The sequence below is a fragment of the Pseudomonas sp. IPO3778 genome (assembly GCF_013386825.1).
GTDB lineage: Bacteria > Pseudomonadota > Gammaproteobacteria > Pseudomonadales > Pseudomonadaceae > Aquipseudomonas.
Map to the genome: position 1 here is coordinate 1 of NZ_JACARC010000032.1, position 56,925 is coordinate 56,925.

Genomic DNA, 56,925 nt, shown 5'->3' on the forward strand with positions numbered 1-56,925 from the left:
ACGGTTACCGGGATAGCGAGTTCTTCTTCATGAAGATCAAGAGCGTCTTTCCCGGGAATCCGTGATGAACCAAAAAAAAGGCGACCTCAGGGTCGCCTTTTTTATGTCAGTGGATTGAGTGAATCAGCGAATCGCCAAAGCACCCTGATACACCGTTGGACCTGTCGGCTGCTTGCTCACCGAGCCGCCCTTGGTTTCCGAACTGACCATCAGCGTCACCGGTTTGCTGATCGACGCCTGCTGGCGCGGGTTGATGCCAATGATGCCTTTGCCGTCTTCAGGCAGCAGGCCCAGCGATACCGGTGCGCCGTCAGCCGGGACGGCCCACAGTTCCAGGCTTTGGTCCGGCGCCGGCGCGGTGGCGGCGATCGGCTGCACTTCGAGGTAATCCTTGTGGGCCACGATTTGCGTGGCCGGCTGCTGGGTAGTGTTCACCAGCAGTGCGGCAGACTTGACGCTGTCTTGGGTGTAGAGCGCCCCGCCGACGCCCGCCACTACCACCACACAGGCGCCGATGAACAGGCGCGGGCGGCTCCAGAATGAAGGCTTGTGCTCAATCACTTGGGGGTTGATCGCAGTCATTAGGCTCTTCCTGACATATTTTGTAGTCTTTTATGGACCCAGGTTACGGCGATCAGTTCCTCAATCCATCGACTCGAGCCTGGGATCAAAGTGATGCCAATTGGCCTTGATACAACACCGGCCCGGTCGGTTGCCCGGTTGGCGAGCCACCTTGCGGCTCAAGACTCACCGCCAGCGTCAACGGCGCCGTCAGCAGTGCCTGCTGTTCCTTGCTCAGCTGAATCCGGCCTTTACCCGACACGGGCACCAACCCGAGAGAAATCGGCTTGCCCCCCGGTGGAATCGCCCACAGCTCCAGGTCCCGTGCCTGCTCCACTGCGGCCAGCGTCAGTGGTTCAACCTGCAGATGGTCGGCGTACGCCTGGATCTTCAACGCCGGTTGCTGGTCAGCCGCCACCAGCGTGGCGTTGTATTCCACTCCAAGGTCGCGCTGGTACAGCACACCCACCAACACGGCGATCACCACCCCGCACGCCGCCGCCAACAACCGCAGGTTCATCCAGAACGGTTTCTTCGCCGGCATGTGCAGTACTTGCGGTTCAATACGCGCTTTGATCCCTTCCCACACATGATCCGGCACGGGCCGCTCGGGTAAAGGTCCGGTCAGGCTGGCGAGTGCATCCTGCCAGTGCCCCAGCTCGACCCGCAGGGCGGCATCGTCCAGCAGCAGGGCTTCAAAGCGCCGGCGGGCGGTGGTGGGCATCAGCCCTATGGCGTAGTCGGCCGCGAGGGCGCGGCGCAGAGCGGTGGTCTGGTAGTTCATGATTCAAGGCACCTGCGCAGGCGCTCCATGCCTCGGCGAATCCAGGATTTGACCGAGCCCAGGGGCGCCGCCAAGTGGTTGGCCAGTTCCGAGCAGGACAGGCCCTGGAAGTAAGCCACGGTAATTGATTGGCGCTGCATGCCCTCAAGGCTGTCCAGGCAGCGGTTCAGGGCGTGGGCCTCACGCTCGCTGTCGAGCAACTCATGGGCGCTGGGGCTTTCGTCGGCCATGGCGTCCTCCTGGCCTTCGCTCAAGGGGTGTTCGCGGTGTTTGCGCAACTGGTCGATGGCCAGGTTGCGGGTGATGTTGATCATCCAGGTCAGCGGCGCCGACAGGTGGGCTTCATAGCGCGAGGCGTTGAACCAGATGCGCACGAAGCTCTCTTGCAGCACCTCTTCGGCCAGATCCTGGCGCCCCATGAACCGCAGGGCGACACCGTGCAAGCGCGGGGAAACGCTGCGATAGAGCGTTTCGAACGCCTGGCGGTTACCCAGGGAACATTGGGCCAGCAATTGCCGTAGCTGATCAGCGTCGTGAGTCGAAATGGGGCTTCTCCAGGCACTTGCAACAGGGCGATGGGACGGCGCACGGTAAAGCGAGCAGGCTGAGGTTAGTCCAGCTTGGGCATTCATTCCATCTACCTCCGTGCGGCTCGTAGTGGATATACGCAGGGCACGGCGATTCGGATGCAGTGGTTTTCTGAACTAATCTGCAGGGAGGGAACAATCCTTCGGCGCACCCAGTCAAACCCCTGCTTTTAGCGCTTACTTTCAGAGGTTGTCTTGATGAAGATTTCACGCGGTTTTGCCCTGTCCTGCTTGTTGACCGTAGCGGCCAGCCCGGTGTTTGCGGCCGGTTTCAGCCTCGGCGATGTAGCCAATGCCGTTTCGGGTGCGCAGGGTGGCGACAAGGCGGCAGCGGCTGCACCCACCTCACAGACCGCCGGTCTGCTGGGCGCCCTGACCTCGCAACTGAACGTGACCCCCGAGCAGGCGGTTGGCGGCACCGGCGCGATGCTGGGCCTGGCCAAGAATAAACTGGGTGGCGGCGACTATTCCCAACTGACCCAGAGCGTTCCGGGCCTGGACAAGCTCTCCGGCAGCAACTCCCTGGGCAGCCTCGGCGCCCTGAGCGGCATGCTCGGCCAGACCGGCGGCAGCAAGACCTCGGGCCTGGATGGCGTACTGGGTAACGTGAAGGACACCAGCGACCTGAATACCGCGTTCAGCGCCCTGGGCATGGATGACAGCATGGTCGGCAAGTTTGCCCCGGTGATTCTGCAATACCTGGGCGGCCAGGGCGCCAACAGTTCGGTGCTGGGCAAGCTGGGCAGCATCTGGGGCGCCGGCAGCTAAAGGCCTTCCCGTCGGCGTTGCAGTTCCTGCGGCTAAATCGCCGTATTTACCATTGTTAATGGGACATACGGCGCAATGAGTTGTGATAGGGCGCCAGGAACCGTAGGACATGAGCTCACCACCTAAGAGTTACCTTTTTGAGTCTCGCGATAAGCGGCCTTTTGAAGGTAAATCAACTGACTTAGTGGTGACCTCATGACTTTGGTAAACGCTCCGCAAACTGCACCGAACGCTTTTTATCCTCAACTCACCGGGCTGGTCGGCCGGCCTGCTGAAACTCCCCAAAATCTGACGCAAAGCTTGGGGCTGCCTTCAGATCTGGTACAGAGTTTGCGCAATAGCTTGCAGGCTGTGCTTGAGGGAAACAATCCTGAGCGGGCAGTGAATAACCTGATGGCTGACCTGGAAAAATTTAAGACTTTTTACCATTCTGAAAACGGGACCGGCACCCCAGGAGCCAAAGAATGGCCAGCCGACAAAGGGCTTCCAACCAACTTCAAGGATTTTGTGAAGACGGCTGACGGCACGGCAAAAGAGTTCACTGAGGCCCAAGAATGGCCCGCCGACAAAGGAACTCCAACCAACTTCAAGGATTTTATGAAGACGGCTGACGGCACGGCAAAAGAGTTCACTGAGGCCCAAGAATGGCCCGCCGACAAAGGAACTCCAACCAACTTCAAGGATTTTGCGAAGGCTTCTGACGGTACGGTAAAAGAGTTGCCAATCGACGACAGCGGTTCTGTGCAGAATTCGGCCCCGACGGTGAGCACTGCAGCCATTGAGGTGATTGCACAGCTCGGTAAGTTCTTGAGCGCTACGACTACCGGAACAGACCTTAAGGCCGCAGCGGATGAATTGAGCTTGGCTTTGCAAAAGTTGTCAGAAAAAGGCACGCCTGAGCAGGCCCGCAACGCCATGGCCGAAGCTCTGGGTTTGTCGGTTTGAGTCAAGGTGTTCAAGGCGCGCGTTTGAGTGATTCAGCATCCACGACCGGTGCTTTTATCTGAAATACTCTTGAATGCGTTGGTCTTTCTCCCTCCAGAGCTGGTTGACCCAGTTCTGGACGGTCTGGCGAAACGCCGGATCGTTCTCGTAATCCCCCTGCCACAACGCCGGATCCAGCTCACGGGTACGGATATCAACGATCACCTTCGGCACCGCGCCGCTGATCAAGTCCCAGAAACCCGGAATGTGCTCCTGTGGATAAACCACGGTGACGTCGAGCACCGCATCCAGCTGTTCGCCCATCGCCGCCAACACGAACGCCACGCCGCCCGCCTTGGGCTTGAGCAGGCGCTCGAAGGGTGAACCCTGCTGTTGACGCTTGGCCTCGGTGAACCGCGTGCCTTCCAGGTAATTGACCACCGTGACCGGCTGGCGCTTGAACAGCTCACAGGCCTCTTTGGTGATCTTCAGGTCCTGGCCCGCCAGCTCCGGGTGTTTGGCCAGGAACGCCTTGCTGTAGCGCTTCATGAACGGGTAATCCAGCGCCCACCAGGCCAGCCCCAGGAAAGGCACCCAGATCAGTTCCTTTTTCAGGAAGAACTTGAAGAACGGCGTACGCCGGTTGAGGGTCTGGATCAGCGCCGGAATGTCGACCCAGGATTGGTGGTTGCTGATCACCAGATAGGAGGTGTCGCCCCGCAGGTCGTCACCGCCGCGAATGTCCCATTGGGTGGGGATGCACAGGGCGAAGATCAGCTTGTCGACCTCGGCCCAGGTTTCAGCGATCCACATCACCGCCCAGGAGGCATAATCGCGAAAGCGACCGGGGGCCACCAGTTTGAGCAGGGCAAACACCATCAACGGCCCGAACAGCACCAGGGTGTTGAGCAATAGCAGCAATGTGACGAAACAGCCGGTGAGCAGGCGGCGCATAAGTAACTCTTGGAATCATTTTTGGCCCGCCATGATAAGCAGCTTGGGTCTAGAGGCCAAATCGCAAATACGCTTACGAATGTTTCACAGCGGGCTGGGTATGTTGTGTGATCTAACTAAGCGGCGGTTTTGCAGTCTAGAATTGGCCCACCTATTTCAAGGAAACCTCCTACGTGAAATCCATCCTTGCCCTGCTAGCACTCGTGGCCTTGCCTGTCATGGCCGCCGAGCCGACCCTGTACGGTCGCTACGAATACATTCAACTGCCGGAAATCGGCGAGACCTTCAAGGCCAAGATGGATACCGGTGCGCTGACGGCCTCGCTGTCGGCCCGGGACATCGAGAGCTTCACCCGTGATGGCGATGACTGGGTACGCTTCCGCCTCGGCGGCAAGGACGCCACCAACAAGGTCTACGAGCACAAGGTCTCGCGCATCAGCAAAATCAAAAGCCGCGCCGACGAAGATGACGACAAGGACGAAGCCACCGTGGCCAAGCGCCCGGTGATCGACCTGGAAATGTGCCTGGGCAACGTCAAGCGCACCGTCGAGGTCAACCTCACCGACCGCAGCAGCTTCAACTACCCGCTGCTGATCGGCGCCAAGGCCTTGCGTGAATTCGGCGCTGCGGTAAACCCGGCACGTCGCTACACTGCCGACAAACCGGACTGCTGATTGAGACCATGCCGCACATCCTGATTGTCGAAGACGAAGCGGCCATCGCCGACACGCTGATTTTCGCCTTGCAAGGCGAGGGCTTCACCACCACCTGGCTAAGCCTCGGCCAGGCGGCGCTGGCCCATCAGCGGCAAACCCCGGCCGACCTGATCATCCTCGACATCGGCCTGCCGGACATCACCGGCTTTGAAACCTGCAAGCAATTGCGCCGCTTCAGTGAAGTGCCGGTGATATTCCTCAGTGCCCGGGATGGCGAGATTGACCGGGTGGTGGGCCTGGAGATCGGCGCTGACGACTATGTGGTCAAGCCGTTCAGCCCACGGGAAGTGGCGGCGCGGGTACGGGCGATTCTCAAGCGCGTGGCCCCGGTGGCGACGCCGGCGGTGTTCCAGGTGGACCATGAGCGGGTGCAGATTGGTTACCGTGGCCAGGCGCTGAGCCTGACGCGGCATGAGTTCCGTTTGCTCAATTGCTTGCTGGAGCAACCTGAGCGCGTCTTCAGCCGCGAACAGTTGCTGGACGCCGTGGGCGTGGCGGCGGACGCAGGCTACGAGCGCAATATCGACAGCCACATCAAAAGCGTGCGCAGCAAATTACGCACGGTGGCCCCCGACGCCGAGCCGATCCAGACCCATCGCGGCCTCGGCTACAGCTACAGCCCGGGCAACAGCTGATGCGCCTGGGGATCCGGTTCTTTCTGGTCTATGCGCTGTTTATCGGCCTGACCGGTTACTTCGTGCTCAGCACGGTGATGAAGGAAATCCGCCCCGGCGTACGCCAGTCCACCGAAGAAACCCTGGTGGACACCGCCAACCTGCTGGCGGAAATCCTGCGGCAGGACGTGAAGAACGGCACCCTCGGCCAGAGCCATTGGCCCGAACTGCTCAAGGCCTACGGCGAACGCCAGCCGGGCGCGAATATCTGGGGCCTGCCGAAGAACCAGGTCAACCACCGCATCTACGTCACCGACGCCAAGGGCATCGTGTTGCTGGACTCCACCGGCGAGGCGGTGGGCGAGGACTATTCGAAATGGAACGATGTGTACCTGACCCTGCGCGGTGAATACGGTGCGCGCTCCACCCGCAGCGAACTGGACGACCCGGCCTCGTCGGTGATGCACGTGGGCGCGCCGATCCGCGATAACGGGCAGATCATCGGTGTGGTCACCGTGGCCAAGCCCAACAGCTCGCTGCAACCCTATGTGGACCGCACCGAAGACCGGCTGCTGTGGTACGGCGCCGGGCTGGTGGGCCTGGGCCTGCTGTTTGGCGCGCTGTTGTCGTGGTGGTTGAGTGTCGCGCTGCGCCGGCTCACGGCGTACGCCCAGGCGGTGAGCGAAGGGCGGCGTGCCGAGTTGCCGCACTATCGCGGCGGTGAGCTGGAGCAGCTGTCCACCGCCGTGGAACACATGCGCACCCAGCTCGAAGGCAAGGCGTACGTCGAACGTTATGTGCACACCCTGACCCACGAATTGAAAAGCCCGCTGGCGGCGATTCGCGGCGCGGCGGAGCTGTTGCAGGGCGACATGTCCCGCGACCAGCAGCAGCGTTTCGTGGGCAATATCGACAGCGAAAGCGCGCGCTTGCAGCAGTTGATCGAACGCCTGCTGAACCTGGCGCAGGTGGAGCAGCGCCAGGGCCTGGAAGACCAGGCCAGTCTGTCGTTGGCAGCGCTGGTGGACGAAGTGCTCCAGGCCCAATGCGCACGCATCGAAGGCGCCGGGTTGCAGGTCGAGCAGGCGATTGCGGCAGATGTGCAGGTGTATGGCGAGCCGTTCCTGCTGCGTCAGGCCCTGGGCAACCTGCTGGACAATGCCCTGGATTTCACCCCGCCCGGCGGCACATTGCGGTTCAGCGCCCGGGCCGTGAATAACGGCATCGAATTCATGCTGTTCAACCAGGCCGAACCCATCCCCGAATACGCCTTGCCGCGCCTCAGTGAACGCTTCTATTCCCTGCCGCGCCCCGCCAGCGGGCGCAAGAGCACGGGCCTGGGGCTGAATTTTGTCGAGGAAGTGATGAAGCTGCACGGCGGCTCATTGCAGATCGGCAACGTGCCCGGCGGCGTGCAGGTCAAACTGCATCTCCACACAGTCTCCACATTCCCTTCATAAATCCCCCTCACGCGCTGCCCAGACTCTCCCCCATCAAAACAGGGAGAGCTTCATGAACCGCAATCTGCTTTTCAAACTGGGCGCCATCGCGCTGCTGATCGTGTTGTTGTTGATTCCGTTGCTGATGATCCACGGGGTGATTACCGACCGTCAGCAACTGCGCGACGACGTGTTGCAGGATATCGCCCGCAGTTCCAGCTACAGCCAGCGCCTCAGTGGCCCGGTGCTGGTGGTGCCGTATCGCAAGACCGTCCGGGAGTGGAAGCTCAATGAAAAGCTCAACGAACGCTACGAAGAAACCCGTGAGGTGCGCGGTCGTCTGTATTTCCTGCCGGAACACTTTGCCCTCGACGGCCAAGTGCAAACCGAAGTGCGCGCCCGGGGCATTTACCAGGCGCGGCTGTTCCATGCCGACAGCCGTATCAGCGGGCGGTTTGTGTTGCCGGAGCAATGGGGCATCAAGGAAAACATTGCCGATTACCGCTTTGATACGGCGTATCTGGCGGTGGGTATCAGCGACATTCGTGGCATCGAAAACGCGCTGAAGCTGGAGCTGGGCAGCCAGCAACTGGCGTTTTCGCCGGGCACTCAAGTGGCGTGGCTGGGGGAGGGCGTACACGTGATGCTGCCCGAGCAGGACAGCAAAAAACCGGCGTCTTTTGACTTCGCCTTCGACCTGCGCCTGCAAGGCACCGAGCAACTGCAAGTGGTGCCGGTGGGCAAGACCAGTCAGGTCAAGCTGGCGTCGAATTGGCCGCACCCGAGCTTTATCGGCAACTTCCTGCCGGCCCAGCGCGAGGTCTCTGCCCAAGGCTTTACGGCCAATTGGCAGACCACGTTTTTCTCCACCAACCTGGAAGAAGCCCTGCGCGGCTGCGCGTCGGACGCGGTGTGTGACGACTTCAACGGCCGCAGTTTTGGCGTGAGCTTTATCGACCCGGTGGACCAGTACCTCAAGAGTGACCGGGCGATCAAATACGCGCTGCTGTTTATCGCCCTGACGTTCGCCGGTTTCTTCCTGTTCGAGGTGCTCAAGAGCCTGGCGGTGCACCCGATCCAGTACGCACTGGTGGGGGTTGCCCTGGCATTTTTCTACCTGCTGTTGCTGTCGTTGTCGGAGCACATCGGATTTGGCCCGGCCTACCTGATCTCGGCGGCTGCCTGTGTGCTGTTGATTGGTTTTTACGTCTGCCATGTGTTGCGCAGCGTCGCCCATGGCCTGGGGTTTTCAGCGGGGTTGGCGGCGTTGTACGGCTTGTTGTACGGGCTGTTGAGTGCGGAGGATTACGCGTTGTTGATGGGTTCGCTGCTGTTGTTCGGGTTGCTGGGCACGGTGATGGTGCTGACCCGCAAGCTGGACTGGTATGGAGTGGGCAAGCGATGAGCCGGTCGTTGGGGTTGCGGGAAGATCAGCAGGAGGGGGCCCGCTTGGTGGCGAGGATTATCGGCTTTCTCACCGATTCTGCCGTCCACTGTAGGAGCGAGCTTGCTCGCGAAGAACCTGAGAGCGCCGCGTTAAACCAGATGCGCTGCGTTATCGTTGGCGACTTTCGCGAGCAAGCTCGCTCCTACAGGGAGGGCGTGGCGTTTAAATAGGCGGCTGGGTCTGCAGCATCGACGGGCGCTGACTCACCTCGGCATACCACGCCGCCAGCTTCGGATGGCTGGACCGCCACTGCATGCCCGGGTGGCGGAAGTCCAGGTAAGCCAAGGCGCATGCCACGCTGATCGCGGCCACGTCAAACGGCCCGGCCAGTTCGGCGATGGCGTCCTGTTCCAGCATGTCGAGGGCGCGGCGGATCTTGTCGCGCTGCCCTTCCAGCCACAGGTCCCAGTGTTTTTCCTCGGGACGCATGGCGGTTTCATAGCGCACCAGCACGGCGGCATCCATGATTCCGTCGGCGGTCGAGGCCAGGGTCAGGCGCCGCCAGCGGGCCGGGCCGTCGCGGGGGATCAGCGGGGTGCCGGTATGTTGGTGGTCGAAGTAGTCGAGGATCACCCGGCTGTCATGCAATACGTTGCCGTCGGCCAGGCGCAGCGCGGGGATCTTGCCCAGCGGGTTATCCAGGATCACATCGGCGTCAGGTTTGACCGGCGTGGGCACGCAGGCCTGCAAGGTCACGCCGTCCAGTTGGCCGGTCTCGTGCAACAGCACCCGTACTTTGCGCACAAACGGCGAGGCAGGGTTGTGGAACAACGTCATGCTAGGGGTGGACATGGGCATTCCTCTGTAGGAGCGAGCTTGCTCGCGAAAGGCGTCAACGATAACGCAGCGCGTCTGGTTTAACGCGGCGCTCTCAGGTTTTTCGCGAGCAAGCTAGCTCCTACAAAAGGCCCATACCCCAATTACCGCCGGAATACCCAGCCCGACCCAGCTCAACGAATCCCACAACCCGTCCCCCAGCAGTGCTGCAAACAGCCCGGCCGCACTCAGCAGCCCGATGGCCAGCGGAATGCCAAACACCTTCCAGAAACTCGACTGCCGCGGCTTCATGACGTGGCCGCCTTGCGCCGCACCCACCACAGGTACACGCCACTGCCCAGGACGATGATGGTCAGCACGTCCAGCACCGCCCAGAGGATCTTCATCGGCATGCCGCCGTAGTCACCGAAGTGCAGCGGCTGGGACATGCCCATGGCGTCCATGTACCACGGCCGTTCGGCGATGGCGGTGACTTCCAGGTTGCTGGCGTCGATCAACACCGGCGTCAGCAGGTGCGAGGTCAGGTGGGTGCTGCCTTTCATGAACACCGCGTAGTGATGCTCGCTGGAAAAGCGTGTGCCGGGGAACGCGATAAAGTCCGGCTCCATGCCGGGAGCGGCCTTGGCGGCGATCGTCAGCAGGTCGGTGGCGGGGGCGCGCAGGGTCAGCGGCGGGGCATTTTTGTAGGGTTCGATCATCGCGCTGAGGCTGTCGGTGCGCCAGGCGGCAATGATCAGGTCGGCGCAGGCGCTGATCACCCCGGTCACGCCCACCACCAACGCCCAGGTCAGGGTGACCACGCCGATCAGGTTGTGCAGGTCGAGCCAGCGCAGGCGCGTGGATTTGTCCTGGCGCACCGTGGCGAACTTCAGCCGGCGCATGAACGGCAGGTACAACACCGTGCCGGAGATGATCGCCAACACAAACAGGATGCCCATGAACGCCAGCAGCAACTTGCCCGGCAGCCCGGCGAACATATCGACGTGCAGGCGCAGCAGCACCATCGTCAGCCCGCCGTTGGCCGCAGGGGTTTCCACGGCTTCGCCGGTGCGGGCGTCGAGCATGAAGGTGTGGGAAGAATTGGGCTCGGTACCGGCGGTGGCGGCCATGATCGCGATCACGCCGTTCTTGTCGTCTTCGTCCCAGGCCAGGTATTGCATGGCTTCGCCGGGGCGATGGGCCTGAGCCTTGGCCACCAGTTGTTCGAGGTTCAGTTGCGGGGTGTCGGCGGGCATTTGCGCCAGCTCGGGCTCGTTGCCCAGCAGGTGATCGATCTCGTGGTGGAAGATCAATGGCAGGCCGGTGAGGGCGAGCAGCAGCAGGAATACGGTGCAGACGAGGCTGGTCCAGGTGTGGATGAAGGACCAGCGGCGGATGGTTTTGCTTTTCATGTTCTAGCCTTCAGACACACCGAAGCCGCCCACGGGGGCGGCCTGGTTGTTAACTCAGTCGATTACCACTGGTAGGTGGCACTGGCGACCACGCTGCGTTGGTCGCCGTAGTAGCAGTAGGAAGCATCACAGGTGGAAATGTAATCCTTGTCGAACAGGTTGGTGGCGTTCAGTTTCACCGATGCGCCTTTGAGGCTGTTGTCCAGGCGACCGAGGTCGTAATGCACGGACGCATCGAACACGGTGTAGGCGTTGGCCTTGCCCAGCCAGGTGTTGCCCTGGTCGCCATAGGTGTTGCCGGTGTAGCGGGCGCCCGCGCCAATCCCGAAGCCGTCGAGCACGCCGGCGTGCCAGGTGTAGTCGGTCCACAGGGAGGCTTGCTGGTTAGGCATCAGTTGCAGGCGGTTGCCTTTGTATTGGCCTTTTTGAACTTCAGATTTGGCCAGGGTGTACGCCGCGATGACCTTAAGGTTGTCGGTCACGTCGGACACGGCTTCCAGTTCCAGGCCCTTGACCTTCACTTCGCCGGTCTGGTCGGTGATGGATTGGCCACCGGCCCCGAAGCTGGTGACCAGCACGTTCTTTTGGGTCAGGTCATACACCGCAGCACTCAGCAGGGTGTTTGAGCCGGGTGGCTGGTACTTGACGCCCAATTCCCACTGCTTGCCTTCGGTGGGTTTGTAGGACTCGGTGGGCGAGACGCTGGCGTTGCTCGCCGGCTGGAACGATTCGGCGTAGGAGAGGTACGGCACGAAGCCAGAATCGAACACATAGCTCAGTGCGGCGTTGCCACTGAAATTCTTGCTGCGGTCGGTATTGGTTGCATCGTTTTTGTTGAAGTACGTGGTGCCTTGGTGCACCCAGTCTTCGCGACCGCCGAGGGTCAGGCGCCACTTGTCGAGGGCCATCTGGTCCTGGGCGTAAAGGCCGGTCTGGATGGTTTTCTGGTTGTAGTCGTAGTAAGCCGTGGAGCGCGCAGGGCGCACAACTGGTTGGGTGTTGATCGGGTTGAAAATGTTGACCGTCCCGGCGCCGCCGAAGATCGACAGGTATGAGGTGTCGGTGCGTTGGTGGTCCAGGCCGAGCAGCAGGGTGTGGGTGATGTCGCCCGTGGCGAAGTCAGCCTGGAAATTGTTGTCGACGGCGAACTGGCCGATGTTTTCGTCCACGTTGGTCGACGAGCGGCTGGTGTTGCCTTCGGCATCAATGGTCGAGTACCCGTAGGAGCCGACGGTCAGTTGCTGGAAGGACAATTCCGACTTGGTGTAACGCAGGTTCTGCTTGAACTGCCAGGTGTCGTTGAAGCGATGTTCAAAGGCATAGCCCAGGGCGTAGTAGGTGCGGTCGTAGTACTCGTAGTCCGGGTCGCCCAGGTTCTTGTGGTGTGACACATCGCCCAGTGGCGAGTGAATCTTGGTGCCTACAATCGGCAGGAACTGACTGGTGGCGCCCGTATCGTCGCGAGTGAACTGCGACAGGAAAGTCAGCTTGGTGTCGGTGTCGATATTCCAGGTCAGGCTGGGTGCGATGTTGTAGCGCTTGTTGTCGATGTGATCGACCTGAGTGCCGGCATCGCGCACCACGCCGCTGAGGCCGTAGAGAAATTTACCTTCATCATCAATCTTGCCGGTGCTGGCGAAGTTGATCTGGCGATAGTTGTCACTGCCGTATTGCACCTGGATGGCATTGCTCGATTCAGCGCTGGGGCGGCGGCTGACCATGTCCAGCAGGCCGCCCGGCGGGGTCTGGCCGTAGACCGACGAGGCAGGGCCCCGCAGCAGCGCGAGGCGGTCGAGGTTCCAGGTCTCGGCTTTCGGGTTGGCGTACACGCCGCGAGGCAGCGGCAGGCCGTCGAGGAATTGGGTGGGTTCGAAGCCGCGCACACGCATCCAGTCGTAGCGGGTGTCACTGCCATAGCTGGCGGACACGATGCCGGGCATGTACTTGACGGCGTCGTCCAGGTTCTGGACGTTGCGGTCCTGCATTTGCTCGCGGGTGGCGACCGAAATCGAGCGCGGGGCTTCGACCAGTGCCGTATCGGTCTTGGTGCCGGCAGCGGTGCGACTCGCCAGGTAACCATTAACCGGCCCCCACGCACTTTCCGCATCGGCCTGGCCCGTAATGCTCGTCTCCGGCAACGCCACAACCCCATCGGGAATCGCTACCAGGCTGAAGGTACCCGCACTGCTTTGCTCCAGTTGCAGGCCAGTGCCACGCAGCGCCTCGCGCAACGCACCCGGCGCATCAAACTGCCCTTTCACCGGTGCAGACGTCTTGCCCGCCGCCAACCCAGGGTTGAGCGTCAGCGCCAAGCCGGCCTGGCTGGCGATCTGGTTCAGGGCGGTGGCCAGCGGTGCTGCCGGCAGGTTGTAGGCGCGCACACTGGAGGCCTGTTCGGCGGCGATCAGCTGGGTGCTGGCCAGCGGGGCGCTGAGGGCAATGGCCACGGCCAACAGGCTGGGGCGCAACAAGGTGTCTAGCGTGCGGGACATACGGCGGCTCCTGAATGAAAATATTTCTCAATTGCCTATGTGCCGAACGAGATGCAGAAAGTGATAGGGCTGAATGAAAATAATTTGTATTTGATGAGCGGGGGTGACTTTGCGGGCCTCATCGCAGGCAAGCCAGCTCCCACAGTGGGCCAGGTTTATCAGGTTGAACACCGTCCACTGTGGGAGCTGGCTTGCCTGCGATAGCAATCGTTAAGCCGTCCCAAGGCTCAAGGTTGTGCCGCAGCCTTCGGCACCACCTCAACCCACCACGGCGTGTGCTGCTCGATGTGCACCGGCAGGGTCGGCAGCAACGCGTTCAGCGCCAGCTGGGTGTCGTGCAGCGGGAAGCTGCCGGTGATTCGCAGGTCGGCCACCTGTTTATCCACACCCAGGTACCCGGTGCGGTAGCGGCTCAGCTCAGCAACCACATCGCCGAGCCGCGCGTTGTCCACCACCAGCATGCCGCGGGTCCAGGCGTCGGTGCCGGGGCTCACGGCCAGCATCGGGCCGAGGCCGTCGCGGCGCATCAGCACTTGCTGGCCTTCCTTGAAGATCTGTTCCTGGTGCAGCGCCTCCGGCTGCGCGCCGACGGCAGACTGCAACACGCTGAGGCGCGTGCCGTCGTCTTCGCGCTTGACGATAAACCGCGTGCCCAGGGCGCGCAGGCTGCCTTCGCGGGTTTCGACAAAAAACGGGCGGGCGTCGTTGTGGCCGGTTTCGACGAGGATCTCGCCTTCCTGCAACACGATCAGCCGGCGTTTCTCGTCGAAGCGCACATCGATGGCGCTGTGGGTGTTGAGGTTGATCACGGTGCCGTCGGCCAGCTTCAACGTGCGTTGTTCACCGGTGGCGGTGCGCTGGTCGGCCAGCCAGTAGTTCAGCGGTAGGTAGCGCTGGCCGGCGAACAAGGCCAGGCCGCACACCAGCACCACACTGGCCAGGCCGCTGCCGAGCTTGCGCACGCGGCGGCGAATGCCCTCGCGCGACTGCAACAGCGCCGCACGCGCCGGGCCCGAGGCCACGCTGAAACGCTGATCGAGCATGCCCAACTGGCGCCAGGCCCGGGCGTGTTCTTCGTCGCCGGCCAGCCACTTGGCAAACTCTTCTCGCTCCACGGCGCTGCCGTCGCCCGAATCCAGGGACAGCTGCCAGGCAATGGCCGCGTCGAGCACCCGTGCCGACACCGGCTTGGAACTGGCCGGGCTCACAGAGGCTCGCCATACAGGGCGATATAGCACTGGCGAATGCCCTGGGCCAGGTACTGCCGCACACGGGGCACGGAAACCCCCAGGCGCTGGGCGATTTCGGCGTGGCCCAGGCCATCGAGGCGGTTATAGAGGAAAGCCGCGCGGGCCTTGCTGGACAGTTTGCCCAGCAAGCGGTCGATGGCCTTGAGGTCTTCGAGGATCAGTTGCTGTTCTTCCGGCGACGGGTGTTCGCTTTCCGGGATCAGCATCAGTTCGGTGAGGTACGCCTGTTCCAGCGCGGCGCGGCGGAAATAGTCGAACAGCAACCCTTTGGCGATGGCCACCAGAAACGCCCGTGGCTCGCGGGGTGCACGCAGTTCTTCACGGCCCAGCAGGCGCATGAAGGTGTCCTGGCTCAGGTCTTCGGCGCGACTGGGGCAGGCCACGTTGCGTCGCAGCCACGCCAACAGCCAGCCGCGATGGTCGCGGTACAACGCGCCAACAAGCTCACTCTGGGGACTTTGGGCTGACGACAAGGCAACACCGATCGTGAAGTTTAAACTAACGAGAATTATTCGCGATTGTGGCAGAGGCGTCGTACGGGTGCAATTGGCGTTGGTCGGGTGGCGGCGTAATGACATCTTTTATGATGATGCAGCTTGTTGTGGCGAGGGAGCTTGCTCCCGCTCGGCTGCGCAGCGGCCGCAATCCAGGCAATGCATTCACTCAGTAGGAGAGCGGTGGGCTGGTTTTGGGGGCGCTTCGCACCCCAGCGGGAGCAAGCTCCCTCGCCACGATTAAAAGGAGGGGGCTTGTTTGCGACGTTTCCACTGGCCAAGGCGCTCCTGCAAGGCCTTGGGGCTGTCGATCTGCTGCTGCCGCGCGCGGCTGAACAGAATCAACATCAACTCCGCCGTCGCCAGCGCATCGGCACTGGCATGGTGACGCTCACCCACCTGCAGCTTGAAATGCCCGATCCAGTCATCCAGCCCGGCTTCGCGGATGTTCGCGTCGGGGCACAGCAGCGGGGCGATGTCGGCCACGTCCAGAAAGGTGTGGGTCAGGCGATAGCCCAGGCTGTCCTTGAGGGCCCGGCAGAGCATGTGTTGATCAAAGGGCGCATGGAACGCCAGCAACGGGCTGTCGCCGACAAACGCCATAAAGTCCATCAACGCTTCAGCCGGATCACTGCCCGCCGCAATGGCGCTGGGCCCCAGGCCGTGGATCAGCACGCTGGGGCTGAGCTTGGTCTCGGCCCGTTGCAGGGTGCGTTCGAACAGTTGGGAAAAGTCCACCGCGCTGTCTTCGATCACCACCGCGCCGATGGAAAGTACTTGGTCACGATTGAGGTTCAGGCCACTGGTTTCCAGGTCTACAACCACCCAGCGCTGGTCCCGCAGCGAACCTGCCCCCAGTTCCCGAGGTTTGGGCAGTTGCTCGACCCGACGCTGTTGCGCTGCGTCCAGGCCCGGTTTGGCTTTGCGCAGCCAGCCAAACATGCTCACAGCTGGTACCGCAAGGTCAGGCTGCTTTGCAGGCGTTGGGCCTGGCGCAGGGATTCACGCAGGATGCGCCGGTCGAGGTGGTTGAGGCTGTCGGGGTCGACGCGGTTGGAGTAGGGCAGGTTCTCGCGGGTTTGCAGCTGGTGCTGTTGCATGCGGGTTTGTTGAATGAAGTGATAGGCCTCTTCATAGGCGGCACCGTCGAGGCGCTCGATGACGTCCTTGGCCACCAGTTGGCGCAAGCGCTCCAGGGTGTTGTTGGCGCTGATGCCATTGGCCAGGGCCAGCAGCCGGGCACCGTCGACAAAGGGCGTGAGGCCTTGCACCTTGAGGTCGAGTGTCGCCTTGTCGGCGCCTTTGCGCGTCAGCACGAAGTCCCGGAAGCGCCCCACCGGCGGGCGCTGGCGCAACGCGTTTTCGGCCAGCATGCGCTGGAACAAACGGTTGTCCGCCACCTGATCGAGAATGCCCTGGCGCAGTTGCTCGCACCCTTGCTCATCGCCCCAAACCACCCGCAGATCAAAATAGATGCTCGAACCCAACAGGTTCTCTGGCGTCGCTTCACGAATAAACCCGGCAAAGCGCCGCGCCCATTCCGCCCGGGACAGGCACAGTTCCGGGTTGCCGGCCATGATGTTGCCCTTGCACAGGGTAAACCCGCACAGCGCCAGGCTCTGGTTGACCTGGTGCGCCAGCGGCAACAAGCGGCCACGAATCTCGGCGGCTTCAGCGGCGTCTTTGGCTTCAAACAGAATGCCGTTGTCCTGGTCGGTATACAGCGTCTGCTCGCGGCGGCCCTCGCTGCCGAAGCACAGCCAGCTGAACGGCACGCCGGGGTCGCCCTTGTCGGCCAGGGTCAGTTCGATGACGCGGCACACCGTGTGATCGTTGAGCAACGTGATGATGTGAGTGATCTGGGTGGACGACGCACCGTGGGCCAGCATGCGCTCCACCAACTGGCCGATTTCGCCACGGATTGCCACCAGGTTGTCCACCCGGGGCGCGTTGCGGATGGTGCGGGCCAGGTGCACCAGGTCCACCCGTTGCAGGGAAAACAGGTCGCGTTCGGACACCACGCCACACAGGCGCTGATCCTTGACCAGGCACACGTGGGCGATATGCCGTTCGGTCATCGCAATGGCGGCGTCGAAGGCGCTGTGGTCCGGCGTGAGGAAGAACGGCGCCTGGGTCATATGGCGCTCGATGCCCTGATTGAAGTCGCTGGTGCCGTCAGCCACCACCTGGCGCAGGTCCCGCAGGGTGAAAATCCCCAGGGGCGCCTTGTGCTCGTCGACGATCACGATGCTGCCCACTTGCTGCTCGTGCATCAGCGTGACGGCTTCGCGCAGCGGTGTCTGCGGGCTGCAGCTCACCGGGTGACGCATGGCCAGCTCGCCCAGGCGGGTGTTCAGCGAATATTGCGTGCCGAGGGTTTCCACGGCCTTTTGCTGGACTTGCTGGTTGACCTGATCCAGCAGGCTGCTGACGCCGCGCAAGGCAAAGTCACGAAACGCGCTGGAAAGGGCGAACAGCTTGATAAAGGCCGGCTTGTTCAACTGCAGGCAGAAGGTGTCTTCGGCGGCTTTGTGCTCGGTGCGGGTCGCCCGCTCGCCCAGCAGCGCCGCCAGCGGGAAGCACTCACCGGTGGTGATTTCAAAGGTGGTTTCTGTCGAGTCCGGCCGCTCACCGACCACACGGCCCTGCTTGACGATGTAAAAGTGTTCCACCGGCCCGCCCGAGGGCTTGAGAATGCTCTCGCCGGGGCCGTAGAAGCGCAATTGGCACTGCTCTACCAGAAAACCCAAGTGGGCGTTTTCCATCTGGTTGAACGGCGGGAAACGTTGCAGGAATTGCAGGGTGCCGTGGATGTTCTGCAACACAGCGGTTTTCCCCGCTTGTGTGAAAGCATCAGCTTTACTCATACCTATGACCGCAGTTTTTTTGTCGTTATCGTGCCTCATGGTCGACTTCTGCGCTGCGGGTGCCCATTGGACGTAAGTCTAGGTAGCGATCTGCCTTTCCATGACTAGGGAAAAACCTTACATGAATATCGTCCAAAACCCGTAGAACGCCCACTAGGAAAACTTTCCGACGAAGTGCACATTGTTCGCCCTTCCGGCGATGTCTGAGTTCTGTGCTGGGAGATTGATCAGAACTGCCGAGAAACGTATGTCCGACCACGATATTTTGAGTGACGCCGAGCGCGAGGCCCTGAGTGCTGTTATGCAGGAGCCCGATTTACCCCCACAACGGGTTTTGATCGTGGATGACGACAAGGACTCTCGCGAACTGCTGGCAGAAATTCTTGGCCTGGACGGAATCCGCTGCATGACCGCAGACAGTGGCGAGGCGGCGTGGGACTTGTTGAGTTCCAGCAGTTCCATAGGCTTGCTGATCACCGACCTGCGCATGACCCCGAGCAACGGGCTGCAACTGATTCGCCAGGTGCGCGGGTCCACCCGGGCGGCGCTGCCGATCATCATCATGTCGGGGGACGCCGAAGCGCCGGACGTGATTGATGCCATGCATTTGAGCGTGGTGGACTTCTTGCTCAAGCCCATTGATAGCGTGAAGCTGGCAAAGATGGTGAAGCGGGAGTTGGGGATGGTGCAGTAAAACCCGGCGACCAAAAAAAAGCCCTGATCGAAAGATCAGGGCTTTTTTATTTCCAGCGCTTGATTACAGACCGTTTTTGGCCTTGAACTCCCGGCGCCGGCGGTGCAACACCGGCTCGGTGTAGCCGTTCGGTTGCTTGGTCCCTTCAATCACCAACTCCACCGCTGCCTGGAACGCGATGTTGCTGTCAAAATCGGGAGCCAGCGGGCGGTACAGCGCGTCACCGGCGTTCTGACGGTCCACCACCGGCGCCATGCGCTTGAGGCTTTCCATCACCTGGGCTTCATTGACGATGCCGTGGCGCAACCAGTTGGCGATGTGCTGGCTGGAAATGCGCAGGGTGGCGCGGTCTTCCATCAGGCCGACGTCGTTGATGTCCGGCACTTTCGAGCAACCCACGCCCTGGTCGATCCAGCGCACCACGTAACCGAGGATACCCTGGGCGTTGTTGTCCAGTTCGTTGCGGATTTCTTCGTCAGACCAATCGGTATTCTGGGCCAGGGGAATGGTCAGGATATCGTCCACCGAAGCGCGCTCGCGCTTGGCCAGCTCGGCCTGGCGGGCGAATACGTCAACCTTGTGGTAATGCAGCGCGTGCAGCGCCGCCGCCGTCGGCGATGGGACCCATGCCGTGTTGGCACCCGCCAGCGGGTGAGCAATCTTCTGCTCCAGCATGGCGGCCATCAGGTCGGGCATGGCCCACATGCCTTTACCGATCTGTGCACGGCCTTGCAGGCCGGTGCTCAAGCCGATATCAACGTTCCAGTTCTCGTAGGCGCCGATCCACTTCTCAGCCTTCATGGCAGCCTTGCGCACCATCGCGCCAGCTTCCATGGAGGTGTGGATTTCGTCGCCGGTGCGGTCGAGGAAGCCGGTGTTGATAAACACCACGCGCTCGCTGGCCGCCTTGATGCAGGCCTTGAGGTTGACCGTGGTACGGCGCTCCTCGTCCATGATCCCGACTTTCAGGGTGTTGCGTGGCAGCTTCAGCACGTCTTCGATACGGCCGAACAGCTCGTTGGTGAACGCCGCTTCTTCCGGGCCGTGCATCTTCGGTTTAACGATGTAGACCGAACCGGTGCGGCTGTTCTTGCGGCTGTTGTTGCCGTTGAGGCTGTGGATCGCCGACAGGCTGGTGAGCAGGCCGTCGAGAATGCCTTCCGGCACTTCGTTGCCGTCTTTGTCGAGGATCGCGTCGATCGTCATCAAGTGGCCGACGTTACGCACGAACAACAGCGAACGCCCGTGCAGGGTCACGTCCTTACCGTCTGCGCCGGTGTAAACGCGGTCGGCGTTCATGGTGCGGGTAAAGGTCTTGCCACCCTTGGCGACTTCTTCCGACAGGTCGCCCTTCATCAGGCCGAGCCAGTTGCGGTAAATCACCACCTTGTCATCGGCATCGACGGCGGCGACGGAGTCTTCGCAGTCCATGATGGTGGTCAGGGCGGCTTCCATCAGCACGTCTTTCACGCCGGCGGCATCGGTCTGGCCGACCGGGGTGCTGGCGTCGATCTGGATTTCGAAGTGCAGGCCATTGTGCTTCAGCAGGACTGCGGTCGGCTTGGCGGCATCGCCCTGGTAGCCGATCAACTGGGCATCGCTGCGCAGGCCGCTGTTGCTCCCGCCCTTGAGGCTGACCACAAGCTTGCCGTCGACGATCTTGTAGCCGGTGGAGTCCACGTGGCTGCCGGCAGCCAGTGGCGCGGCTTCGTCGAGGAAGGCGCGGGCGAAGGCGATAACCTTGTCGCCACGCACCTTGTTATAGCCTTTGCCCTTTTCGGCGCCGTCGGCTTCGCTGATGGCGTCGGTGCCATACAGCGCGTCATACAGGGAGCCCCAGCGCGCATTCGAGGCGTTGAGGGCGAAACGGGCGTTCATCACCGGCACCACCAGCTGCGGGCCGGCCATGTGGGCAATTTCATCGTCGACGTTTTGGGTCGAGGCCTGGAAATCTGCGGCTTCTGGCAGCAGGTATCCGATATCTTGAAGGAAGGCCTTGTAGGCCACCGCGTCGTGGGCCTGGCCGGCGTGCGCCTGGTGCCAGGTGTCGATCCGCGCTTGAAAATCGTCGCGTTTGGCGAGTAGGGCTTTGTTCTTCGGCGCGAGGTCGTGGATGACCTTGTCGGCACCGGCCCAGAACTGGTCGGCAGTAACGCCGGTACCAGGAATGGCTTCGTTGTTCACGAAGTCGAACAGGACTTTGGCGACCTGCAGGCCACCGACTTGAACGTGTTCAGTCATTGCTTGCCTCACTCTGCGGAGCTTATGCGCTTTTCAGCTTTTCAATTTACCAATGAAGCCTCTGGCCATGTAAACCGCGAATACCCCGCACCAGTACATGCCGTTGAAGGCGGCTGGGCGGGCTGCGTCGCGGTGCGTGGTTGCCTTGGCAGACATCGACCTAACGTTATGTAGTGCGCGATTGGGCATACTACATGATGAGTTGCGGTTGTGAAAATTAGACTAAATACGTCGTTTAGCGACCCACTTTGGTCATACGGTCACAGCGGGGTACGGGATGTTCTCAAAAAACTATTGGATTGTTCCAGATAAATATAAAAATGGTACACGATTTGTTTTCGCGGGCGCCTGCGTCCACCTTGTAGGAGCGAGCTTGCTCGCGAAGGTCGTTAACGGTAACGCGGGAAAGCTGACACCCAACGGTGCTCTCACGTTCTTCGCGAGCAAGCTCGCTCCTACAAGAAGCCGAACAAGAGGACGACACCATGGACCATCTCGTACTGACTGTCATCGCCCCGGACAAACCCGGGGTGGTTGAGCGCATCGCCCAATGCATCGCCTCCCACGGTGGCAACTGGCTGGAAAGCCGCATGGCGCACATGGCCGGGCAGTTTGCCGGGATTTTGCGCGTGAGCGTGCCGGCGGAAAATCGCCTGGAGTTGATTGGGGCATTGGAAGACTTGTCCACCCACGGCATTCGCGTGCTGTTGGGGGAAAGCAATTCCCTGGCCCCCAGTGAGTCGCAACCGATCGCGATGGCGCTGGTGGGCAACGACCGGCCGGGGATCGTCCGCGACATCACCGCGCTGCTCAGCAAGCAAGGTGTCAACCTGGAGCGCTTGATCACCGACGTGCGCCCGGCGCCGATGAGCAGCGACCTGCTGTTCCACGCCGAAGCCTTGCTGGCGGTGCCGCTGACGCTGCCGTTGGAGACCTTGCAAGCCGCGCTGGAAACCCTGGCGGATGACCTGATGGTGGAACTGGAGCTACGCAGCGAGGAATAGTTGCCCACAAGGTTATGCATGGAAATCTTGCATGGGCCTGTGGATAACCTGTAGAGACCCGCGCCCAGCCCACGCGGGCCGTGGCTCTTCGCCGGTTGAGCAAAAAACGAGCAGTTTCAAGGGCTTGTGCACAAACGCCGGGGACCAGGCTGTGGATAACCTTGGGGTGAATGCCTGCAAGCCAAGCCGGCTGTGGCTTGCAGGGGTTTGTACGTTATTTGATCAGTTTTTCCGCACGGTCAGCCAGGCGTCAAGGCTGTAGACCACCAGCCCGGCCCAGATAAAGCAGAAGGCGATCAGTGTGGCGGGCGCCAAGTGTTCGTTGAACAACAGCACCGCTTCCAGCAGCACCAGGGTGGGCGCCACGTATTGCAGGAAGCCCAGGGCGGTGTAGGGCAAATGCCGCGCGGCGGCGTTGAAACACACCAACGGGATCAGCGTCACCGGGCCGGCGGCTACCAGCCACCACGCCTCAGACGTGCTCCAGAACGCCATCTGCGCGCTGTGTGCAGACGGGTTGAACAGCAGCCATGCGATGGCGATCGGTACCAGCATCCAGGTTTCCACCACCAGCCCGGGCAACGCCTTGACCGGCGCCTGTTTGCGGATCAACCCGTAGAACCCAAAGGTCGCCGCCAGTACCAGCGACACCCACGGCAGACTGCCCACTTGCCATACCTGTTGCGCCACGCCGACCGCCGCCAAGCCTACGGCCACCCATTGCAGACGGCGCAGGCGCTCGCCCAGGATCACCATGCCGAGCAGTACGTTCACCAGCGGGTTGATGTAGTAACCCAGGCTGGCCTCCAGCATGCGGCCGCTGTTCACCGACCACACATACGTCAGCCAGTTGGCCGCGATCAACGTGCCGCTCAGGGCCAGGATCGCCAGGCGCTTGGGGTTGTCCCGCAGTTCACGGAACCAGCCAGGGTGTTTCCACACCATCAGCAACACACTGCCGAACAGCGCCGACCACAGCACGCGGTTGACGATGATTTCTGCGGCGGGAACGCTGGCGATGGCTTTGAAGTAGATCGGGAACAGGCCCCAGATGACGTAGGCACTCAGGCCCAATATGTACCCGCGACGGGGGTTGGCGGCTTGCATGCAGAATCCTTGCTTAGGCAGCGAACAAAGCCGCAATTGTAAGGATATTTGTCAGCCAGTGGGATCTGCTTTTCTGTGGGCGCCGGGCTTGCTCGCGATGCAGGCACCTCGGTGCATCGGTGACACCGAGGTGATGCTATCGCGGGCAAGCCCGGCGCCCACAGAAAAGCGGTCAGAACAGTTTCAAGGGTTCTTCATTGAGCGCCGACAACTGCTCGCGCAACGCCAGCACCTGGTCGCCCCAGTAACGCTCGCTGCCAAACCACGGAAAGCTGTGGGGGAACGCCGGGTCGTCCCAGCGCCGTGCGAGCCAGGCGCTGTAGTGCATCAGGCGCAGGGCCCGCAGCGGTTCGATCAGGGCCAATTCGCGCGGGTCGAAGTCGTGGAATTCCTGGTAGCCGTCCATCAATTCTGACAGCTGCCCGAGGCATTCCTGGCGATCACCGGCGAGCATCATCCACAGGTCCTGAACGGCGGGGCCCATACGGCAGTCATCCAGGTCGACGATGTGGAACATCTCGTCGCGGCACATCATGTTGCCGGGGTGGCAATCGCCGTGCATGCGGATGTTCTTGTGGGGCGTGGCCTTGTAGACCTCTTCCACGCGCTTGAGCAGGTCCCGGGCGACAGACTCGTAGGCCGGCAGCAGGCTTTTGGGAATGAAATTGCCTTCCAGCAGCGTGTTCAGGGAGTCGTGACCGAAATTCTTCACCCCCAGGGCTTCGCGGTGTTCGAACGGGCGGGTGGAACCCACCGCGTGCAAACGGCCGAGCAGTTGGCCCAGGCGATACAACTGGTCGAGGTTGCCCGGCTCCGGCGCGCGGCCACCACGGCGCGGGAACAGGGTGAAGCGAAAACCGGCGTGCTCGAACAGGCTTTCGCCGTTGTGAATCATCGGTGCCACCACGGGCACTTCGCACTCGGCCAATTCGAAGGTGAAGCTGTGTTCTTCGAGGATCGCCTCGTTGGTCCAGCGCTGGGGCCGGTAGAACTTGGCGATCAGGGGCTCGGCGTCTTCGATGCCGACCTGATAGACGCGGTTTTCGTAGCTGTTGAGCGCGAGGATGCGGGCGTCGCTGAGGAAACCGATGCTTTCGACAGCGTCGAGCACCAGGTCAGGGGTCAGTGTTTCAAACGGGTGGGCCATGCGAACTCCTGCGCGCAGCAGGGCGCCGCGTCCGGCCGGGTATGGTAACGCACCGGGGTCGAGATAGGTGGTGACTGTTAGTCCGCCATCGCGGGCAAGCCCGGCTCCCACAGGAGTACTCGGTCAACTGTGGGAGCCGGGCTTGCCCGCGATGGCGCCTTATCAGGCGCCGACGATCCCGCCATCATCCCGACGAACAGCAATCACCGAGGACCGTGGCTTGCCATTCGGCAGGTGTTCCGGCCAGGTCGAGCCACCGGTTTCCCCTGGATGCTGAATCCCCACAAACAGGGTTTTCTGGTCTGGCGAGAAGCTGATCCCGGTCACCTCACAGGCCACCGGCCCGACCATGAACCGGCGTATCTCGCCGGTCGCCGGGTCGGCACACAGCATCTGGTTATTGCCCATGCCGGCAAAGTCGCCACCGTTGCTGTAGTCGCCATCCGTCAGGATCCACAACCGCCCGGCCTTGTCGAAGCCCAGTCCATCCGGGCTGTTGAACATGTTCTGCGGGGTAATGTTGGAGGAGCCGCCCTTGGGTGTCCCGGCATGCACGGTCGGGTTGCCGGCCACCACAAACAAATCCCAGGTGAAGTCGGGTGCGCCATGGTCGTTGGCATTGGCCTTCCACCGCAGGATCTGCCCGTAGACGTTTTTCTCCCGCGGGTTCGGGCCGCCCACCGGCTGGCCGTCTTCGCCGCGCTTGGCGTTGTTGGTCAGGGTGCAATACACCTGGCCGTCGGTGGGGCTGACCACGATCCATTCCGGGCGGTCCATGCGGGTGGCTTTCACCACACTGGCGGCGAGGCGTGCGTGGATCAGCACTTCGGCCTGGCTGGCGAAGCCGCTGTTGGCATCAATGCCGTTCTTGCCGTGAGTCAGCTCGACCCATTGGCCCTGGCCCTTGGGATGGTCGGCATTGCCGTCGCCCGCATCGAAGATCGCCACGTATAAGGTGCCGTGGTCCAGCAGGTCCTTGTTGGCCTTGGGGTTCTTGTGATTGATCTTGTCGCGGCTGATGAACTTGTAGATGAACTCGCCGCGCTCGTCGTCGCCCATGTACACCACGGCGCGGCCGTCGCGGGTTTCAGCCAGGGCGGCGTTTTCGTGCTTGAAGCGGCCCAGGGCGGTGCGTTTGACCGGCGTGGATTGCGGGTCGAACGGATCGATTTCCACCACCCAGCCATGGCGGTTGAGTTCGCTGGGGTTCTTGGCCATGTCGAAACGCGCGTCGTGGGGGTGCCAGTTGATGTCTTTGCTGGCGGCCACCACGCCGTAGCGTTTCTGCCCGGCGTCGAAGGTTTGTTGCGGGTTGCTGCTGCCGAAGCAGTCGGTGAAGTTTTCTTCGCAGGTGAGATAGGTGCCCCACGGGGTCTTGCCGTTGGCGCAGTTCTGGAAGGTGCCGAGGACTTTTTTGCCGGTTTTGTCGGCACTGGTTTTCAGCCACGCATGGCCCGCCGCGGGGCCGCCGAAGCGGATCGGCGAGTTGCCGTGGATGCGCCGGTTGTAGCGCGAGTCCTGGACGAACTGCCAGGTGTCACCTTTGCGCCGCACTTCGATCACCGACACACCTTCGCTGGCCAACGCCTTGCGCACGTCTTCGGCCGATTGCGGCGCGCCGCCGTGGGCATAGAGGTAACGGTAGTTGGTGTATTCGTTGTTGATCGCCATCAGCGCGCGGTTGTCGTCACCGGGGAAGGCGAACAGGCTCATGCCGTCGTTGTTGTCGCCGAACTGCTGTTCCTGAGCCTTGGCCGTGCCGTTGCCGCTGGGGTCGAAGGCCGGCGCGTGCTTGTGCAGTGGCTGGCCCCAGCTGATCAGAACGGAAGCGCTGTAACCGGGCGGCAGGGTGATGGCGTCGCTGGTGGCCGAGGCGATGCTGGTGAAACCCAGCAGCGGGCTATTCGAAGCGGCCCCCACCGCCAGGGCGCTGCGGGTCAGCAGGTTGCCGCCAAGGAACATCGCGGCTCCGCACAGGGCGCCGGCGCCGATAAAACGACGGCGGGTGAGGCCGACCATCTGTTCCAGGTCGGTGGCTTGGTTTTCTTCTAATAGGCTCATTTCAGGCTCCCTGCGGGTTTTTGCAGCCACCTTAGGGAGCGCTCGTGACGAAATTGTTGCAGTTTGAAGCGTTACACCGGAGTGCCCAGCAGCACATTGCTGGGGGAGAACTGCACCTTTACCGGTTGGCCTTCGGCGGCATTGATCTGCGCGAGCGCGTCGGGCCGGGCCAGGGCACACAAAACCTGACCATTGGGCAGGGTGATGCGGACCTCGCTGGGGCCGTCTTCGGCGTCGAGAATCGCCTCGACTTTTCCTTCCAGGCAATTGTGTCCAGGTGTTGCTAGCTGTGAAGCGGCCAGCACGTCAAGCCAGCCGGCCTTGATCAGGGCGACGACTTCAGTGCCGGCCTCCAGCTCCAGGTGCACCGTGCTGTCATGGGTGATCTGTGCATCCAGGCTCAGCCCGCCGGCCAGCTCCAGGCGAATCCGGTCGTTGCGGCCGTGGCTGTCGATGGCGACGACCCGGCCGTGTAACTGATTGCGCGCGCTGGTGCGCAGCATCAGGCGGCCCAGCAGGTTGAAGTCGCTGGCGTCCTCGGCGGAATCCAGCACCTGGGCCTGCAACACTTGCAGGCGCTGGTAAAGGCGCAATACCCGTTGGCCTTCGGCCGTCAGCTTGGCGCCGCCACCGCCCTTGCCGCCGACGCTGCGTTCCACCAGGGGCTTTTGCGCCAGGTTGTTCAGTTCGTCGATGGCGTCCCACGCCGCCTTGTAGCTCAAGCCCGCACTCTTTGCGGCGCGGGTGATGGAGCCCTGTTCGGCAATGTGTTGCAGCAGCGCGATTCGCTGGGGGCGACGGACGATGTGTTGGCTCAGGAGGGTTGGCAGGGACATGGGCACACGCTTCGATGGAATGGGCAGACGTTGCGGGCAGGGCGCCCGCGAGTCAAGTCATGTGCCTGGCTTGGGCGTGCGCGCCAGGCAATACACGTCCACCTGCCGGGCGCCGGCGTCCATCAAGAGCCGGGCGAGGCTGTTGGCGGTGGCACCGGTGGTGAGCACGTCGTCGACCAGCGCCAGGTGCCGGCCTTTGACTTGGGCGCTGTCCGCCAAGGCAAAGGCCTGGAGCAGGTTGCGCTGGCGGGTCTTGGCGTCGAGGTTCTGTTGCGCCACGGTTTCATGAGGCCGTAACAGCACGTGCTCATCGTAAGGAATGTTCAGGTCCTTGCTCAGCCAACGCGCGAGCATTGTCGCCTGGTTGTAGCCCCGTTCCCGCAGGCGTTTGCGGGCCAGTGGCACCGGCAGCAGGCAGTCGGGACGCGCCAGGTCGGCATCCTCATACCGGTGTTGCAGGCATTGCCCCAGCAGGTGCGCAAGTAAATGGCCCAGGGGCCAGCGGGCCTGGTGCTTGAAACGGCTGATCAGGCTGTCGACGGGAAAGCTGTACGTCCAGGGTGCAACCACCTGTTTAAACGCTGGCGGTCGTTTCAGGCACTGGCCGCACACCAGACCCGCCATGGGCAACGGCAGCGCGCACACCTCGCAGGCGTCCATCAGCCAAGGCAACTCGGTTTCGCAGGCGTTGCAGATGGGGTGGGCTGTTTCACTGCTTTCATCACAGATCAAACAGATTTGGTTGCTTTTTAACCAGTTGTAAACCTCGTGTTTGTTCTCAAGTTGACAGTGCATGAATCTTCCTTAAATATGCCGAGCATCCGTGTCGTGCCTGTGGGTATTCCTCCCCACAGGGCTTGCCAAAGCATAATCAAGGAATCGCCCATGAGCGCCAGCATCACTGCCAACCTGCGTCACGATTGGTCTTTGGCCGAAGTCAAAGCGCTGTTCGTCCAGCCCTTCAATGACCTGTTGTTCCAGGCGCAGACCGTGCACCGCGCGCATTTCGACGCCAACCGCGTCCAGGTTTCCACGCTGCTGTCGATCAAGACCGGCGCCTGCCCGGAAGATTGCAAATATTGTCCGCAGTCGGGCCACTACAACACCGGCCTGGAAAAAGAAAAGCTGATGGAAGTGCAGAAGGTCCTCGAAGAGGCCGCTCGCGCCAAGGCCATCGGTTCGACCCGTTTCTGCATGGGCGCCGCCTGGAAACACCCGTCGGCCAAAGACATGCCCTACGTGCTGGAAATGGTCAAAGGCGTGAAGGCCATGGGCCTGGAAACCTGCATGACCCTCGGCCGCCTCGACCAGGACCAGACCGAAGCCCTGGCCCAGGCCGGCCTCGACTACTACAACCACAACCTCGACACCTCGCCGGAGTTCTACGGCTCGATCATCACCACCCGCACCTACGGCGAGCGCCTGCAAACCCTGGCGTACGTACGGGATTCGGGGATGAAGATCTGCTCCGGCGGCATCCTCGGCATGGGCGAGTCCCTTGATGACCGCGCCAACCTGCTGATCCAGCTGGCCAACCTGCCGGAGCATCCGGAATCGGTGCCGATCAACATGCTGGTGAAAGTGGCCGGCACGCCGTTGGAAAACGCCGACGACATCGACCCGTTCGACTTCATCCGCATGCTGGCGGTGGCGCGCATCCTGATGCCGCAGTCCCATGTGCGGCTGTCGGCCGGGCGTGAGGCGATGAACGAGCAGATGCAGGCCCTGGCGTTTTTTGCCGGCGCCAACTCGATTTTCTACGGCGACAAACTGCTGACCACCGCCAACCCGCAGGCGGATAAAGACATGCAGCTGTTCTCACGCCTGGGGATCTTGCCGGAAGCCCGGGAAGAGCACGCCGATGAAGTGCATCAGGCGGCGATCGAGCAGGCGCTGGTGGAGCAGAAGAGCAGCGAGCAGTTCTATAACGCGGCTGTTTAAGCCATTTCTCCTGCCGACGTGCGATCCAGTGTGGGAGCTGGCTTGCCTGCGATAGCGGTCTATCAGACGCATTGATGCTGAATGTGCCGCCGTCATCGCAGGCAAGCCAGCTCCCACAGGGTTGCCCGCGTTCGGTCTGCTTAATCGAGGTCTCATGTCTTTCGATCTCGCCGCGCGTCTTGCGGCCCGTCGTGCCGAACACCTGTACCGCCAACGCCCACTGCTGCAGAGCCCGCAAGGCCCTGAAGTGGTGGTCGATGGCCAGCCGTTGCTGGCGTTCTGCAACAACGATTACCTGGGCCTGGCCAATCACCCGCAAGTGATTGAGGCCTGGCGTGCAGGCGCGGCGCGTTGGGGTGTGGGCGGTGGCGCTTCGCACCTGGTGATCGGCCACAGCACGCCACACCATGAGTTGGAAGAAGCCCTGGCCGACCTTACCGGCCGCCCACGGGCGTTGCTGTTCACCACCGGTTACATGGCCAACCTCGGGGCGGTCACGGCGCTGGTGGGGCAGGGCGATACGGTGCTGGAAGACCGTCTCAACCATGCGTCGTTGCTGGACGCCGGTTTGCTCTCCGGTGCGCGCTTTAATCGTTACCTGCACAACGACGCTGAAAGCCTGGCCAAGCGCCTGGAGAAAGCCACCGGCAACACGCTGGTGGTGACCGACGGCGTGTTCAGCATGGACGGCGACGTGGCCGACCTGCCGGCACTGGCCCGTGAAGCCCGGGCCAAGGGCGCATGGCTGATGGTGGATGACGCCCATGGCTTCGGGCCTTTGGGCGCCAACGGTGGCGGGATCGTCGAGCATTTTGGCCTGAGCCAGGAGGACGTGCCGGTATTGGTGGGCACCCTGGGCAAGGCCTTTGGTACTGCCGGGGCGTTTGTGGCAGGCAGTGAGGAACTGATCGAAAGCCTGATCCAGTTTGCCCGCCCGTATATCTACACCACCAGCCAACCGCCGGCGTTGGCCTGCGCCACGCTGAAAAGCCTGGAACTGCTGCGCTCCGAGCATTGGCGGCGGGAGCATCTCAACGGGCTGATCCGCCAGTTCCGCCGGGGCGCCGAGCAGATCGGCCTGGAACTGATGGACAGTTTCACGCCGATCCAGCCGATCATGATTGGCGACAGCGCCCGTGCCGTGCGTTTGTCGCAGATGTTGCGTGAGCGTGGGCTGATGGTGACCGCGATCCGTCCACCCACTGTGCCCGCTGGCAGCGCGCGACTGCGGGTGACCCTGACAGCGGCCCACAGTGAGGCGCAGGTGCAGCTATTGTTAAGCGCATTGGAAGAGTGTTTCCGCTTGTTAGGCCAGGAGCCCGACCATGCGTGATCGACTGATATTGCTGCCTGGTTGGGGCCTCGGCGTTTCGCCGCTGGAGCCGTTGGCGGCGGCGTTGCAGGGGCTGGATGAGCATTTGCGGGTGCACATCGAACCCTTGCCGGCCTTGGCTTCCAGCGACCTCGACGAATGGCTCGACGAGCTGGACGCCAGCCTGCCGGACAACGCCTGGCTGGGCGGCTGGTCCCTCGGCGGAATGCTGGCTTCAGAGCTGGCCGCGCGCCGGGGTGATCGTTGCTGCGGCCTGGTGACATTGGCCAGCAACCCGTGTTTTGTCGCCCATGACGACTGGCCGAGCGCAATGCCTGCCGAAACCTTCGATGCGTTTCTCGCCGGGTGCAATGCCGATTCCCAGGTCACGCTTAAGCGCTTCGGCCTGTTGTGCGCCAAGGGCGCCGAAGATCCTCGCGGGCTGGCGCGCTTGTTGGTCAGCGGGGCGCCGAATTCGCCTTCTTCCGTGCTGATGACCGGCCTTGAATTACTGGCTCAACTGGACACCCGTGAGGCGTTGCTGGCCTTTCGCGGCCCGCAGTTGCACCTGTTTGCCGGCATGGATGGCCTGGTGCCCGCTGAGGCTTGCGGCGATCTGCTGGCGTTGTTGCCCGATGTTGAAATCGGCCTGATTGAACAGGCCGGTCACGCTTTTCTACTGGAGGACCCCCACGGTGTGGCGGGGGCCATCCAGGCTTTTTTGCATGAGTGCGGTGATGACTGATTTATCCCATGTGCTGCCCGGCGGCTTGCCAGACAAGCGTCAGGTAGCGGCGTCCTTTTCTCGCGCAGCGGCCAGTTACGACAGCGTTGCCGAATTGCAACGCGCGGTGGGCAGCGAGCTGCTGCGGCGTATGCCGGAAGATATTTCGCCGCAACGCTGGCTGGACCTGGGCTGCGGTACGGGTTATTTCAGTCGTGTGCTGGGCCAGTCATTTCCGGACAGCCAAGGCGTGGCCCTGGACATTGCCGAAGGCATGCTCAACCACGCCAGGCCCTTGGGCGGCGCGCAGCACTTTATCGCTGGCGATGCCGAGCGCTTGCCCTTGCAGGACGCCAGCTGCGGGCTGATCTACTCCAGTTTGGCGGTGCAGTGGTGCTCGGATTTTGCAGCAGTGCTCAGCGAAGCGCGTCGTGTGTTGCAGCCCGGCGGTGTGCTGGCGTTTGCCAGCTTGTGCGTGGGTACGCTGGATGAGTTGCGCGAAAGCTGGCGTGCGGCGGATGGCATGGTGCACGTCAACCGTTTCCGGCCATTCAGCGCTTATGAGCAGCTGTGCGCGGCCAGTGGTTTGCGCGTGCATAGCCTGGAGCAGCGTCCCCACGTGCTGCATTACCCCGACGTGCGCAGCCTGACCCACGAATTGAAAGCCTTGGGTGCGCACAATCTGAACCCGGGGCGCCCCGGAGGCTTGACGGGCCGGGCGCGGATTGTTGCACTGGTGCAAGCCTACGAGCAGTTCCGCCAGGCCCAGGGCCTGCCGGCGACTTATCAAGTGGTGTACGCCGTCCTGGAGAAACCTCTATGAGTGCCGCTTACTTCATCACGGGGACCGACACTGACGTCGGCAAGACCACCATCGCCGCCGGCCTGCTGCATGCCGCGCGGCAAGCCGGCAAAAGCACTGCCGCAGGCAAACCTGTGGCGTCGGGGTGCCAGGTGACGCCCAAGGGCCTGCGCAATTCGGATGCCCTGGCGTTGCTCGCCGAGTGTTCGTTGCCGTTGAGCTATGCCGAGGTCAACCCGGTGGCGTTCGAGCCGGCCATCGCCCCCCACCTGGCTGCCCGCGAAGCCGGCGTGGCGCTGACGGTGCAGTCGTTGCTCAAACCCATGCAGCATATTCTGGCCAAGCAGGCGGACTTCACCTTGATCGAAGGCGCGGGCGGTTGGCGGGTGCCATTGGCCGATCAGGACAACTTGTCGGACCTGGCCCGGGCGCTGAAGCTGCCGGTGATCCTGGTGGTGGGCGTGCGGCTGGGGTGTATCAGCCATGCGTTACTGACCGCAGAAGCCATCGCCCACGATGGTTTACCGCTGGCGGGTTGGGTGGCGAATATCATCGATCCCAAGACCTCTCGTCTGGAAGAAAACCTCGCGACCCTGGCTGAGCGACTGCCTGCGCCTTTCCTCGGGAGGGTGCCAAAACTCAAGCAACCCAGCGCCGAAGCGGTCGCCGAGTACCTGCAGTTGGACCTGCTTGACTAGTTTTGCCTATGGCTAAGGCATTATGCCATTAGTGTTTTTAACGGGCGTTTTGCCAGTAGGTCTGCTTCAATGACGGTTCACGATTCTCTTATAGGCAGGTTCACGCCATGGAAATCTCTGGTAGCAGTGCGTTTTACTCGGGGCTGAGCGCGATTCAGACCGGGCAGAACCGTGTCGACCAGGCCGCCGGCAAGATCGCCAGCGCCGCCACTACCCAGCCTTCGGACGCGCAAAATGATCGTTTGCGTTCGGTAGATGCCAATCAGGCAACCAATTCGGCGAGCAATATGGTCGAAATGGCCCAGGGCAAGTTCCAGGTTGAGCTGGGCGCCAAAGTCGCCAAGGCTTCCGACGAAATGCTCGGCACGTTGATCGACACTTACGCATAACCCCCCACTCTTATCGTGCGAGCTGGCTTTCTCTGTGGGAGCTGGCTTGCCTGCGATAGCGTCACCTCGATCCTCCTGATACACCGCGGCGCCTGCATCGCAGGCAAGCCAGCTCCCACGTTGATCCTCACCGCTCGATAATCTTTCTTCACTTTGAATTTTCATGCGGCATTTTGCTGCAGGCCTTGTCGTGCCTGGTGTTGACCTGCGTCATGACAAACGGCATTGGCGCGACGCTTGACAAGGATTGGTCGTAAACGTATGTTTCAAACAACTGTTTGACCGCCATAACACATCCACGCGGTTGTTCATCCCAGATACATCAGCAGAGGTTTATCGCTATGCCTGACTACAAGGCCCCCTTGCGTGATATTCGCTTCGTTCGTGACGAACTGCTTGGCTATGAAGCGCACTATCAGAGCCTGCCGGCTTGCCAGGACGCTACCCCGGACATGGTTGACGCCATTCTCGAAGAAGGCGCCAAGTTCTGTGAGCAGGTACTGGCACCGCTGAACCGCGTGGGTGACATCGAAGGTTGCACCTGGAGCGAGTCAGGCGTTAAGACCCCTACCGGTTTCAAAGAAGCCTACAAACAATTCGTTGAAGGCGGCTGGCCGAGCCTGGCCCACGACGTGGCGCACGGTGGCCAAGGCCTGCCGGAGTCCCTGGGCCTGGCAGTCAGCGAAATGGTCGGCGAAGCCAACTGGTCGTGGGGCATGTACCCGGGCCTGTCCCATGGCGCGATGAACACCATTTCCGAGCACGGCACTCCCGAGCAGCAAGAGGCTTACCTGACCAAGCTGGTGTCGGGCGAGTGGACCGGCACCATGTGCCTGACCGAACCGCACTGCGGCACCGACCTGGGCATGCTGCGCACCAAGGCCGAACCTCAGGCTGATGGTTCCTACAAGGTTTCCGGCACCAAGATCTTCATCTCGGCCGGCGAACACGACATGGCCGACAACATCGTCCACATCGTGCTGGCCCGCCTGCCGGATGCACCGGCCGGCACCAAAGGCATTTCGCTGTTCATCGTTCCCAAGTTCGTACCGAACGCCGACGGTTCGATTGGCGAGCGCAACGCGGTGTCCTGCGGTTCCCTGGAACACAAAATGGGCATCCACGGTAACGCCACCTGCGTGATGAACTTCGACGCGGCCACCGGTTTCCTGATCGGCCCGGCGAACAAAGGCCTGAACTGCATGTTCACCTTTATGAACACCGCTCGCCTGGGCACCGCGCTGCAAGGCCTGTCCCACGCTGAAATCGGCTTCCAGGGCGGCCTGAAATACGCTCGCGATCGTCTGCAAATGCGCTCCCTGACTGGCCCGAAAGCGCCGGACAAGGCCGCCGACCCGATCATCGTGCACCCCGACGTGCGCCGTATGCTGTTGACCATGAAAGCCTTCGCTGAGGGCAACCGCGCGATGGTGTACTTCACCGCCAAGCAGGTTGACGTGGTCAAGTACGGCACCGACGACGAAGCCAAGAAACAGGCTGACGCCCTGCTGGCGTTCATGACCCCGATTGCCAAGGCGTTCATGACCGAAGTCGGTTTTGAATCCGCCAACCACGGCGTGCAGATCTACGGCGGCCATGGCTTCATTGCCGAGTGGGGCATGGAGCAGAACGTTCGCGACAGCCGCATTTCGATGCTGTACGAAGGCACCACCGGCATCCAGGCGCTCGACCTGCTGGGTCGTAAAGTGCTGATGACCCAAGGCGAAGCGCTGAAGGGCTTCACCAAGATCGTCCACAAGTTCTGCCAGGCCAACGAAGGCAACGAAGCGGTACAGGAATTCGTTGCACCGCTGGCTGCATTGAACAAAGAGTGGGGCGAGTTGACCATGAAGGTCGGCATGGCGGCCATGAAAGACCGTGAAGAAGTCGGCGCCGCTTCGGTGGATTACCTGATGTACTCCGGTTACGCCTGCCTGGCTTACTTCTGGGCTGACATGGCCCGCCTGGCTGCCGAGAAACTGGCTGCCGGCACCACCGAAGAAGGCTTCTACACCGCCAAGCTGCAGACTGCGCGCTTCTACTTCCAGCGCATCCTGCCGCGTACCCGCACCCACGTTGCAACCATGCTGTCGGGCGCCAACAACCTGATGGACATGAAAGAAGAGAACTTCGACCTGGGCTACTAAGCCCCGGCGGGTTCATTTAAAAAAGCCGCCGCTCCTTTGGGAGCGGCGGTTTTTTTTTGCGCGTTTTTTGATCGTTCCCACGCTCCGTGTGGGACTGCAGCCCTGGACGCTCCGCGTCCCGCCCCACACCGATAAAAAACCCCAGCCCGGCACTCAGGGATTACGCCACGCGGCCGTTAAAGTGATGGCAATGTGATACGCATCACATTGAATGTGCTTAACTGTGATCAGTGAAGGCACTGTGCCATCTTTTTAGTGGGTCGGAGCTTTACCCTTGTCGCGCGCGTCTGCTGTCCGTTTCAGCCATTTCTTACCTTCACTGCTGTTGCTCCTGGCGGGGCTCTCGGCTGCGTACGTGAAGGATCTCAATGTGTTCTTCACCTCACTGTTCAACGTACTGCCAACCCTGGTGTTGCTGTTGGGCGGCTCGTACTGTGCGGTCTACCGTCGTCAGCGCGAGCTGTTCCTGATGATCACGGTGTACGTCATCTATTTCCTGCTGGACACCCAGACCGATTACTACCGCGACCACGGGCGTGTCCGGGAAGACGCGGCGGTGGTCTTCCACCTGTGTTGCCTGTTGTTGCCCCTGTTGTTCGGCATCTACGCGGTCTGGCAGGAAAAAACCCACCTGTTTCGGGACTTCGTCGCACGGTGCGCAGTGCTGTTCGCGGTAGGCAGCGTGGCGTTGGCCCTTGAGCAAAGTTTCCCCCAAGCGTTGTTGAGCTGGCTGGCCGAGATTCGCTGGCCAGCCTTGCATGGCCGCTGGATGAGCCTGATCCAGCTGTCATACCCGATGTTCCTGATTGGCTTTGTCACCCTGGCTGCGCAGTACTGGTACCAGCCAAGGCCGCTGCATGCCGCGCAACTGGTGGGCTTGTTGGGGCTGTTCTGGATGCTGCCGCAGACGTTCATCCTGCCGTTTACCCTCAACATCATGTGCAGCCAGGTGATGCTGATGATTGCCGCCGGTGTGGCCCACGAGGCGTATCAAATGGCCTTCCGTGATGAGCTGACCGGGCTGCCGGGTCGCCGCGCGCTCAACGAGCGGATGCAGCGGCTGGGCCGCAACTACGTACTGGCCATGAGCGACGTCGATCATTTCAAACGTTTCAACGACACCCACGGCCACGATGTGGGCGATCAGGTGCTGCGCCTGGTGGCCAGCAAGCTGTCCAAGGTCAACGGCGGTGGGCGGGCTTACCGGTACGGCGGCGAAGAGTTTGCCGTGGTGTTCGCCGGCAAAACCCTGGATGAGTGCCTGCCGCACCTGGAGGAAATCCGCGAGATTATCGCCAACTACGACATCAAGCTGCGTAATCTGGACCGTCCCCAGGACGACCAGCAAGGCCGCCAGCGTCGCACGGGCAGCGGCGCGTCCAGCGTATCGGTGACCGTCAGCATCGGTGTGGCCGAGCGCTTGGCCGAGCAGCGCTCGCCTGAAGAAGTGCTCAAATCCGCTGACCAGGCGCTGTACAGCGCCAAGGGCGCCGGGCGTAACTGTGTGGTGGCTGCAGGGCAAACACGCCGGGGAGCGGTACGGGAAAGCGCTGCCGGTTGAGTGATAGTGGTGTATTCAGCGGCCCTAGAGTGATTGTCCGTGGGGCCGGGCAGCAGTAGGTTGAAGGTATCTGCTGCCGGAGACATTGCCATGCCTGACTACAAAGCTCCCCTGCGCGACATGCGCTTTCTGATGGATCACGTCTTTGACTTCCACGGCCACTACGCAGCGCTGGGGGCGAACGACGCCAGCCCGGACATGGTGGGTGCGATCCTCGAAGAAGGCGCGAAATTCTGCGAAAACGTCCTCTCGCCGTTGAACCGTACCGGCGATGAAGAAGGCTGCCATTTCGACAACGGCGTGGTGACCACGCCCAAGGGGTTCAAGGAAGCCTTCGCCCAGTACGTGGAAGGTGGCTGGCACGGTCTGGCGGCCGACCCGGCCTACGGCGGGCAAGGCTTGCCGCTGTCCCTGGGATTGGTACTCGCCGAGATGATTGCCTCCAGCAACACGTCCTGGGGCATGTACCCCGGCCTGACTCACGGTGCGATGTCGGCGATCCACGCCCACGGCACTGAAGAACAGAAAAACACCTACCTGAGCAAACTCACCGCCGGCCAGTGGACCGGCACCATGTGCCTGACCGAAGCCCATTGCGGCACCGACCTGGGGCTGATCAAGACCCGCGCCGTGCCTCAGGCAGACGGCAGCTACGCGGTCACCGGCAGCAAGATTTTCATTTCGGCCGGCGAGCACGACATGAGTGAAAACATCATCCACCTGGTGCTGGCCAAACTGCCGGATGCACCGGCCGGCACCAAGGGTATCTCGCTGTTTATCGTGCCTAAATTCCATGCCGACTCTGGCGAGCGCAACGGGGTGAGCTGCGGCTCCATCGAACACAAGATGGGCATCAAGGCTTCGGCCACCTGCGCGCTGAACTTCGATGGCGCCCGGGGTTTCCTGATTGGTGAGGCGAACAAGGGCCTCAACTGCATGTTCACCATGATGAACCATGCGCGCCTGGGCACCGGCATGCAGGGCCTTTGCCTGGGTGAAGCGAGCTTCCAGGGCGCGATCAAGTACGCCAACGACCGCTTGCAGATGCGTTCGCTGACCGGTGCCAAGGCCCCGGAAAAAGCCGCCGACCCGATCATCGTCCACCCGGATGTGCGGCGCATGTTGCTCACCATGAAAGCCTTCAACGAAGGCAACCGGGCGTTGACCTATTTCACCGCACAGTTGCTCGATACCGCGCACCTGAGTGCTGACGAGGGCCAGCGCCAGGAGGCTGAAGACCTGTTGGCGTTCCTCACGCCGATCTGCAAGGCCTTCATGACCGAAACCGGGCTGGAGGTGACCAACCACGGCATGCAAGTGTTTGGCGGCCATGGCTTCATTCGCGAATGGGGCATGGAACAGCTGGTTCGTGATTGCCGGATTGCACCGATCTATGAGGGCACCAACGGTATTCAGGCGTTGGATTTGCTCGGGCGCAAGGTGCTCGGCAGCCAGGGCAAGTTGCTGCGGGGCTTTACCAAAATCGTCCATAAGTTCTGCGCGGCCAATGCCGAGCATCCGCAACTCAAGGCCCATGTGGCGCAGCTCAACCAGTTGAATCAGCAATGGGGCGAGCTGACGGTCAAGGTGGGCATGGCGGCGATGAAAAACCCCGATGAAGTCGGCGCCGCCGCCCTGGATTACTTGATGTACAGCGGCTACATCATCCTCGCCTACCTGTGGCTGCGCATGGCGCTGGTGGCACAAGAGCAGTTGGACAGCGGCAGCGGTGATGCGGATTACGCCCGAGGCAAACTGGCCACGTGCGAGTTCTACTTCAAGCGCCTGCTGCCGCGAACCGCTGCCCACCGGGGGGCGGTGGAGGCGGGGAGCGAGTGCCTGATGAGTCTGCCGGCGGAGCTGTTTGCGCTTTAGTGACTGTAAAATACCTATTGGTCATGAACAGACCCTATGTGTCTCAAAAGTTGTTCGGGTACACTCGGGGTCTGTAAAACCGACACCACCCGAATCACTTTCAAGTTCTCACGAGGTTTGCCATGGCTGACTACAAAGCGCCGCTGCGCGATATGCGCTTCGTCCTCAACGAAGTTTTCGAGGTCGCCAAACTCTGGGCTCAACTGCCTGCGCTGGCCGATACCGTCGACGCCGAGACCGTTGAGGCAATCCTCGAAGAAGCCGGCAAAGTCACCTCCAGGACCGTAGCCCCGCTCAGCCGTGGCGGCGATGAAGAAGGCTGCCGCTGGGAGAATGGCGCGGTGTTCACCCCGGCGGGCTTCAAGGACGCCTACACCACCTACGCCGAAGGCGGTTGGGTAGGTGTCGGTGGCGACCCGGCCTACGGCGGCATGGGCATGCCCAAGGCGGTGTCGGCCCAGGTTGAAGAGATGATCAACTCCTCGGGCCTGGCTTTTGGTCTGTACCCGATGCTGACCTCCGGCGCCTGCGTGTCGATCAACACCCACGCCAGTGAAGAACTCAAAGCCACTTACCTGCCGAATATGTACTCCGGCGTGTGGGCCGGTTCCATGTGCCTGACCGAGCCCCATGCCGGCACCGACCTGGGGATTATCCGCACCAAGGCTGAGCCTCAGGCAGACGGTTCCTACAAGGTCAGCGGGACCAAGATCTTCATCACCGGTGGCGAGCACGACCTCACCGACAACATCATCCACCTGGTACTGGCCAAGCTGCCGGACGCACCGGCGGGGCCCAAGGGCATCTCGCTGTTCCTGGTGCCCAAGTTCATGGTGAATGCCGATGGCAGCCTGGGCGCGCGCAATCCGGTGACCTGTGGCTCCATCGAACACAAGATGGGCATCCAGGCGTCCGCGACGTGCGTGATGAACTTCGACGAAGCCGTGGGTTACCTGGTGGGCGAACCCAACCGCGGCCTGGCCGCGATGTTCACCATGATGAACTACGAGCGTTTGGGCGTCGGTATTCAAGGCCTGGCCTCCGGCGAGCGCTCTTATCAGAACGCCATCGAATATGCGCGCGACCGCCTGCAGAGCCGTTCGCCAACCGGTCCGAAAGCCACCGACAAGGTCGCTGACCCGATCATCGTCCACCCGGACGTGCGGCGCATGCTGCTGACCATGAAAGCCTCGAACGAAGGCGGCCGTGCGTTCTCCACCTATGTGGCAATGCAACTCGACACCGCCAAGTTCAGCGAAGACGCCACCACCCGCAAACGCGCGGACGACCTGGTGGCCTTGCTGACTCCGGTGGCGAAGGCGTTTCTGACCGACCTGGGCCTGGAAACCACCGTGCACGGCCAGCAGGTGTTCGGCGGCCACGGTTACATTCGCGAATGGGGCCAGGAGCAACTGGTGCGTGATGTGCGCATCACCCAGATCTACGAAGGCACCAACGGCATTCAGGCCCTGGACCTGGTGGGACGCAAGATCGTCGGCAGCGGCGGGGCGTTCTATAAGCTGTTCGCCGACGAGATCCGCCATTTCACCGCCACGGCCGGTGCCGAACTGGCCGAGTTCACCAAGCCGCTGAACGCGGCGGTGGATGACCTGGATGAGTTGACCGCCTGGCTGCTGGACCGCGCCAAGTCCAACCCGAATGAAATCGGTGCGGCGTCGGTGGAGTATCTGCACGCGTTTGGCTACATGGCCTATGCGTACATGTGGGCCCTGATGGCCAAGGCAGCTTTGGGCAAAGAGGCGCAGGAAGACTTCTACGCCAGCAAACTGGGCACCGCGCGGTTCTACTTTGCCCGCCTGCTGCCGCGGATCGCGTCCCTCAGTGCTTCGGTAAAAGCCGGTAGCGAATCGCTGTTTTTGCTGGATGAAGCCCAGTTCTAAGGGCTTGGAGGGCGTGTAAGCAATCTCTTACATGACGTGCTGCTATTCGTCCTCTATCGCCATATTGGATCCACGGATAATCTACTTCACATGGACGTCGCGCAGGAAGCGCAAAGCAACAACACGGACACGTAGGATTCTGCCAGGAAGGCGGAGTGAAATGGATGTCAGGGAAACAGTCTGCAAAGCCCCGCTTCGGCGGGGTTTTCTTTTGCCTGCGAAAAAGTCAGACCGGCGCGTTCATCACGTCTTCCAGCAGCGTGCGCAACAATTCCAGCGTTGCCTGCTGACGCTGCACATCCCGGCATACCAATCCCACTTTCAACGGCACCCGTGGTTCGCTCAACGGTTTCCACAGCAACCCCTTGCTGTTGTGTTCGTCCTGGGAGCGTCCGGGCAGCACTGTCGCCAACTTGGTGTGGGGCAGGCTGTCGAGAATCCCCACCATCGTATTCAACTCGGCCTGCACTTGCGGGCGTCGGCCCAGGTTGGCCAGTTGGCCTTGCCATATCTGCCGCACCTGAAACTCTTCCCCGAGCAGTAACATCGGCAACTCGGCGGCCTGCTTCAAGGAGACTTTCTTGAATTCCCGCAGCGGGTGATCAGACGGGATGACCACCTTCAGTTCATCTTCATACAGCAGCACGCCGTGCAATCCCGGCTGGCGCGGTGGCAGGTAACTGATGCCGATATCCAGCGAGCCATTGAGCAGCCGGCGCTCGATTTCCATACCGGTCAATTCGTAGATTTGCACCACCAGGTGCGGCTGGGCCTTGCGCACCCGTTCGAGCATCTGCGGCACCAGGCTGGTGTGCACGGTTTGCAGCACGCCGATCGCCAGGGTGCGCAATGCCTGGCCCTTGAAGTTGCGCAGCGCTTCCACTGCATGCTGCATGCCGTCGAGCAGGGGCAGGGCATGGTTGTACAAGGTGTGAGCCGCCAGGGTTGGCAGCAGGCGCTTGCTGCTGCGTTCGAACAGGCTCACATCGAGGTTCTGTTCGAGCTGGCGTATCTGCTGCGACAAGGCTGGCTGGGAGATCGACAGGCGCTCTGCCGCCCGGCCCACGTGGCCTTCTTCATACACCGCGACGAAATAACGCAGTTGCTTGAAATCCATAAGTAATGCTTATCGAAAAAGCTGGAAAATCGAAATGGCCGAGTGCCCCCCAGACGCCTAGTCTAGCGCCTATTCACAGGGCTTACAGGGCCGGAAAGTGCGATGAGTAGTGTTTATGTTGACGGTGTTTGCATAGGCAGGGCAAAAAACCTTCGCCATGGGTGGATCGGTGGTATCGACCAAGGTGCGATTGCCAAAGGGGTTCATCCATGAACCTGTTCAACCTGCGTCGCCCGGTGCCCAGCCTGGATGATCTGGTTCTCGACGCGAAACCCCCGACACTGCGCGACGATCTTTCCAGCGACTGCCTGATGCCCAGCGTTGCTCGCCCGGCCCAGGTGTTTGTGCGGGGCCAGGGTTCCTGGCTGTGGGACAGCGAAGACCGTGCCTACCTCGACTTCAGCCAGGGCGGCGGCGCCAACAGCCTGGGCCACAGCCCGCAAGTTTTGACCAAGGCGTTGGCCGATCAGGCCCAATCGCTGATCAACCCCGGCCACGGCCTGCACAACCGCGCTCAACTGAACCTCGCTGACCGCCTGTGCCACCGCACCGGCAGCGACCAGGCCTACCTGCTCAACAGCGGCGCCGAAGCCTGCGAAGCAGCGATCAAGCTGGCGCGCAAATGGGGCCAGCTCCATCGCGGCGGCGCCTATCGCATCATCACTGCCAGCAACGGTTGCCATGGACGCAGCTTTGCCGCGATGTCGGCGTCGGCGGCCGCCAGCGAAAATCGCTTCGAGCCGCAGTTGCCGGGCTTCAGCCACGTGCCGTTCAACGACCTGCCGGCGCTGCATGCCGCCGTCGACGCGCAAACCGTGGCAATCATGCTGGAACCGATCCAGAACAATGCCGGCGTCATTCCCGCGACCGAGCATTACCTCAAAGGCGTCGAGCGCCTTTGCCGCGAGCTGGGGATCCTGTTGATCCTCGATGAAGTGCAAACCGGCACCGGCCGTTGCGGCACTCTGCTAGCCGAACAGCACTACGGCGTACGCGCCGACATCGTCACCCTGGGCAAGGGCCTGGGTGGTGGTGTGCCGCTGGCGGCGTTGCTCGCGCGGGGCAAGGCGTGTTGTTTTGAGCTCGGAGAGCTGGAAGGCACCCACCATGGCAACGCGCTGATGGCATCCGCCGGTGTGGCAGTGCTGGAGACTGTGCTGAACCACGGATTTCTTGAACACGTCTGCGAGGTCGGCGCTTACCTGGGCGAAGGACTGGTTCGTCTGGCTCATCGCTATGGCCAGGGCGAATTGCGTGGCCAAGGCCTGATGTGGGGGCTGACCCTGTCGGAAGACTCTGCAGATGCCGTGGTAAAGGCAGCGCTCAGTGAAGGGTTGATCCTGAGCGCGTCACAACCGGGTTGTCTGCGCTTCACGCCGGCGCTGACGCTGAGCAAAAGCAACGTCGACGAAATGCTCCTGCGCCTGGCGCGTGCCTTCTCCCGGGTGCGCACCGCGCAGCTGCAATGCCGCAAGGGCATTGCCGTTTAACCCCGTATTTCCTGAACCGTCTCGCGGTATACGCAGCGCCTCCAGCCTGATTCTTTTGGTTGGGGGCGTTTTTTTGTCTCGAAATTTTTGGATTGAAAAGGGCGCTTGAGCATCGTTGGGAAAAGTGGCTTTTTAGCGGACGTCGGCAAGGACTGCCGATTGGGTGTGAAGATTTTTATCATGCTCTATTTCTAATCTATACCACTGGGTGGTATGTTTTTGGGAAGGGATGCCTTATGAGGCTCAGGCTGTTCAAAACGCGGAATTTTGCCAACGCAGCCAGCAAGGCTTGGATATGTGATTCGGAATTGAGGGAAGCATTCAGCGAGATGCTTGGCGGCCAAGCCGATAATTTGGGCGGCGGTGTTTGGAAGAAGCGTCTGAATCAGAACCGACATCGTTCAATTGTCTTGGCCAAGGGTAGGCATTACTGGGTGTATCAATTGCTATTTGCCAAGCAGAACCAAAGCAATATCAGTCAAAGCGAACTGGTTTGGTTTCGGTCGCTGGCTAAGACCTATGAAAGTTTTAGCGAAGCACAGATTCAGCAGATGCTGGATCTCAGGGAGTTTGTGGAGATACATCATGACCAAGAAATATAAAAGTGAGGCGTTTGAGTCCATTCACCAATCCGCGGAAGCGCTTTATGCCATAGGCGCCATTAATAAGACGACTCTTCGTGAGTTTGACGAGGCATGCCTTGCGGATATCCCGGCGCAAATCCCGGCCGAGCAAATCAAACAACTACGAGAGCGCAGCCACGTCAGCCAACCGGTGTTTGCGCGTTATTTGAACACCAGTGCCTCCACGGTGAAGCAATGGGAGTCCGGTGAGAAACGTCCCAGTGGCATGGCGCTCAAGCTATTGAGCATCGTGCAGAAGCACGGTTTGGAAATCCTGGCCTGAGGATGGCCCGGTGCCAGATCCCACTGAACCCTCAAGAGCGCCCAGGGTCGATTAGCTTGTACGGCTCACACGAGCCGATTTTCAGGAGCTGAACCCATGGATATCATTCGCATCATCATCGCCATTCTGCTGCCGCCACTGGGTGTGTTCCTGCAAGTGGGTTTTGCCGGCGCCTTCTGGCTGAATATTCTGCTGACCTTGTGCGGTTACATTCCGGGCATCGTGCACGCCGTGTACATCATCGCCAAACGTTAACAGGCCTCAGCCTTTCGCGATCAGCCGTGAGTTGCGCTCATTGCGAAAGGCCAGTTGCTCGATGGTCTGGGTGGCATGCTCCGCTTCCTCGCGGGCCTGGAGGATCATCCCGTGATGCTCCGATTTGCTGCACACCGGGTCGGTGTTGCTGGCATCTCCGGTCAGCATGAATGCCTGGCAGCGGCAGCCACCAAAGTCCTTCTCCTTCTCGTCGCATGAGCGACACGGCTCGGGCATCCAGTCATAGCCGCGAAAGCGGTTGAAGCCGAACGAGTCATACCAGATGTGTTGCATGCTGTGGTCGCGCACGTTGGGAAATTGCACCGGCATCTGTCGGGCACCGTGGCACGGTAGGGCAGTGCCGTCCGGTGTCACCGTCAGAAAGATACTGCCCCAGCCATTCATGCAGGCTTTCGGGCGCTCCTCATAGTAATCCGGCGTGACGAATATCAGCTTGCACGGGTGGCCTTCGGCTTCGAGCTTGGCGCGGTACTCGTTGGTGATGCGCTCGGCGCGTACCAGTTGTTCCTGGGTCGGCAGCAGGCCGACCCGATTGAGCTGGGCCCAGCCGTAGAACTGGCAGGTGGCAAGCTCGACAAAGTCCGCTTCCAGGGCAATGCACAGCTCGATGATGCGGTCGATCTTGTCGATATTGTGCCGGTGGGTGACGAAGTTCAGCACCATCGGGTAACCATGTGCTTTCACCGCCCGGGCCATTTCCAGTTTCTGTGCGAAAGCCTTTTTTGACCCCGCCAGCAAGTTGTTCACCTGCTCGTCGCTGGCCTGGAAACTGATCTGGATATGGTCCAGCCCAGCCTTCTTGAAGTCGCTGATCTTCTGCTCGGTCAGGCCGATGCCGGAGGTGATCAAGTTGGTGTAAAACCCCAGTTTGCGCGCCTCGGCAATCAGTTCGGCGAGGTCCTGGCGCACCAGCGGTTCACCACCGGAAAACCCCAACTGCGCGGCGCCCATTTCCCGGGCTTCGCGAAATACCTTGATCCACTGCTCGGTGCTCAACTCCTTGCCCTGCTCGGCGAAATCCAATGGATTGGAGCAGTAAGGGCACTGCAGCGGGCAGCGGTAGGTCAGCTCGGCGAGCAACCAGAGCGGCAGGCCGATTTCCGGCGTGGGTGGCAGATCAGGCAAGTTCGATCCAGTGCTGAGCACGGGCGACCTCCATGAATTGCTCGATGTCTTCACCGAGTTCGGGCACGCCCGGGAATTGCTGGTCCAGCTCGGCAATGATCGCGCTCACGTCGCGTTCGCCATCAATCAAGCCACCGATCAAGGCGGCGCTGTCGTTGAGCTTGATCATGCCTTCCGGGTACAGCAGCACATGGCCTTTTTGCGCGGGCTCGTACTGAAAGCGATAGCCCTGGCGCCAGGTCGGTTTTTTGCTGCGATCGAAGTTCATAGGGTGATCCCCTTATGCCATACACGCTGGTCCGTCACGCTGTGGTACGGCGGGCGGTTCAATTCGTAAGCCATGCTCATGGCATCGAGCATGCTCCAAAGAATGTCCAGTTTGAACTGGAGAATTTCCAGCATGCGCTCCTGGCCTTCGCGGGTGGTGTAGTGCTGCAGGGTGATGGCCAGACCGTGCTCCACATCCCGGCGAGCCTGGCCCAGGCGGGTGCGGAAATACTCATAGCCGGCCGGGTCGATCCACGGGTAGTGCTGGGGCCAGCTGTCGAGGCGCGACTGGTGGATCTGCGGGGCGAACAGCTCGGTCAGGGAACTGCTGGCGGCTTCTTGCCAACTGGCGCGGCGGGCGAAGTTGACGTAGGCGTCTACCGCAAATCGTACGCCGGGCAGTACCAATTCCTGGGAGCGCAGTTGATCCGGGTCCAGGCCCACGGCCTGGCCCAGGCGCAGCCAGGCTTCAATACCGCCGTCTTCACCGGGGGCTCCATCGTGATCCAGCAGGCGCTGGATCCACTCGCGACGGATCTCCCGGTCCGGACAGTTGGCCAGGATGGCGGCGTCCTTGAGGGGAATGTTCACTTGATAATAAAAGCGGTTGGCGACCCAGCCCTGGATCTGTTCGCGGGTGGCGCGGCCTTCATACATCGCCACGTGATACGGGTGATGGATATGGTAGAAGGCGCCCTTGGCCCGCAGGGCCTGTTCGAACTCGGCGGTGGTCAGCGGTGTGTCAGTCATTTGGCTCGCTCCTACAATTCAATGCTCATGCCGTCGTACGCCACTTCCACATTGCGCCGCAGCAACTCGGCTCGCTCGGGCGAGTCCTCATCCAGGATCGGGTTGGTGTTGTTGATGTGGATAAGCACCTTGCGCTGCTTGGGCAACTGCTCCAGCACTTCCAGCATGCCGCCGGGACCGTTTTGCGCCAGGTGGCCCATCTCGCGGCCCGTACGGGTGCCGACGCCACGGCGCTGCATTTCGTCGTCGTCCCACATCGTGCCGTCTACCAACAGGCAATCGCTGCCCGCCATGATCTCCAGCAACGGCCCGTCGACCTTGCCCAAGCCCGGGGCGTAGAACAGTTTGCCGCCGGTGCGCAGGTCTTCGACGATCAGGCCGATGTTATCGCCCGGGTGTGGGTCGAATCGGTGAGGCGAGTAGGGCGGCGCCGCGCTGCGCAGAGGCAACGGCGTAAAGCGCAGGTTGGGGCAGGCAGGAATGGTGAAGCTGGCATCCAGTTCGATGCGGTTCCAGGCCAGCCCGCCGTTCCAGTGGGTCAACATGGTGAACAGCGGGAAGCCGGTGCTCAGGTCTTCGTGGACCATGTCGGTGCACCACACCTGGTGCGGGCAGCCTTCGCGCAGGCTGAGCAGGCCGGTGGTGTGGTCGATCTGGCTGTCCATCAAGATGATCGCGCTGATGCCGGTGTCCCGCAGGGCGCGGCCGGGTTGCATCGGGGCAAACCCTTGAAGCTGGGCGCGGATGTCCGGGGAGGCGTTGCACAAGACCCAGTTCACGCCGTCATCGGAAATCGCGATGGACGATTGGGTGCGCGCCTCGGCACGCAGGCTGCCGTCACGAAAACCTGCGCAGTTCACGCAGTTGCAGTTCCATTGCGGGAAACCACCGCCCGCGGCGGAACCTAGAATCTGGACAAACATGGCCGCTCCATTACACACAACTCAAAAATAAAAACGCCCCGGGCGAGCCGAGGCGTTGCATTGCAATACAAAGCCAATCAGCGGCTGGCAAAGTACATGGTGACTTCAAAGCCGATGCGCAAATCAGTGTAAGCAGGTTTGGACCAAGTCATGTTCTTACTCCTACGAAGGGATGGGACGTCTACTACCAAGTAATACATATAGTCCACCTCCAGGCGCAGATGTTCAGAGGTGTGCGTATGAATGTTACGTACTTCTGTTAAAGATAGCGCTGTCCTGACGGAAAAAGCCTTTTACCGTAGCGGCAATGATCAGCTCGATCATTGCCAGGGTGCGGCCGGGCATGCGCCGTTGGCCACACAGCGCCAGCCACCTGCAGCGCCATTGAGTTGCTGTGCAGCGTCCATTAAATCTTTGTGGGTTCGGGTTTGGATGAAATCTTGCAGCTGCTGGATGTAATCCGACGGGTGGCCTGCCAAGTGCGCGTGCCAGAGCAGGTCAGCGGCTTGGGCGGTGGTGAGTGCATCGAGGGAAAATTGCCGGGCCAGATCACCTGGCAGTTCGCTGCCATTGATCAGGGCGGGCAGCTGTTTCAGGAACGTTTGCAGATGATCAAGAATTTGCGCAAGGGAAGCGCTGGGAGATTGCACCCCGAACAGCAGCCCAGTTTGCCCATTGAACTGTCGGATGCCGCTGAACACCGCGTAGCCCAATTGCAGTTCGACACGCAGGCGCTGGTAGAGCGGCGCTTGTATCAGGTGCCCGAGTAAACGCCAGCACGCCTCGTCGGCCAGGGATTGAGTCGGTGTGGGGCAGAACAGCAGCAACGCGGCGTCGCTGGAGTCGGTGCTCACGTCGTGCCACAGATGCTGGCCGCTGATCGACGCGCGTTCGCTGATGACGTTTGCCGGTTGGCCAGGCAGGCGCCCTGCGGCACTTTTAATCGCCGCCTCGCAAGCGGCGGGCAGCGCGACGGCAAGCCCTTGCCAGTGAGCGGTCGACCATCGATCTTGCGCGGCGGCCGGGTGTGCAGGTGTGACGCCGGCACAATACTCGGGCAATGCCTTGAGCAACTGACGGATGGCCATCGTCGGTACGGCGGGGGATTGCGTCACCGTCATTTCATCGAGCTGTGTCAGGCCGCGCGCGACTTCTTCCAGCAACGCAGGCATTGGCTCGTGGGCCCCGACCATTTTCAGTTGCCAGTGATTGCCGATGGTCTCGAAGGACAATTCGACGCCCGCCTGGCTGGCGTTCTCCCGCAGGTATGGGAAAAGGTCTGTGCGCAGCGGCGAATCCAGTTGCCAGTGCAGGTAAATCGCACCCTCGTCGGCGTCGTCCGGGATTGCCTGGCTAAAGGTCAGCGCCGACAGGTCCCGCCGCCCACGGGAGCGATCCTGGGCAAACGTACGCAAGCCGCGATGGGCACTGGTCTGGCCGCGAATCAGCCCCGGGCGCTCTTCCTTGACGGCAGGGCGCAGGAACGGATTGGCGGGCGGCAGTTGCCAGGCGTGTCGGGACGGCGGCAATTGCAGCGAGGCCAGCAGCGCCTTGAGAGAGGAGGCGCTCTGCTCGGACAATACTGGCTCGTTGCCCTGCCGGGCCAATGCCAGAGCGCCGCTGACCTGTTGTTTACGGGCGAACAGCAGGGCGAACTCTTCCCGCAGCAATGTCCAATCGCAGTGTGCGAAAAAGCTCAGCCAGTCGTGCAACAGTTCTTCGATCAGGGCCGTCTGTTGCGCACCCTGAGTGCCCAGGGTGAACTGAATATCCAGCAGCGCCTGGCCGGCGAACTGATACAACCGCGTCGCGTTGAGGGCGCTGGCCAACTGCCGCGACTGCAATTCGGCGAGCAATCCGCCCGGTGCCGAAGCGTTCAGCCACAGGCAGAGGAAGTCCAACGCTTCAGGGGACGCCTCGCTTGCCACGACCTGATGCCAGTGGTCTGCATGAGTGTGTTGATAGGTACGTTGATTGCCGGCCAGCAACGCTGGCGCAGGCTTTTGTGGCAGCAGCGGGCCAGTCTTCAGCACAGCGCCAAACTGTTGCGCCAACGCCTCCAGCTCCGCCAGTGACTGAGGGCCCGCCAGGCTCAAGGTCATTTGCCCGGTTTGATAGAAACCTTCATAAAAATCCCGCAACGCGTGCTGAAAACCCTCACGCTCTACCGGCAAGCTATCCCGGTTGCCCGCATGAAACGCCCGCAGCGGATGATCCGCCGCAACGCCTTCCAGCAAGGCCTGTTGCTGTTGCGCCGCGGCATCTTGCGACCAGGCGATAAATTCCGCCTGTAACACTTCACGCTCGCGCAACTGGTCTTCAATGGTCAGGCGCGGATGGGCGAGCATGTCGCCGAGGCGTTCCAGGGCGGCCTCAAATGCCGCTACCGGCACTTCAAAGAAAAAGTCGGTCGTGCGTTCGCGAGTGCTGGCGTTGACCTGCCCACCCTGGCGCTGCACGTAGGCCATCAGCCCTTCGTGTGCAGGAAAACGCTCAGTACCCAGGAACAACAGATGTTCAAGAAAATGCGCCAGTCCCGGCCACGCCAGGGGCACATCATGACTGCCCGCTGCAACGCGCAAGGCCGCCGCACACCGCTTCAAGCGCGGCGCATGACGCAAGGAAACCTGCAGGCCGTTGGCCAGGGTCAATGAAAGGTAATGAGGGTGGGCCGGCGCAGGCATGGGCACTTCCGAAACGTAGGAAGTGCCTATGCTAGCGCAAAGCGGCCGGGATCAGTGCTTGTGCAGCGCACCGTACAGCTCGGGGCGACGGTCCAGCAGGTAGCGATTGGCCGCGCGTGAGTCGACCATCAACTGCCGATCCAGGGTGCCGACAATCAATGCCTCATCGAGACCGGCCTGGGCAATCCGCTGGCCATCCGGCGCGGCGATGCTGCTTTGCCCGCAATACTGGATCTGGCCTTCCTGGCCGCAATAGTTGGCGTAGGCCACATAACACTGGTTTTCAAACGCCCGCGCCCGCACGGTGACATCGGCGACGAAATCGAAGGGCACCATATTGGCTGTCGGCACCAGGATCAACTCTGCCCCGGCCAGCGCCAGGCGCCGGGTATTCTCCGGGAATTCCAGGTCATAGCAAATCAGGAACCCCAGCTTCCAGCCGTTCAACTCCACCAGCGGAAACTCATCGTCCCCGGGGCTGAACATCGAGTGGTCGAGGTCGCCAAACAGGTGGGTCTTGCGGTAGTTGCAGAGGCGCTGGCCGTTGGCGTCGATCAACTGCACGGCGTTGTAGATCTGCCCGTCAGCCCCGCGCTCCGGATAGCCATAGAGGATCGCCACCCCCGAGTTTTTCGCCAGCGCAGCGATGGACTGCGCAGACGGGCCGTCCTGAGCTTCGGCCAGGGCGCCGACCGCCTCCACGCCGATGTTATAGCCGGTGAGAAACATCTCCGGCAGCACCAGCAGGTCGGCGTCGTTGGCCTCTTGCGCCAGTTGATGCAGGCGCTTGAGATTGCCGGCCACGTCCAGCGGTAAAGGCGGGCATTGATACAGGGCGACACGCATGGGCAACTCCTTACTCGGGCAGTGCGATGGGCCCGATCTCGTCGAACACATCCCCCGGCCCCGGGTTCTGTGGGTGAGTGCTGCCACCGAAGTGAGTCATGATGCCCCACACCGCATTCAGCGAGGTTTGCACGGCGCCTTCAACCCACGCAGGCGTCCAGGACACGTCGTCACCGGCGATGAAAATACCGCGTTGCTCTGCCGGCATGTCGTTCTGCATGAAGTGCGCGTACATCCGCTGGTTGTAGCGATAGTGGCCCGGCAGTGCGCCTTTGAAAGCACCGAGGAAATGCGGGTCGGCTTCCCACGACACGGTGATCGGATCGCCGATGATCCGTGCGGCAATGTCGACTTTCGGGTAGATCTTTTTCAGCGCATCGAGGGCCAGTTTTACGCGCTTTTCGATCGGCTGCGGGAGCATTTTCAGGGCGTCGCTCATCCACGAGTAGGACAGGCAAATCACCCCGGGCTTGTCGTCGCCATTGTCGAACAGATAGGTGCCACGGGTCAGGCGGTCGGTCAGCGTCATGCTCATCAAATCGCGGCCGGTTTCCGGGTCCTTATCCTTCCAGAATGGCCGGTCGACCATCACGAAGGTCTTCGACGACTGCATGTAGCGGGTGCGGTCGAGGGCCATCCACATCTTTTGCGAGAATAGGGTCTCGTCGCACTCGATCTGGGTGGTCAGCAGCCAGCTTTGGCAGGTGGTCAGCACGGCGGCGTATTCGCGGGTGTCGCCGTAGTTGTCGGTGACAGCGAAACGGCCGTCGGGGGCGTGGGCAATGCGCTTGACCCCGGCCCGTGGCGCGCCGTGGTGCAGCGAGCTGAGGCTGGTGCCTTCCGGCCAGTGGGCGCAACGCTCCGGCACATGGCGCCAGATGCCCATGGGCACCTGGGCGACGCCGCCGACCACCAGGTGCTGGTGATCGTCGCAGTTGGTCATCACCACGCGGAAGATTTCCAGCATCGAGTTGGGGAAGTCCGAGTCCCAGCCGCCGGTGCCGAAGCCGACCTGGCCGAACACTTCGCGGTGATGGAACGACAACTTGGCGAACGCCTTGGAGGTGGCGACGAAGTCGTAGAAGGTGCGGTCGTCCCACAACGGAACCAGGGTATTCCACAGCTCTTTCAGGCGCGGTACGTCACGGTCACGGATCGCCTGCTGGATATCGGCGAACTGCGACCCGGCTTCGAGGGCGTCGGCCCAGGCGTCAGCCACTTCCTGGAACAGTGCAGGTAGGTCGGCGAGTTTCTGTGCGTAGTGAGTCTGGCCTTCGAGGTCGATGACCGTGCTGCCGGAAGCGGGCGTCAGCGGGTTGGGAAACGGCTTGGTTTCCAGTCCGAGTTTGTCCACGTAGTGATAGAACGCAGTGGAGGACACCGGGAAGCGCATGCCACCCAGTTCGGCAATGATGCCTTCGGCGCCTTCAAACGCCTGGGAGCGCAGGCGGCCGCCCATTTTCGAGGCTTCGTACACCACCGGTTTCAAGCCCAGTTTCATCAGCTCGTAGGCGGCCACCAGCCCGGCAATCCCGGCGCCGACGATCGCCACTTCGGCGCCGTGGTTGGCGGCCGGAATGCTGCCCAGGCCGGCCGGGTGTTCGATCCAGTCATCGAAGGCGAACGGAAAGTCCGGGCCAAAGATGGTGATCGGTTTTTTGCCGTTGGCAGGGTGGCGGTTGGGCTTGCTGATGGTGCTGGAAGGAATGCTCATGGCTGACCTTGCTGGCGACTCGGCGGGGCGCGACCCGCTGAGTATAGGAAAAGATGGCAGCCATTCTAGGGAGCGTAGCGTTCGTTAATAAGACGCAAAGTGTCGTCGGATTGAATTGTTTTTAGTCAGAGTGACGAGGCAGGTGGTCAGATTGGTTGGCCGCGATCCAATTTGTTACTGAGGATGATCGAGGTGGTGGTCTTCTCCACGCCGTCGACGCTACCTATCTGGTCCAGCAGTTGGTCCAGTTGTTCCGGCGAATCGGTGCGCAGCCAGGCCACGTAATCGAACTCGCCGCTGACCGCACACAGTTGCTGAACCTGCGCCATGGCACTGATCCGGCGCAGCACTTCCTTGCCGGAGCGCGGTTGCACGGTAATGCCCACGTAGGCCTGTAAACCGCCATCCACCACCCGCTGGCTCAGGCGCACGCCATAGCCGGTAATCACTTGGGTTTTTTCCAGGCGTGCCAGGCGCGAGGTGACGGTGGTGCGCGCGATGCCCAGTTGTCGGGCGAGCATAGCCACGCTTTCGCGGGCGTTGATCTGCAACGCGGCGATCAACTGGCGATCGATTTCATCGAGGACGGAAGGGTGAGAGGCGGGCAAGGTGTTCTCCGGCGCGGGCATCAATGGGCGAGCATGTTACAGGCTCGTTCCCCTTGATGCTCGCGGCGGTACCGCGCTTAGTTGTGCAGGAACTGTTGGTAGTTTTCCGGGGTGACCAGTTGTGTAGGAACCCATACATCGCCTTGTAGGGCAGCGTGCTTGATCAGCATCAGCGCTGCGTCCACCGAGCCGGCCCCGATGGCCACCGGGTCGCGGAATACGGTCACGGCCAGTTGGCCTTTTTTCAGCGCCTGCAAGCCATCCGGCGTGCCGTCGATGCCGCCCACCAGAATGTCCTGGCGTCCGGTCTGGCGCAGGGCCATGGCGGCACCGATGCCCATCTCGTCGTTGTTGGAGGCCACGGCGTTGATGGTCTGGCCCTTGGTCAGCCAGTCATTCATCAGGTCCATGCCTTTTTCCCGCTGCCAGTCGCCGGACTGTTCTTCGACGACTTTGATCTCGGGGTACTTGGCCAGCACGTCCTTGACCCCATTGGTGCGCTTGCCGGTATCGCTGTGGGCGAGACGCCCGAGGATGATTGCCAGGTTGCCTTTGCCGCCCATCTTCTCGGCCAGGTATTCCATCTGCATCCGGCCAATGGCGCGCTCGTCGGTGCCCACGAAGACCACTCCCGGCGGGAAGGTGTCGACCTCGGGGCGGCTGTTCATGTACACCAGCGGAATCCCGGCGGCGTTGGCTTTTTCGGTGATTTTGCGGGTGGCGGCGGTGTCGGCCGGGTTGACGATGATCGCGTCGACTTTCTGGCTGATAAAGCTTTCCACCTGGTTCAACTGGCGGACTACATCGCTGGCGGAATCTTCCACCTGCAGCTTGACGTCATCAGGGGAGGCTTTGGCCCGGTCCTGCATGGCCTGTACCAGGTAGGACACGTAGTTATCGAACTGCCCGACCGATACCCCAATGCGCAATTCAGCGTGGGCGGCGGTGGACAGCAGCAGGGCACAGGCACAGCCGAGCAAGCGCTTCATGGGAGGTTCCTTTTTATTGTTTTAGTGCGACAAAGATTCTGAAGTAGACACTATTGGAAATAAAATTCCACATCAAGTCAGCGTCAGAATTTATTTTCGCCGCCGTCTGAAGTCGCGTCAGCCAGCAGGCACCGGGCAAAGAGTTGGGGTACCGGAAGGTTGCGCTGGCTGTAGCGGCCCAGCAGGATAATTTCCCGGTGGAAGGTCAGCTCGCCCAGCGGGATGACACGCACCTGCGGGGATCGGTCCAGCCACAGTCCTGCGTGTGGAACCAGTGACACTCCCAAGCCGCACTCGACCATTTTCACGAGGGCGTCGATCTCGTCCAGTTCCAGCGCCACCTGTACGTCCAGCCGCTGTTCCCGCAGAAAGCGACTGACCAGCCGCCCGCCAAACGAAGCACGGTCGTAGCGCACATGGGGATGAGCGGCGAGCAGTTGCAGCGGATCATCACCCTTGATTGTGTGCGGCACGATCAGCACAAACGGCTCCTTGCGCAGCACCTGCACGTGCAGCTCCTTGGGCAGGTCAAAGGGCGGGCGAATGATAATCGCCGAGTCCAGCTCGCCAGCATCCACCTGGCTGAGCAACTCCAGGGAAACCCCCGGCACCAACTTGCACTCTACCGTCGGCGCCGCCTGGCGCAAGCGCACCAGGGCCTGGGGTAGCAGGCCGGTCTGGGCGGTGGTGATGGCGCCGACCTTCAATTCGCCACGGTATTCGTTGGCGTCTACCGGCACGGCCATGCGGTTGAACGTCTCGAGAATCTCCTTGGCCAGTGGCAGTGCACGGATCCCCGCCGCATTCAGCGTGGCCTGGCGCCCGGTGCGGTCGAACAACTGCACGCCGAGCACGTGTTCCAGTTGGCGAATCTGCGCACTCACCGCCGACTGGGTCAGCCCGATGTGCATGCCTGCCGCCGCGAACGTGCCATGGCGGGTGACGGCGATAAAGGTTTTCAGTTCCCGCAGCATAGGCGTCTCGATTGATCAAAATAATTTGAGCTCGGAACGAAAACTATCGTCTTTCCATCGATGAGAGCAAGGCTAGACTCGGAGGGACTTAATACCCACAGAGGTTAGACCTGATGGCACTGGCTCCTTTTCACTTGGCAATTCCGGTATTCGACCTGGCGGCGGCGCGTCAGTTTTATGGTGAGGTGTTTGGATTGGAGGAGGGGCGGGCCAGTGATCACTGGGTCGACTTCGACTTCTTTGGGCATCAACTGGTTATTCATGAACATCCGAAAACCGCGTCTCAAGAAGCGGCGCACACCAATGCGGTGGACGGCCACAATGTGCCCGTGCCGCATTTTGGCGTGGTGCTGAGTTGGGACGATTGGCATGCGTTGGCTGAGCGTTTGCAGGCGCGCAACACCCGGTTTGTGCTGGAGCCGCATATTCGCTTCAAGGGCCAGGTGGGTGAGCAGGCGACGTTGTTTCTGTTTGATCCGTGCGGCAACGCGCTGGAGTTCAAGGCGTTCAAGGACATTGGGCAGTTGTTTGCCAAGTGAGGGCGTTTCAATGAATCACCTCGACGCGACGGGCATCGCCGAGGCGGTAGGCGTTGTCGCTACCACGCCTGCGTTGGTGGCTGAGCACTTTCTTGCGCGGATAGGAACCGACGAATCAGAGATTCAGGCATTTGTGTCCTTCGATCCTGAAGCGGTCCGTAAGCAGGCAAGTCAGCTCGAAGGTAACGCTGGCCTGCTGGCGGGCGTGCCCGTGGGGATCAAGGACATCTTTGATACCGCCGACCACCCAACGGAGTTCTATTCACCGATTTACCAGGGCAATCGCCCATCGCGGGATGCTCACGTGGTGACGCTATTGCGCCAGGCCGGTGCGATCATCATGGGCAAGACCCACACCACCGAATTTGCCTACATGAACACGGGGCCGACGCGTAATCCGCTTGATCTGTCCCGCACGCCGGGTAGCTCCAGTGCGGGTTCCGCGGCGGGGATGGCGGCCGGGTTTTTCCCGTTGGCGCTGGGTACCCAGACGGCGGGATCGTTGCTCAAACCGGCGGCGTATTGCGGGTTATATGCCTTCAAACCGTCGTTTGGACTCGTCTCGCTGGAAGGCGTGAAACCGCTGGCACCGAGCTTTGACACGGTGGGTTGGTATGGGCGTTCGGTGCGTGACCTTGAGCGGGTGGCGCGGGTGTTGATTCCGGGGTTTCCGGCTGTAGAGGCAGCGCGCAAGCCTTTGCGGCTTGGCTTCTGCCGTACCTCTCGCTGGCCGGATGTGCAGCCGGTGGTGGCTCAGGCGATTGAACAGGCGATCACCCGGCTGGGGCCTCTTGTCAGCGAAGTCGTGCTGCCCGACGCGTTCGACGGAGTATTCGAGGATCACCAGTTGATCAACGATTGCGAAGGTGCCCGCTCCTTGGCCAAGGAGTTTCAGTCTCATCCTGAGTTACTCAGTGATTCGACGTTGGCCATGATTGAGCGTGCGAAGGCTACGAGCTGGGAGCAGGAGTCGGCTGCGAAGGCGCGCCTCGCACAACTCGCCCCGCAGCTCGCGCAGATCTGCCAGCCGTTTGATGCTATGTTGAGTGTTTCCTGCGGGATGCTGGCGCCGGTGGGGTTGGAGACTACGGGCCCGTCGGACTTCATCAAGTTCTGGGGCGCGTTTGGCTTGCCGCAGGTGAATGTGCCGGTGGCGCGTGGGGAAGGGGAGTTGCCGGTGGGGCTGCAGGTGATTGGGGCGTTTAGAGGGGA

Annotated in this window: 54 protein-coding genes (1 of these 54 only partly in view); 24 read left to right on the forward strand and 30 right to left on the reverse strand. The window is 61.5% G+C overall.

Annotated elements, in window-relative coordinates; all coding sequences use genetic code 11:
• Positions 1–123: 123 nt before the first annotated feature.
• From HX855_RS15405 to HX855_RS15415, 3 genes are all read right to left on the reverse strand, one after another.
• The gene (locus HX855_RS15405) at positions 124–582 is read right to left on the reverse strand and encodes an anti-sigma factor domain-containing protein (protein WP_177088892.1); all 459 of its coding nucleotides are present in this window, start codon (positions 580–582) and stop codon (positions 124–126) included.
• Between the two features lie 85 nt (positions 583–667).
• Positions 668–1,345: an anti-sigma factor domain-containing protein gene (locus HX855_RS15410; RefSeq protein ID WP_177088891.1), complete on the reverse strand. Its 678-nt coding sequence runs from the start codon at positions 1,343–1,345 to the stop codon at positions 668–670.
• Complete coding sequence (locus HX855_RS15415; protein ID WP_177088890.1) at positions 1,342–1,977, reverse strand: sigma-70 family RNA polymerase sigma factor; 636 nt, start codon at positions 1,975–1,977, stop codon at positions 1,342–1,344. Before HX855_RS15415 ends, HX855_RS15410 begins: the two co-directional genes overlap by 4 nt.
• A gap of 153 nt (positions 1,978–2,130) precedes the next feature.
• Here HX855_RS15415 and HX855_RS15420 point away from each other — a divergent pair, with 153 nt between their 5' ends.
• Both HX855_RS15420 and HX855_RS15425 read left to right on the forward strand, forming a co-directional pair.
• Positions 2,131–2,700, forward strand: coding sequence for a DUF2780 domain-containing protein (locus HX855_RS15420; protein ID WP_177088889.1), 570 nt, complete (start codon positions 2,131–2,133; stop codon positions 2,698–2,700).
• Between the two features lie 195 nt (positions 2,701–2,895).
• Positions 2,896–3,645, forward strand: coding sequence for a hypothetical protein (locus HX855_RS15425; protein WP_177088888.1), 750 nt, complete (start codon positions 2,896–2,898; stop codon positions 3,643–3,645).
• Positions 3,646–3,699: 54 nt separating this feature from the next.
• Here the strand turns inward: HX855_RS15425 and HX855_RS15430 are convergent, their stop codons facing one another.
• Positions 3,700–4,578 (reverse strand): acyltransferase, encoded by an 879-nt coding sequence (locus tag HX855_RS15430; protein ID WP_177088887.1) that lies wholly within the window; start codon positions 4,576–4,578, stop codon positions 3,700–3,702.
• A gap of 173 nt (positions 4,579–4,751) precedes the next feature.
• On the opposite strand from HX855_RS15430, the gene HX855_RS15435 reads away from it, so the two are divergent.
• From HX855_RS15435 to creD, 4 genes are read left to right on the forward strand one after another with little or no spacing between them, the layout of a single operon-like run.
• Positions 4,752–5,252 (forward strand): ATP-dependent zinc protease, encoded by a 501-nt coding sequence (locus tag HX855_RS15435; protein ID WP_177088886.1) that lies wholly within the window; start codon positions 4,752–4,754, stop codon positions 5,250–5,252.
• 8 nt (positions 5,253–5,260) lie between these two features.
• Entirely contained in the window at positions 5,261–5,929 is a 669-nt protein-coding gene (gene creB, locus HX855_RS15440; RefSeq protein WP_177088885.1) for a two-component system response regulator CreB, read from the forward strand.
• The gene (gene creC / locus HX855_RS15445; RefSeq protein ID WP_177088884.1) at positions 5,929–7,368 is read left to right on the forward strand and encodes a two-component system sensor histidine kinase CreC; all 1,440 of its coding nucleotides are present in this window, start codon (positions 5,929–5,931) and stop codon (positions 7,366–7,368) included. The genes creB and creC overlap by 1 nt, the downstream gene beginning before the upstream one ends.
• A gap of 52 nt (positions 7,369–7,420) precedes the next feature.
• Entirely contained in the window at positions 7,421–8,752 is a 1,332-nt protein-coding gene (creD, locus tag HX855_RS15450) for a cell envelope integrity protein CreD (protein ID WP_177088883.1), read from the forward strand.
• Positions 8,753–8,956: 204 nt separating this feature from the next.
• Here creD and HX855_RS15455 read toward each other — a convergent pair whose 3' ends face one another.
• From HX855_RS15455 to HX855_RS15490, 8 genes are all read right to left on the reverse strand, one after another.
• The gene (locus tag HX855_RS15455) at positions 8,957–9,586 is read right to left on the reverse strand and encodes a glutathione S-transferase (RefSeq protein WP_177088882.1); all 630 of its coding nucleotides are present in this window, start codon (positions 9,584–9,586) and stop codon (positions 8,957–8,959) included.
• Positions 9,587–9,685: 99 nt separating this feature from the next.
• Positions 9,686–9,862 (reverse strand): hypothetical protein, encoded by a 177-nt coding sequence (locus tag HX855_RS15460; protein WP_177088881.1) that lies wholly within the window; start codon positions 9,860–9,862, stop codon positions 9,686–9,688.
• Positions 9,859–10,962 carry a PepSY domain-containing protein gene (locus HX855_RS15465; protein ID WP_177088880.1) on the reverse strand — a complete coding sequence of 368 codons (1,104 nt, stop codon included), beginning with the start codon at positions 10,960–10,962 and terminating at the stop codon, positions 9,859–9,861. The genes HX855_RS15460 and HX855_RS15465 overlap by 4 nt, the downstream gene beginning before the upstream one ends.
• 62 nt (positions 10,963–11,024) lie before the next feature.
• Entirely contained in the window at positions 11,025–13,454 is a 2,430-nt protein-coding gene (locus HX855_RS15470) for a TonB-dependent siderophore receptor (protein WP_177088879.1), read from the reverse strand.
• 227 nt (positions 13,455–13,681) lie between these two features.
• Entirely contained in the window at positions 13,682–14,662 is a 981-nt protein-coding gene (locus HX855_RS15475) for a FecR domain-containing protein (RefSeq protein ID WP_177088878.1), read from the reverse strand.
• A complete protein-coding gene (locus HX855_RS15480) occupies positions 14,659–15,177 on the reverse strand; it encodes an RNA polymerase sigma factor (protein WP_177088877.1) in 519 nt (172 codons plus the stop codon). Before HX855_RS15480 ends, HX855_RS15475 begins: the two co-directional genes overlap by 4 nt.
• A 261-nt stretch (positions 15,178–15,438) precedes the next feature.
• Entirely contained in the window at positions 15,439–16,146 is a 708-nt protein-coding gene (locus HX855_RS15485) for a PolC-type DNA polymerase III (protein ID WP_177088876.1), read from the reverse strand.
• Entirely contained in the window at positions 16,143–18,065 is a 1,923-nt protein-coding gene (locus HX855_RS15490; RefSeq protein ID WP_177088875.1) for a putative nucleotidyltransferase substrate binding domain-containing protein, read from the reverse strand. The genes HX855_RS15485 and HX855_RS15490 overlap by 4 nt, the downstream gene beginning before the upstream one ends.
• A gap of 247 nt (positions 18,066–18,312) precedes the next feature.
• Between HX855_RS15490 and HX855_RS15495 the strand changes: the two genes are divergently transcribed.
• Positions 18,313–18,759 carry a response regulator gene (locus HX855_RS15495; RefSeq protein WP_177088874.1) on the forward strand — a complete coding sequence of 149 codons (447 nt, stop codon included), beginning with the start codon at positions 18,313–18,315 and terminating at the stop codon, positions 18,757–18,759.
• Positions 18,760–18,822: 63 nt separating this feature from the next.
• Here the strand turns inward: HX855_RS15495 and HX855_RS15500 are convergent, their stop codons facing one another.
• The gene (locus tag HX855_RS15500; RefSeq protein ID WP_177088873.1) at positions 18,823–21,000 is read right to left on the reverse strand and encodes a malate synthase G; all 2,178 of its coding nucleotides are present in this window, start codon (positions 20,998–21,000) and stop codon (positions 18,823–18,825) included.
• Positions 21,001–21,485: 485 nt separating this feature from the next.
• Here HX855_RS15500 and HX855_RS15505 point away from each other — a divergent pair, with 485 nt between their 5' ends.
• On the forward strand, positions 21,486–22,004 hold the full coding sequence (locus HX855_RS15505; protein ID WP_177088872.1) for a glycine cleavage system protein R: 519 nt from the start codon (positions 21,486–21,488) through the stop codon (positions 22,002–22,004).
• 222 nt (positions 22,005–22,226) lie between these two features.
• Here the strand turns inward: HX855_RS15505 and rarD are convergent, their stop codons facing one another.
• The 5 genes from rarD to HX855_RS15530 all read right to left on the reverse strand — a co-directional run bounded on the left by rarD (position 22,227) and on the right by HX855_RS15530 (position 27,950).
• Entirely contained in the window at positions 22,227–23,111 is an 885-nt protein-coding gene (gene rarD, locus HX855_RS15510; protein ID WP_177088871.1) for an EamA family transporter RarD, read from the reverse strand.
• Between the two features lie 172 nt (positions 23,112–23,283).
• Positions 23,284–24,258: a serine/threonine protein kinase gene (locus tag HX855_RS15515; RefSeq protein ID WP_010167439.1), complete on the reverse strand. Its 975-nt coding sequence runs from the start codon at positions 24,256–24,258 to the stop codon at positions 23,284–23,286.
• 162 nt (positions 24,259–24,420) lie between these two features.
• Positions 24,421–26,319: a PhoX family phosphatase gene (locus tag HX855_RS15520; RefSeq protein WP_177088870.1), complete on the reverse strand. Its 1,899-nt coding sequence runs from the start codon at positions 26,317–26,319 to the stop codon at positions 24,421–24,423.
• 71 nt (positions 26,320–26,390) lie between these two features.
• Positions 26,391–27,155 (reverse strand): TOBE domain-containing protein, encoded by a 765-nt coding sequence (locus HX855_RS15525; RefSeq protein ID WP_177088869.1) that lies wholly within the window; start codon positions 27,153–27,155, stop codon positions 26,391–26,393.
• A 57-nt stretch (positions 27,156–27,212) separates the two neighbouring features.
• On the reverse strand, positions 27,213–27,950 hold the full coding sequence (locus HX855_RS15530) for a ComF family protein (protein ID WP_177088868.1): 738 nt from the start codon (positions 27,948–27,950) through the stop codon (positions 27,213–27,215).
• Between the two features lie 90 nt (positions 27,951–28,040).
• On the opposite strand from HX855_RS15530, the gene bioB reads away from it, so the two are divergent.
• The 10 genes from bioB (at position 28,041) to HX855_RS15580 (ending at position 40,505) form a co-directional block, all read left to right on the forward strand.
• Positions 28,041–29,096, forward strand: coding sequence for a biotin synthase BioB (gene bioB / locus HX855_RS15535; protein WP_003211072.1), 1,056 nt, complete (start codon positions 28,041–28,043; stop codon positions 29,094–29,096).
• Positions 29,097–29,250: 154 nt separating this feature from the next.
• Positions 29,251–30,429 (forward strand): 8-amino-7-oxononanoate synthase, encoded by a 1,179-nt coding sequence (gene bioF / locus HX855_RS15540; RefSeq protein ID WP_177088867.1) that lies wholly within the window; start codon positions 29,251–29,253, stop codon positions 30,427–30,429.
• A complete protein-coding gene (locus tag HX855_RS15545; protein ID WP_177088866.1) occupies positions 30,422–31,153 on the forward strand; it encodes an alpha/beta fold hydrolase in 732 nt (243 codons plus the stop codon). Before bioF ends, HX855_RS15545 begins: the two co-directional genes overlap by 8 nt.
• A complete protein-coding gene (gene bioC, locus HX855_RS15550; protein WP_177088865.1) occupies positions 31,146–31,955 on the forward strand; it encodes a malonyl-ACP O-methyltransferase BioC in 810 nt (269 codons plus the stop codon). Before HX855_RS15545 ends, bioC begins: the two co-directional genes overlap by 8 nt.
• Positions 31,952–32,632: a dethiobiotin synthase gene (gene bioD, locus HX855_RS15555; protein ID WP_177088864.1), complete on the forward strand. Its 681-nt coding sequence runs from the start codon at positions 31,952–31,954 to the stop codon at positions 32,630–32,632. The genes bioC and bioD overlap by 4 nt, the downstream gene beginning before the upstream one ends.
• A 107-nt stretch (positions 32,633–32,739) precedes the next feature.
• On the forward strand, positions 32,740–33,021 hold the full coding sequence (locus HX855_RS15560) for a pyrroloquinoline quinone biosynthesis protein PqqE (RefSeq protein ID WP_169386981.1): 282 nt from the start codon (positions 32,740–32,742) through the stop codon (positions 33,019–33,021).
• A 341-nt stretch (positions 33,022–33,362) separates the two neighbouring features.
• Positions 33,363–35,168: a phenylacyl-CoA dehydrogenase gene (locus HX855_RS15565; protein WP_003211060.1), complete on the forward strand. Its 1,806-nt coding sequence runs from the start codon at positions 33,363–33,365 to the stop codon at positions 35,166–35,168.
• A gap of 274 nt (positions 35,169–35,442) precedes the next feature.
• Positions 35,443–36,729: a diguanylate cyclase gene (locus HX855_RS15570; protein ID WP_177088863.1), complete on the forward strand. Its 1,287-nt coding sequence runs from the start codon at positions 35,443–35,445 to the stop codon at positions 36,727–36,729.
• A gap of 90 nt (positions 36,730–36,819) precedes the next feature.
• On the forward strand, positions 36,820–38,604 hold the full coding sequence (locus HX855_RS15575) for an acyl-CoA dehydrogenase C-terminal domain-containing protein (RefSeq protein ID WP_177088862.1): 1,785 nt from the start codon (positions 36,820–36,822) through the stop codon (positions 38,602–38,604).
• A gap of 122 nt (positions 38,605–38,726) precedes the next feature.
• Positions 38,727–40,505: an acyl-CoA dehydrogenase C-terminal domain-containing protein gene (locus tag HX855_RS15580; protein WP_177088861.1), complete on the forward strand. Its 1,779-nt coding sequence runs from the start codon at positions 38,727–38,729 to the stop codon at positions 40,503–40,505.
• A 226-nt stretch (positions 40,506–40,731) separates the two neighbouring features.
• Here HX855_RS15580 and HX855_RS15585 read toward each other — a convergent pair whose 3' ends face one another.
• Positions 40,732–41,622 carry a LysR family transcriptional regulator gene (locus HX855_RS15585; RefSeq protein WP_010167419.1) on the reverse strand — a complete coding sequence of 297 codons (891 nt, stop codon included), beginning with the start codon at positions 41,620–41,622 and terminating at the stop codon, positions 40,732–40,734.
• A 209-nt stretch (positions 41,623–41,831) separates the two neighbouring features.
• Here HX855_RS15585 and HX855_RS15590 point away from each other — a divergent pair, with 209 nt between their 5' ends.
• The 4 genes from HX855_RS15590 (at position 41,832) to HX855_RS15605 (ending at position 44,273) form a co-directional block, all read left to right on the forward strand.
• A complete protein-coding gene (locus HX855_RS15590) occupies positions 41,832–43,112 on the forward strand; it encodes an aspartate aminotransferase family protein (RefSeq protein ID WP_177088860.1) in 1,281 nt (426 codons plus the stop codon).
• 236 nt (positions 43,113–43,348) lie between these two features.
• Positions 43,349–43,714, forward strand: a complete 366-nt coding sequence (locus HX855_RS15595; protein ID WP_177088859.1) for a type II toxin-antitoxin system RelE/ParE family toxin — start codon at positions 43,349–43,351, stop codon at positions 43,712–43,714.
• A complete protein-coding gene (locus tag HX855_RS15600; RefSeq protein ID WP_063026725.1) occupies positions 43,698–44,018 on the forward strand; it encodes a DNA-binding transcriptional regulator in 321 nt (106 codons plus the stop codon). Before HX855_RS15595 ends, HX855_RS15600 begins: the two co-directional genes overlap by 17 nt.
• A 96-nt stretch (positions 44,019–44,114) precedes the next feature.
• Positions 44,115–44,273 carry a YqaE/Pmp3 family membrane protein gene (locus tag HX855_RS15605; RefSeq protein ID WP_003211049.1) on the forward strand — a complete coding sequence of 53 codons (159 nt, stop codon included), beginning with the start codon at positions 44,115–44,117 and terminating at the stop codon, positions 44,271–44,273.
• Between the two features lie 6 nt (positions 44,274–44,279).
• Here HX855_RS15605 and pqqE read toward each other — a convergent pair whose 3' ends face one another.
• The 11 genes from pqqE to HX855_RS15660 all read right to left on the reverse strand — a co-directional run bounded on the left by pqqE (position 44,280) and on the right by HX855_RS15660 (position 55,174).
• Positions 44,280–45,419 (reverse strand): pyrroloquinoline quinone biosynthesis protein PqqE, encoded by a 1,140-nt coding sequence (gene pqqE, locus HX855_RS15610; RefSeq protein WP_177088858.1) that lies wholly within the window; start codon positions 45,417–45,419, stop codon positions 44,280–44,282.
• Entirely contained in the window at positions 45,412–45,687 is a 276-nt protein-coding gene (gene pqqD, locus HX855_RS15615) for a pyrroloquinoline quinone biosynthesis peptide chaperone PqqD (RefSeq protein WP_177088857.1), read from the reverse strand. The genes pqqE and pqqD overlap by 8 nt, the downstream gene beginning before the upstream one ends.
• The gene (pqqC, locus tag HX855_RS15620) at positions 45,684–46,436 is read right to left on the reverse strand and encodes a pyrroloquinoline-quinone synthase PqqC (protein WP_177088856.1); all 753 of its coding nucleotides are present in this window, start codon (positions 46,434–46,436) and stop codon (positions 45,684–45,686) included. Before pqqC ends, pqqD begins: the two co-directional genes overlap by 4 nt.
• A gap of 11 nt (positions 46,437–46,447) precedes the next feature.
• Positions 46,448–47,359, reverse strand: a complete 912-nt coding sequence (gene pqqB / locus HX855_RS15625) for a pyrroloquinoline quinone biosynthesis protein PqqB (protein ID WP_010167410.1) — start codon at positions 47,357–47,359, stop codon at positions 46,448–46,450.
• Positions 47,360–47,436: 77 nt separating this feature from the next.
• A complete protein-coding gene (gene pqqA, locus HX855_RS15630; protein ID WP_003194766.1) occupies positions 47,437–47,511 on the reverse strand; it encodes a pyrroloquinoline quinone precursor peptide PqqA in 75 nt (24 codons plus the stop codon).
• A gap of 168 nt (positions 47,512–47,679) precedes the next feature.
• Positions 47,680–50,043: a pyrroloquinoline quinone biosynthesis protein PqqF gene (gene pqqF, locus HX855_RS15635; RefSeq protein WP_177088855.1), complete on the reverse strand. Its 2,364-nt coding sequence runs from the start codon at positions 50,041–50,043 to the stop codon at positions 47,680–47,682.
• Positions 50,044–50,094: 51 nt separating this feature from the next.
• Positions 50,095–50,889 carry a carbon-nitrogen hydrolase family protein gene (locus HX855_RS15640; RefSeq protein WP_177088854.1) on the reverse strand — a complete coding sequence of 265 codons (795 nt, stop codon included), beginning with the start codon at positions 50,887–50,889 and terminating at the stop codon, positions 50,095–50,097.
• Positions 50,890–50,899: 10 nt separating this feature from the next.
• Positions 50,900–52,582, reverse strand: coding sequence for an NAD(P)/FAD-dependent oxidoreductase (locus HX855_RS15645; protein ID WP_177088894.1), 1,683 nt, complete (start codon positions 52,580–52,582; stop codon positions 50,900–50,902).
• A 167-nt stretch (positions 52,583–52,749) separates the two neighbouring features.
• A complete protein-coding gene (locus tag HX855_RS15650; protein ID WP_177088853.1) occupies positions 52,750–53,232 on the reverse strand; it encodes an Lrp/AsnC family transcriptional regulator in 483 nt (160 codons plus the stop codon).
• 56 nt (positions 53,233–53,288) lie between these two features.
• Positions 53,289–54,200: a sugar ABC transporter substrate-binding protein gene (locus tag HX855_RS15655; RefSeq protein ID WP_177088852.1), complete on the reverse strand. Its 912-nt coding sequence runs from the start codon at positions 54,198–54,200 to the stop codon at positions 53,289–53,291.
• A gap of 83 nt (positions 54,201–54,283) precedes the next feature.
• Entirely contained in the window at positions 54,284–55,174 is an 891-nt protein-coding gene (locus HX855_RS15660) for a LysR family transcriptional regulator (RefSeq protein ID WP_177088851.1), read from the reverse strand.
• A gap of 113 nt (positions 55,175–55,287) precedes the next feature.
• On the opposite strand from HX855_RS15660, the gene HX855_RS15665 reads away from it, so the two are divergent.
• Entirely contained in the window at positions 55,288–55,713 is a 426-nt protein-coding gene (locus HX855_RS15665; protein ID WP_177088850.1) for a VOC family protein, read from the forward strand.
• Positions 55,714–55,723: 10 nt separating this feature from the next.
• Positions 55,724–56,925: the 5' portion of an amidase gene (locus HX855_RS15670; RefSeq protein WP_177088849.1), read on the forward strand. 52 nt of this gene lie beyond the right edge of the window; the window shows 1,202 of its 1,254 coding nt (coding positions 1–1,202); the start codon lies at positions 55,724–55,726; its stop codon lies off the right edge, out of view.

Coding starts and splice junctions, on each gene's coding strand:
- HX855_RS15405 (WP_177088892.1), bottom strand. CDS start 582: ATGACTGCGATCAACCCCCAAGTGATTGAGCACAAGCCTTCATTCTGG.
- HX855_RS15410 (WP_177088891.1), bottom strand. CDS start 1,345: ATGAACTACCAGACCACCGCTCTGCGCCGCGCCCTCGCGGCCGACTAC.
- HX855_RS15415 (WP_177088890.1), bottom strand. CDS start 1,977: ATGAATGCCCAAGCTGGACTAACCTCAGCCTGCTCGCTTTACCGTGCG.
- HX855_RS15420 (WP_177088889.1), top strand. CDS start 2,131: ATGAAGATTTCACGCGGTTTTGCCCTGTCCTGCTTGTTGACCGTAGCG.
- HX855_RS15425 (WP_177088888.1), top strand. CDS start 2,896: ATGACTTTGGTAAACGCTCCGCAAACTGCACCGAACGCTTTTTATCCT.
- HX855_RS15430 (WP_177088887.1), bottom strand. CDS start 4,578: ATGCGCCGCCTGCTCACCGGCTGTTTCGTCACATTGCTGCTATTGCTC.
- creB (WP_177088885.1), top strand. CDS start 5,261: ATGCCGCACATCCTGATTGTCGAAGACGAAGCGGCCATCGCCGACACG.
- creC (WP_177088884.1), top strand. CDS start 5,929: ATGCGCCTGGGGATCCGGTTCTTTCTGGTCTATGCGCTGTTTATCGGC.
- creD (WP_177088883.1), top strand. CDS start 7,421: ATGAACCGCAATCTGCTTTTCAAACTGGGCGCCATCGCGCTGCTGATC.
- HX855_RS15455 (WP_177088882.1), bottom strand. CDS start 9,586: ATGTCCACCCCTAGCATGACGTTGTTCCACAACCCTGCCTCGCCGTTT.
- HX855_RS15460 (WP_177088881.1), bottom strand. CDS start 9,862: ATGAAGCCGCGGCAGTCGAGTTTCTGGAAGGTGTTTGGCATTCCGCTG.
- HX855_RS15465 (WP_177088880.1), bottom strand. CDS start 10,962: ATGAAAAGCAAAACCATCCGCCGCTGGTCCTTCATCCACACCTGGACC.
- HX855_RS15470 (WP_177088879.1), bottom strand. CDS start 13,454: ATGTCCCGCACGCTAGACACCTTGTTGCGCCCCAGCCTGTTGGCCGTG.
- HX855_RS15490 (WP_177088875.1), bottom strand. CDS start 18,065: ATGAGTAAAGCTGATGCTTTCACACAAGCGGGGAAAACCGCTGTGTTG.
- HX855_RS15495 (WP_177088874.1), top strand. CDS start 18,313: ATGTCCGACCACGATATTTTGAGTGACGCCGAGCGCGAGGCCCTGAGT.
- HX855_RS15500 (WP_177088873.1), bottom strand. CDS start 21,000: ATGACTGAACACGTTCAAGTCGGTGGCCTGCAGGTCGCCAAAGTCCTG.
- HX855_RS15505 (WP_177088872.1), top strand. CDS start 21,486: ATGGACCATCTCGTACTGACTGTCATCGCCCCGGACAAACCCGGGGTG.
- rarD (WP_177088871.1), bottom strand. CDS start 23,111: ATGCAAGCCGCCAACCCCCGTCGCGGGTACATATTGGGCCTGAGTGCC.
- HX855_RS15515 (WP_010167439.1), bottom strand. CDS start 24,258: ATGGCCCACCCGTTTGAAACACTGACCCCTGACCTGGTGCTCGACGCT.
- HX855_RS15520 (WP_177088870.1), bottom strand. CDS start 26,319: ATGAGCCTATTAGAAGAAAACCAAGCCACCGACCTGGAACAGATGGTC.
- HX855_RS15525 (WP_177088869.1), bottom strand. CDS start 27,155: ATGTCCCTGCCAACCCTCCTGAGCCAACACATCGTCCGTCGCCCCCAG.
- HX855_RS15530 (WP_177088868.1), bottom strand. CDS start 27,950: ATGCACTGTCAACTTGAGAACAAACACGAGGTTTACAACTGGTTAAAA.
- bioB (WP_003211072.1), top strand. CDS start 28,041: ATGAGCGCCAGCATCACTGCCAACCTGCGTCACGATTGGTCTTTGGCC.
- bioF (WP_177088867.1), top strand. CDS start 29,251: ATGTCTTTCGATCTCGCCGCGCGTCTTGCGGCCCGTCGTGCCGAACAC.
- HX855_RS15545 (WP_177088866.1), top strand. CDS start 30,422: ATGCGTGATCGACTGATATTGCTGCCTGGTTGGGGCCTCGGCGTTTCG.
- bioC (WP_177088865.1), top strand. CDS start 31,146: ATGACTGATTTATCCCATGTGCTGCCCGGCGGCTTGCCAGACAAGCGT.
- bioD (WP_177088864.1), top strand. CDS start 31,952: ATGAGTGCCGCTTACTTCATCACGGGGACCGACACTGACGTCGGCAAG.
- HX855_RS15560 (WP_169386981.1), top strand. CDS start 32,740: ATGGAAATCTCTGGTAGCAGTGCGTTTTACTCGGGGCTGAGCGCGATT.
- HX855_RS15565 (WP_003211060.1), top strand. CDS start 33,363: ATGCCTGACTACAAGGCCCCCTTGCGTGATATTCGCTTCGTTCGTGAC.
- HX855_RS15575 (WP_177088862.1), top strand. CDS start 36,820: ATGCCTGACTACAAAGCTCCCCTGCGCGACATGCGCTTTCTGATGGAT.
- HX855_RS15580 (WP_177088861.1), top strand. CDS start 38,727: ATGGCTGACTACAAAGCGCCGCTGCGCGATATGCGCTTCGTCCTCAAC.
- HX855_RS15585 (WP_010167419.1), bottom strand. CDS start 41,622: ATGGATTTCAAGCAACTGCGTTATTTCGTCGCGGTGTATGAAGAAGGC.
- HX855_RS15590 (WP_177088860.1), top strand. CDS start 41,832: ATGAACCTGTTCAACCTGCGTCGCCCGGTGCCCAGCCTGGATGATCTG.
- HX855_RS15595 (WP_177088859.1), top strand. CDS start 43,349: ATGAGGCTCAGGCTGTTCAAAACGCGGAATTTTGCCAACGCAGCCAGC.
- HX855_RS15600 (WP_063026725.1), top strand. CDS start 43,698: ATGACCAAGAAATATAAAAGTGAGGCGTTTGAGTCCATTCACCAATCC.
- HX855_RS15605 (WP_003211049.1), top strand. CDS start 44,115: ATGGATATCATTCGCATCATCATCGCCATTCTGCTGCCGCCACTGGGT.
- pqqD (WP_177088857.1), bottom strand. CDS start 45,687: ATGAACTTCGATCGCAGCAAAAAACCGACCTGGCGCCAGGGCTATCGC.
- pqqC (WP_177088856.1), bottom strand. CDS start 46,436: ATGACTGACACACCGCTGACCACCGCCGAGTTCGAACAGGCCCTGCGG.
- pqqB (WP_010167410.1), bottom strand. CDS start 47,359: ATGTTTGTCCAGATTCTAGGTTCCGCCGCGGGCGGTGGTTTCCCGCAA.
- pqqF (WP_177088855.1), bottom strand. CDS start 50,043: ATGCCTGCGCCGGCCCACCCTCATTACCTTTCATTGACCCTGGCCAAC.
- HX855_RS15640 (WP_177088854.1), bottom strand. CDS start 50,889: ATGCGTGTCGCCCTGTATCAATGCCCGCCTTTACCGCTGGACGTGGCC.
- HX855_RS15650 (WP_177088853.1), bottom strand. CDS start 53,232: ATGCCCGCGCCGGAGAACACCTTGCCCGCCTCTCACCCTTCCGTCCTC.
- HX855_RS15655 (WP_177088852.1), bottom strand. CDS start 54,200: ATGAAGCGCTTGCTCGGCTGTGCCTGTGCCCTGCTGCTGTCCACCGCC.
- HX855_RS15660 (WP_177088851.1), bottom strand. CDS start 55,174: ATGCTGCGGGAACTGAAAACCTTTATCGCCGTCACCCGCCATGGCACG.
- HX855_RS15665 (WP_177088850.1), top strand. CDS start 55,288: ATGGCACTGGCTCCTTTTCACTTGGCAATTCCGGTATTCGACCTGGCG.